This window comes from Nitrospirillum viridazoti CBAmc (assembly GCF_000730165.1).
GTDB lineage: Bacteria > Pseudomonadota > Alphaproteobacteria > Azospirillales > Azospirillaceae > Nitrospirillum > Nitrospirillum viridazoti.
This window is the reverse complement of the sequence record NZ_CP022111.1, coordinates 976,967-1,034,637: the sequence shown is the minus strand read 5'-3', so window position 1 is coordinate 1,034,637 and position 57,671 is coordinate 976,967. Positions and strand designations below refer to the sequence as shown.

The window sequence follows — 57,671 nt, the reverse complement described above, 5'->3', positions numbered from 1 at the left end:
CGCCAGCCATGGTGAAGCTGCCATTGTCGCCGCTGCTGGCCTCCAGCTTGGCGATGGTCTTGGCCTGGGTGGCCGCTTGCGCCGCGACCTGTTCCGCCTGGACCTTGGTTTCCGCCTGCGCCTTGGCGTCGGCGGCCTCGCGCGCCTCTAGCGCTTCCAATCGGGCCTGGATGGCCTGGCTGACCTTCATCTGCGCCTCCAGTTGGGCGCGCAGCCGTTGCACCTCTTGCGGGACGGTCTCAGCCGCGTGGGCGGGCAGGCCGGCCATCAGGCCACAGGCGGCGGTGAACAGGAACACGCCGGTTCGCCCGGGCCGGGACGTCCGCGTTTGCTTCGACATTTTGAGGAACCCTTCATCTGTATTCGATCGCACCTGATCGGGATGCAGGGCCAATTCTAGGCGCTATATTTATATCTTTATTGCGTCACGCTGATAGTATTTCGTGATCATCTGATAACGAGATCTTAATATCGGAAATAGTTATACGCCGCGCATATCGGAATACTCTGTTTCCGATATGGATCAAGGACCCATCAGCCTGGCAGACTCCAATCGCCCGGCTTGTCCATGGCAACCGGCATGCGCGGCGCGCGGTGCTGGGAAAAAATGCCAGCATTGCGAGTGTGCGTTGTGTCACACCGCCGTCATGGTAAAATCCCTGCCATCGACAAACGGTTCGGGTGCCCAAGAATGCGGCGTTCCGGTTCCTGTCTCTCCAGCCAGCGGCACGCCTGCGCCGTGATCGGCTTCCGTGTCTAAGGCTTCATCGATATCGGCATGAGCCAGCGCCGCCCCTGACACCGGCGGCCTCCTGACACATCCCCCCAATTCCACCCCATTCCGCCTGCCGGATGCCCCTTTGCCTGGGCGTCGGCAACGGCGGTACCGCGCCCGGACTCCGTCACGGATCCGGACCGGGCGCCCACATCAAGGTCCGTTGAACGAGGCTTCCATGCTGGAGTTCCCTTCCTGGGCGCTCACCACGCTTTATCTGGTGGGCGGCGTCCTGGGCGTGCTCATCCTGGCGTTTCTTACCGGTGCCGTCGTCTACATCCGCAACGATGCCGTGGGCATCGTGGAGAAGCTCTGGGCCCTGGGCGGCTCGGTTGAAGAGGGCTTCCTGGCGCTGGCGGGCGAAGCCGGCTTCCGGCCGGAAACGCTGCGCGGCGGATTTCATTTCTTCATGCCGCTGCAATACCGCGTGCACCGCGCCAACCTGGTGACGGTACCCCAGGGCAGCCTGGCCTACATCTTCGCCCGCGGCGGCCAGGCCCTGCCCAACGCCCAGGCGCTGGCCCGCTGGCCGGTCGGCGTAGGGGTAGAGAACGCCCGCGCCTTCGTGAGCCAAGGCGGCCAGCGTGGCCCCCAGCGCCGCATCCTGCGTGAGGGTGTCTACGCCATCAACACGGCGCAGTTCATCGTCTTCACGGAATCGGCCACCCACGCCGTGGTGCTGGGCGATGCCAGCGACGCGCGCGCCGTGGAGACCATGCGCGAGATGATCGAGGAGCGTAACGGCTTCCGCCCCCTGATCATCCGCGACCATGAGGACGCGGTGGGCGTGGTCACCGTCCACGACGGCCCCGCCCTGGACCATGGCGAGATCATCGCCCCCACCGTGGGCACTCACGCCGCCGATGGCGCCACCTTCCACAATTCCTTCCAGGATCCGGAGACCTTCCTGGCCGCCGGCGGCCGTCGGGGCCGGCAGGAACAGGTGTTGGTGGAGGGCACCTACTACATCAACCGCCTGTTCGCCACCATCGAGGTGCGGCCCAAGACCCAGGTGGAGATCGGCAATGTCGGCGTGGTGGTCAGCTTCACCGGCCCGCGCGGCACCGACGTGTCGGGCACGGATCATAAGCATGGCGAGCTGGTGCAGCAGGGCCAGCGCGGCGTCTGGCAAACGGCCCTGCATCCCGGCAAGTACGCCATCAACCCCTATGCTGTGAAGGTCAGCACGGTGCCGACCACCAACTTCGTCCTGCGCTGGATCGAGGGGCGCAGCGAGGCCCATGGCTTCGACGACAATTTGGCGGAGATCAAGCTGATCACCAAGGACGCGTTCGAGCCGGTGCTGCCCCTGTCCATCGTCGTGCACATCGGTTACGACGACGCCCCCTGGGTGGTGCAGCAGTTCGCGGACATCAAGAAGCTGGTGGAGCAGACCCTGGACCCCATGGTCAGCGCCTGGTTCAAGGACGCCGCGCAAAGCCGCACCCTGATCGAGCTGGTGAACCAGCGGGCCGAGGTGCAGCGCGAGGCCCTGGCCGCCATGAGCGCCCGGTTCGCCAAGTACCGCCTGAACGTGAAGGAGGTTATGATCGGCACGCCGCGCGCGGCCAAGGGCGACACCCACATCGACACCATCTTTGAACAGCTGCGCGCCCGCCAGGTCGCCCGGGAGAAGGTGGAGACGTATGAGAGCCAGCAGGTGGCGGCCGCCAAGGAACTGGAACTGCGCGCGGCCGAAGCCCGGGCGGCGGCGCAGGGCGACCTGACCAAGTCGTCGGTGTCCATCGAGGTGGCGCAGAACCACGGCCGCGCCGAGCTGGCCCGCAAGACGCAGGAGGCGGAGGCGACCAAGGTGATGGCCGAAGCGACCGCCATGCGCACCCGCACCGAGGGCCGCGCCGAGGCCGACCGTGTGGCCGCCATCGGCGACGCCAACGCCCAGGCGGCCAAGGCCCAGGTCGATGCCTTCGGTGGCGCGGAGATGGCCCTGTCCAAGGAGGTGGCCGCCATGCTGAGCGGCGCCATCACCCAGGCCAAGGTGCCGCTGGTGCCCACCGTGGCCATGGGCGGCGGCGAGGCCGGTCACGGCACCTTGGTGGACGCCCTGATCAGCCTGCTGATGGCCCAGGGCGGACTGGATCAGCTGGTGAAACAGCGCGGCAAGCAGCCGGAGACGGCGGTGTAAGCTCGGAACCAAGCTCAACTGGCAAGCGGGTTATTCGCTGACATTGCCAGTGTCGGCGGCGAAGCGTGGCTCTTCGTCGCCGATATGGCTTTGCGCCGAGTGTGGTGCGCCGGGTCAACGATGTCCGTTTGGGTATGTTTTCGGGGGAAGCCATTATCATCGGCTCCGTTTGATGGGGTCGGGGCGGCCATGGGCCGCCCCCGGGACCTTAGTTCGTCCTAGATTTGCGATAGACCACCATCAACGACCACTTCGGTGCCGGTGACATAGGCGCTATCCGAACCAGCGAGGAACAGGACCGCCCGAGCGACTTCTTCGGCGCCGCCGAAGCGATGCAGCGGAACCTTGGTGACGATGGCATCGGCGAAGGCCTTCACCGTAGCTTCGTCGAGACCGACCTTGCTGACGAACGGCGTGGCGATAGGACCTGGGCTGACGGCATTGACGCGAATGCCGCGCGGGGCGAATTCGGCGGCGAGCGACCGGGTCAAGGAGCGTACGGCGGCCTTGGTCGCCGAAAGGATCGACAGGCCTGGGGTACCGACTGCGTTCAGCCATGAGGTCGTGAGAACGATGCTGCCGCCCTCCACCAACAGAGGAGCCGCCTTCTGGATGGTGAAGAAAAGGCCTTTGAAATTGACGCCGAACTGCTCATCGATCTGCTCTTCGGTGACCGCTTCCAGCGGTGCCGCCAGGCCGAGACCGGCATTGGCATGAACGATATCGAGCTTGCCGTACCTCCGGGACACCGCCTGGATCACGCCGTCGATATCGGCCTGCTTCCGCAGATCGGCCGCGAGGACGAGGCCATTATCGCCGACGATCTTTCGGGCCGCTGCCAGACGCTCAGGATTGGTACCGACGGCGATGACCTCGGCACCCTCTGCGCGGAGAAGAGAAACTGTGGCGAGACCGATGCCGGACGTGCCCCCGGTGACGAGAGCAATTTTGCCATTGAACTTGGACATTGGAATTCTCCAGACTTTCGAATGTGTTACGAAGTCGGAGCGCGCGTTCCGTAAGAAGATGTATCGCTTTTCGAGGGCCTGCCCGACAAATGAGATGTTCTAGGCTCGCGCAATAGAATATCTTTAGCGGCATGCGAGCCCCAGAGCATCTCAACGCGCTTCGCGCCTTCGAAGCGGCGGCCCGGCACCTGAGCTTCGCCATGGCTGCCGACGAGCTGAACGTGACGCCGGCAGCTGTCGGTCAGCTCGTGCGGCGCCTTGAGCAGGTCATCGGGTTCGAGCTGTTCCATCGCTCACAATCGGGCGCAGCCAGGCTTGTCCTGACGGAGGCCGCTCAGGCTGCGCTACCGGAGTTGCGCGCCGGATTCGAGCATCTGGCAGGCGGGATGGCTCGGCTCCGCGCGGCGGGCGGGCGCAGACGCAAAGGCCTGACCGTTACCGTATCCTTCGCCTTCGGCGACAGATGGCTCATGCCCCGGCTCGACGGTTTCCGCCGCCGCTATCCGGCGTGCGAATTGCTCATCGACATGAATACGAATCTCAGCGATTTCTCGAAGGGCGATATCGACGTCGGTCTACGCTACGGCGCCGGAAACTGGCAGGGCCTGTCGGCGACATATATTACGCGCGATTCCTTTTTCCCGGTATGCAGTCCGGCCCTGATGGACGGCGCCCATCCACTGCGATCGCCCGAAGACCTGGCACATTTCCGGCTTATCCATGACGTGTCCCTGGCGTTGTTGCCTGATTTCAGAACCTGGCGCGACTGGTTCGAGAATATTGGGCGCGAGGCACCCGATACCTCGCGAGGTCTGCGGGTCAATGATTCCACCGCAGCCTACCGCCTCGCAGTTGACGGGGGCGGTGTCGCGCTGGGCCGGACCACTCTTGTTACCCAGGATTTGGTTGAGGGGCGCCTGGTGCGCCCCTTTGGGCCGACGCTGGAATCACCGCTGGCCTACTATGCGGTCTGTCGACCACAGGACTTCGATGATCCAATGATTGCTGCATTCAGAGATTGGCTCGTCGAGGAAGGGGCCAGGAGTGAGACCGATGGGAGGCCGCCTGGGCCGCGCTGACGCCCCCTCTTCGACAAGAGTCACTTCAATCTTGAATTCGGTGTGGGGTTGCGCACCAGGCCCGGAAATTTGAAGCGCGATGTCGCGGAAATGACTCTGAACCCGGGTATGGTCCGAGCCATCCTTGATGGCTCCGCGAAAACAGGGTCTTAGATGCGCTATTCCCGCTCCTTCTACCACTGCCTGTGCCTGACGGCCGCCTTCTTCTTCGCCGCCCAGCCGGTGGCGTGGGCGTGGAGCGGCCACGCCCTGTGCACCTGGGATGCGGTGGGGACGATGCCGCAGGTGGTCGGCCACAGCGTGCCGGCCGAGGCACTGACCACCTTCCTGGCCATGGAGGCGGCGGCCTTGCCCAAGGTGCTGGAGGAGGAGGAGCAGTGGGCGCGAACCAATGTGCCCTTCTATGCCCCCCGACCGGATGCCCTGGCATTCAAGGCGGCGGACGGGGCGGAGCCGGTGGCGCTGAAGCAGGCCTTCGTCCATGCCATCCGCGTTAACGAGGACGTGCCCTTCGCGCTCTATGTGCAGCACCCACCTGGTACGGTCGCGGCGGCGGGCCGGGAGATGGCGTGGTCGGCGCTCAGCATCCTGAAGGACGCCGGCGACATCGACCAGAAGCGGATGGAGCGGGTGGAGGAGGGGGAAGCGCTGAGCGTGGCCGACGTGATCGCCACCGCCACCGACGAGCCCGATTTCGGCCTGGATATCGGCCTGTTCCAGGACAATGGCCAGAAGCAGGGGGCGCTCTACAATTTCGGTCCACAGCCCTTCGGCAATCCGCTGCTGGACTATGGCAGCCAGGCGCCCTTCCATATGGGCTTCTATCACGAGGCCGGCATCCTCTATAAGGCCGCCCCCTTCCTTCAGCACACCTACCCGGAGGCGCGGGTCCATTTGTACATGACCCTGTCGCGCTTCGCCTTCGCCCAGGGCCATCCCTACTGGGGTTGGCGCTTCGCCGGATGGGCCGCCCACTATGTCCAGGACATGGCGCAGCCCTACCACGCCCGCGTCCTGCCGGGGGTCGGAACGGTTTCCATGCTATGGACCAGCGTGCTGGATAAGGTGGGGGTGCATGGGCCCAGGATCGCGGCCCTGAACCGCGTCACCAACCGCCACACGGCGCTGGAAAACTACCAGAAGAACCGCATGACCGCCGCCCTGGCCCAGGGCGACAAGGACGACCCGCTGGTGGCCGCCCTGCGCGACACCAGCGGCGACGCGACCGTGCAGCGGCTGCAACCCACCACCCTGCGCGATGTCAGCAGCGTGCAGTCGGTGGCCGCGGCCGACGCGCTGGACGCCCAGGTGGAGCGCAGCTTCCCCGCCCGTTACGTCTCGGATGCCGCCACCATCCTGGATGGCAAGGACGCCGACCTTTACGCGCTGTCCCGCCAGGCCCCGGCGGCAGAGCAGGCCAAGCTGGCCGGCCTGGTGGCCGACCGCATGCGCCAGGCCGGCCGCGACACGCGGGCGGTCATCCGCGCGGTGGCGCCGGACGGGACCGAAGCCGCCCAGCGCTGAGAGGGTCACCTACGCTTGCGCTTGGTTCCTGCATGGCGGCCTCGGCCGTCAGACGCGGCCGTAACTGTCTTCCAGGCGGACGATGTCGTCCTCCCCCAGGTAGGGACCGGACTGGACCTCGATCAGGTTCAGCGGGATCTTGCCGGCGTTCTCCAGCCGGTGGGTACAGCCCAGCGGCAGGTAGATGGATTCGTTTTCCCGCACGATGTGGGTTTCGCCGTCGCGGGTGACGGTGGCGGTGCCGTTCACCACCACCCAATGCTCCGCCCGGTGGAAATGCTTCTGCAAGGAGAGCTTGTGCCCCGGCTTCACCGTCAGGCGCTTCACCTGGAAACGCTCTCCCTCATGCAGGGTCTGGTAATAGCCCCAGGGGCGGTAGACGCGGGGGCGGGCCAGCGCCTCGCGCCGGTTGCCTCTCTTCAGGGTGGCGACAATGCCCTTCAGGCCATCCATGCGGTCCTTGTTGGCCACCAGCACGGCGTCCGGCGTCGTGACGACGATGACGTTGTCCATGCCCAGCACGGTGGTCAGGATGCCGTCGGTGCGGACATAACTGCCCGTGGTATCCTCCAGCACCACGTCGCCGTGCAGGAAATTGCCCTTGTCGTCCACGGGCAGCACATCCAGCAGGGATTTCCAGGAGCCGACGTCGCTCCACCCGATGCTGCAGGGCACCACCGCGGCATGGGCCGTGCGGGCGAACAGGGCGTCGTCGATGGAGATGGAGGGCGCCCTGGCGAAGCTGTCGGCGTCCAGGCGCTGGAAGTCCAGATCACCGGCGCGCCGCTCCACCGCCTCGCGCACCGCCTCGATCAGCTTGGGCTCGAACCGGCCCAGTTCCTCCACCAGGCGGTCGGCGCGGAACAGGAACATACCGCTGTTCCAAAGGTGCTGGCCGCCCGCGAGGTAGTCCTCCGCCGTGGCGCGATCCGGCTTTTCCACGAACTCCGCGACCCGGAAGCCACCGGCGCACCCCGCCAATCCGTCCCCCTTGCGGATGTAGCCATAGCCCGTCTCCGCCCGCGTCGCCTCGATGCCGAAGGTGACGAAGGCGCCATCGACCGCCGCCGGGATGGCGATATCCAGCGCCGCGCGCCAGGCGACCTCATCCACGATGGAATGGTCGGCCGGCAGGACCAGCATCAGCCGGTCGGGCCGTGTGGTGGCGGCGACCACGGCGGCGGCGGCGATGGCCGGCGCCGTGTTGCGGGCCGCCGGCTCCAGGAACAGGCTGTCCAGTTGCAGGTCGATGTTGCGCGCCTGCTCCGCCACCACGAAGCGGTGCTCATGACTGGCGATGATCATGGCCGGCCCCAAGCCCGCCTGATGGCAGCGGTGCAGGGTCTGCTGCAACAGCGACATCTCGCCCGTCAGGGGCAGGAACTGCTTGGGGTAGAGCTCGCGCGACAGCGGCCACAACCGCGTTCCGGAGCCACCCGATAAAATCAGCGGAAGTATCTGCGCCTTGTCCATGACGTCCCCTGGCCAAATTCCGCCACCCGGTACCATTCGCACCCCGGGGCCGCACCCTGGGTGAGAATAATTACATTTTGGTGGCGGTGCGTGATTTACGGCGTATGGTCGCGACCCAATTGATTCTTAATCAAGCTGCAGCCTGACAATGATCTATTCCGAAGACCATATTTTCCAACGGCCAAAACGTACTTGATTATTGATCCGCGGAAACGGGGGTTGGGCATGGCCAACAACATAGGCGGTTCCAGCGGGATTCAAGCCTCGATCCAGCAGCGTCTCCAGGAAATCACGGCGGAATTCCTCAACCACCTTCCATGCGTATTGATGAGATCGCGCACGCGGCGGCGGCGTTCCGGAACCGCCCGGCACCGTTCCGGTTTCCTGAATGGTAGCCACACAATTATGGGCCTGCCGCCCGGTTCGCGTCGGCGCTATCTACCATCCGACGGACGGCACCAAAACGCCAGCCGGGATCACAGGAGACGGACCATGGGTTTGCTGGTTGAGGGTGAGTGGCGCGACGTCTGGTATGAGACTAAGTCGACGGGCGGCCGCTTCGTGCGCAAGGACAGCGCCTTCCGCAACTGGGTCACGGCCGACGGATCCACCGGGCCCAACGGGGACGGGGGCTTCAAGGCGGAAGCCGGCCGCTACCACCTGTACGTCAGCCTCGCCTGTCCCTGGGCCCACCGCACCCTGATCATGCGAACGCTGAAAGGGCTGGAAGACGCCATCAGCGTCTCCGTCGTGCATTGGCGCATGCTGGAGGAGGGGTGGACCTTTGCCGAGGGGCCGGGCACGGTGCCCGATACGGTGAACAACGCCCGCGTGCTGTACCAGGTCTACCAGGCGGCCGATCCGCGCTACAGCGGCCGGGTCACGGTGCCGGTGCTGTGGGACAAGCAGCAGCGGACCATCGTGAACAACGAGTCCTCCGAGATCATCCGCATGTTCAACGGCGCGTTCGACGGCGTGGGCGCCAAGCCGGGCGATTATTATCCCCAGGCGCTGCGGCCGGAGATCGACGCGCTGAACGCCCGCATCTACGACACCGTCAACAACGGCGTCTACAAGGCGGGCTTCGCCACCACCCAGGCCGCCTATGAGGAGGCCATCGGCCCCCTGTTCGAGACCCTGGACTGGCTGGACGACCGCCTGGCCAGCCGCCGATTCCTGACCGGCGACCATGTGACGGAGGCGGACATCCGCCTGTTCACCACCCTGGTGCGCTTCGATCTCGTCTATGTCGGCCATTTCAAGTGCAACATCCGCCGCATCGCCGACTACACCAACCTTTCCGCCTACCTGCGCGACCTGTACCAGCTGCCGGGCGTGGCCGGCACGGTCAACCTGGCGCACATCAAGGGCCACTATTACGAAAGCCACCGTTCCATCAATCCCACCGGCATCGTGCCCGTGGGGCCGGCGTTGGACTATGGCAAGCCGCATGGCCGGGAACGGGTGTCGCCTGGCGATCCACTGCCAGCCTGAGAAAACAAGCCCGCCGACATCGGCGGTGCCTTGCATCCGCGTGCGTCGACAGGATTGCCGTCCCCATCGCAGGATAGTGGCACCCCGACGACGCCGCTGGACCCATGCCTGCCATTCCCCACGCCGACCGCACCTTCGCCGCCTTCCTGTTCGACATGGACGGCACCCTGATCGACAGCATCGCATCCGCCAATCGGGCATGGTCCCGCTGGGCCCTGCGCCACGGCCTGGATCCGGCGCCCCTGCTGGCCACTATGCATGGCGTGCGCGCGGTGGAAACCATCCGCCGCTGGGCGCCGCCCGGCACGGACGTGGAAGCGGAGGTGGCCCAGCTGACACGGGATGAGATCGACGACGTGGCGGGCACGGTGGCCATCCCTGGCGCACCAGCCTTCGTGGCGGACCTGCCGGCCGCGCGCTGGGCGGTGGTGACCTCGGCCCCGCGCGCCCTGGCCCATGTGCGCCTTATGGCCGCCGGACTGACCCCGCCGCCGGTCATGATCACCGCCGATGATGTCAGCCAGGGCAAGCCGGCGCCCGACCCCTTCCTGTTGGCCGCCCGCCAGTTGGAAGTGGCGCCGCGGGATTGCCTGGTGTGGGAGGATGCGCCCGCCGGTATCACGGCGGGGGAGGCGGCCGGCGCCGCCGTGGCCGTCATCACCGCCACGCACCACCAGCCCCTGGAAACCAGACACCCGCTGGTGCCCAACTATGAGCCGCTGAAAGCGACGGTGGCGGCCGATGGACGCCTGCGGGTCACCGCACGCAATTGATTAGGCCCAAAGCCCAGGGCCCTTCTTGATGATCAGGTCGGCCAGGGCCGACGGCGCGCCCTGCAGCCGGCGGCTGCGACCCAGCACGACGAACTCCACCTCCCCCAAGGGGGGCAGGGCGGCGCGGTCGTCGACCTCCACCAGGTCGGATCCCGGTGCCCGCATCAGCAGGGGCGACTGCGCCATCACGCCCAGGCCCGCCTGCGCACCCGCGCGCAAGCCGGCCAGCGTTTCGCTGGAACAGGCGACGAACCAGGGCCGACGGGCGCCGTTCAGGGCCTCCATCGCCAGGGTGCTGGTGATGGAGGCGTTGGGGTAGAGCACCAGGGGCACGGCTTCGTCCGCGCCCAGCGCCAGGTCTCGGTGGGCCAGCCAGGCCAGACGTTCGCGGTGGATCAGCGTGCCGCGATCGTCGCCCGGCTGGCGCTTGGCGAACACCAGGTCCAGCCGGCCGGCGTCCAGCTTCTGGTACAGCAGGCTGGTCAGGCCCACCGTCAGCTCCACGCTCAAAGTCGGATTGGCGCGACCCACGTCGCGCAGCAGGTCGGCCAGGCGCGTAAGGGTCAGGTCGTCCGAGACCCCCAGGCGCACGCGGCCGCGCGGCGCGCTGTCGGTGAAATAATCGGCCGCCTGCCGGCTGAGGCCCACAATATCGCGCGCCAGTTCGGCCAGCACGGTGCCATCGGCCGTCAGCACCACGGTGTGGGTGTCGCGCTCGAACAACTGCCGGCCGCAGGCGGCCTCCAGCCGGCGGATATGCTGGCTGACGGTGGACTGGCTGATGCCCAGGGCCGCCCCCGCCGCCGTGAAATGCCGCGCGTCGGCCACGGCCAGGAAGGTCCGCAGTTGATTGAGATCGAACACCGTCATTCCGTCCAATAATAACTGTTATTTCTGCACATCGTCCGGTGCCTTAGCCATATTGGGTGTGTCGGGACCAAGTCATTGGAATTAATGACAGGCCACCCGGCGGCAAATCGTCCCAGAAGATCACAGCAGCCCCGACCCTCTTTGAAAATCATCCTCTGGTATGAGCCGGGGTGAGGGGCCAGCCGTGCCTTGCCCGAGGTATCCGTCATGACCGACTTCACCAGGCGCAACATCATCGCGGCCGGCGCCGTGGCCGCGGCGGCCGCCGCCGCGAACTCCGCCGGCGCCGCCACCTTCGGCAATCCCGATCGGCCGGCCCAGGGCCGCGTCAACCTGTCCAACCCCATCGCCGGGCAGGAGCCGGGGCCACAGAACCCGGCGCTGGCCAGCCAGTTCCCGTCCTTCCAGGACCCGCCCGCCACCGACGTCGCCGGCATGGACCTGTTCTGGGCTTCGTTCAACAACGCCCACAAACGCATCCAGGACGGTGGCTGGGCGCGCGAGGTGACCCAGGCCGACTTCGCCATTTCCGAGGCGGTGTCCGGCGTGAACATGCGCCTGGGGCCGGGGGGCGTGCGCGAGCTGCATTGGCACCAGCAGGCGGAATGGGCGGTGATGACCGACGGCAAGTGCCGCGTCACCGTCATCGACGCCGACGGCCGGCCAGCCGTGCGCGATGTGAAGGAGGGTGATCTCTGGTACTTCCCGCCCGGCCTGCCACATTCCCTGCAGGGCATCGGCACCAGCGGGGCCGAATTCACCCTGGTGTTCGACAACGGCCGCGCGTCGGAGTTCAACACCCTGCTGCTGACCGAGTGGATGGCCCACACCCCGCCCGAGGTGCTGGCCGAGAATTTCGGCCTGCCGCAGAGCGCCTTCAAGAACATCCCGGTCGACGACCTGTGGATCTACCAAGCCAAGGATCCCATCCCGCCGCTGGAGGAGGTGCAGAAGGCCGTGCGCTCGCCGGATGGTGAGCCGGAGTTCGAGTTCACCTTCTCCATGGGCACGATGAAGCCCACCCGCGTCACCAAGGGCGGTTCGGTCAAGGTGGTGGACACCCGCAACTTCCCGGTCAGCAAGACCATCGCTGCCGCCCTGGTCACCATCAAGCCCGGCGGCCTGCGGGAGTTGCACTGGCACCCCAACGCCGACGAGTGGCAGTACTATCTGAAGGGGCAGGGCCGCATGACGGTGTTCAACACCGGCCCCCGCGCCCAAACGGCCGACTTCCGCCCCGGCGACCTGGGCTACGTGAAGAAAAGCTTCGGCCATTACGTCCAGAACACCGGCACCGAAGACCTGGTGTTCCTGGAAATCTTCAAGGCCGATCGCTTCCAGGAGGTCTCGCTGGCCCAATGGCTGGCCTGTACCCCGCCGGAACTGGTGGCCCAGCACACCAACATGGATCCCAACCTGATCCGGCAGTTCAACAAGGCCCGCTGGGACATCCTTCCGGCCTGAGGCCGATAGCCCCTCTTTGCCCTCCCACGAACTTGCCGCCGACATCCAGGGGCCCTGTGTCGCCCCGAACCGTCGGCGGCCTTTTGGGATGCATGATCATGCATAGCGTGCTGCCCGCCTGGCGCCAGGTCCTGCTGTTCCAGTCCCCCCGCCAGCTGGCCTCCCATGGGGCCGGCACCCTGGCGACCATCGCGGCCGGCTTTTTCCTGTTCATCGGGCTGCCGCGGCTGATGGGCCATGGCGCCATCCCGCCCGACATCCTGGCGGGGACGCTGGCCTTCGCCATCGCCATCTCCCTGCGCATCCCCTATGAGGTGCAGCCGGTGCGGTGGTGTGTCAGCAGCGCCTATCCCGGCCTGTTCGCGGACAGGGCCGCCGTGATCCTGGCCGGCATCGACTACCTGCCGGTGGAACGCGCGGGCGGCCGGACCCTTTATCGCCTGGCCTCCGGCCCGTCGCTCCCCTGGTTGCGCTGGCGGGAATGCAGGGTAGAGGTGCGCGTGCATGGCGCCGACGTCACCATCATCGGCGCCCGTATCGCCGTGCGCCACCTGCGTCGCGCCTTGAAGAGCGCATGACGTTTCAGGCGTGCCTGGCGTCTCAGCCGTGGTTGTAGCGGGACACGGCCTCGCGCACGCCCAAGGCCTCCGCCATGCGCACCAGGTCGGCCAGCGATTCCGCCTCCATCTTGCGCATCAGGTTGCCGCGATGGATTTTCACCGTGATCTCGCTCAGCGCCAGCCGGCCGGCGATCTGCTTGTTCATCAGGCCGGCGGTGACCAGGCCCATCACATCGCGCTCACGCCCCGTCAGGCCGTCATATCGGGCGCGCAGCAAGGCGCTTTCGTTCCGCTTGGCCCGCCGCTCACGATCGCGAGCCACCGCCTCGGCTATGGCCCGCAGCATGTCGTCTTCCTCGAAGGGCTTGGGCAGGAAGGTGACGGCGCCGGCCTTCATGGCGCGCACCGTCATGGGAATGTCGCCATGGCCGCTGATCAGGATGACGGGCAGGTGGCTGTCGCTGCCCAGCAACTGGTCCTGGAAATCCAGGCCGTTGGCGTCACCCAGCTGGACATCCAGCACCAGGCAGGCGGCGGCGTCGGCGGCGTCGCAGGTCAGGAAGGCGTCGGGGCTGGCAAAGGTGCGCACGGCATAGCCGCAGGACCTCAGGAAGCTTTCCAGCGAGCCTCGCACCTCCGCATCATCATCGATGACGCAGATGAGGCTTTCCGCCGATGCCGCAACCGACCCTGTCATTTGCCCATCCCCTGTCGCTTGGCTACATGCCCCGGTGGCTTAATCACCCGAGAGGACAGCCGTTCCCGTGCCCATCATCCATGGGCCCGCACCGCGCCCTGGGCCATCATATCAAGGTATAGGATTAATTTTTAACCATCCTCGGGCGGCCTGGATGAGTGCGCGCTCGGAGAGGTATCTCTAAACGTCATAGTTGTAAAAACTGTCCAGCTCGGCTATCAATGACGCGAGCAACCGGCTGATAGGGACAGCTCGTCGACATGCAGTGCCTTCTGCCCCGCTGGCGCCAGGTCCTGATCTTCCAGTCGCCCCGCCAGCTATTGAGTCATGGCGCCGGCACCCTGGGTGCTGCCACCGCTGGCCTGCTGGCTTTTGACGGCCTGCTGCAGCTGTTCGGCTATGGGCCGCTGCACGCCGACGTCATCGTGGGCACCTTGATCGGCAGCCTCGCAGGATCCTTGCGCGCACCTTATGAGGTTCTGCCGTTCCAGTGGCGGCTGATAACGACAACCCCCGCCATCGCCGCCGCCAAGGCCGCCGGCGTCCTGGCCGGCATCAAGTATCACCCGGCGGAACGCGGCGGCGGCCGCACCCTCTACCGCCTGGCCGTGCCCTGGTACCTGGCTTGGCTGGAGTGGCGGGAAAGTGCGGTGGAGGTGCGCGTCGATGGTTCGGACATCACGATCACCGGCGCCCGCATCGCCGTCCGGCGCCTGCACCAGGCGCTACAGGATATCGACATCGCGAGGGAAGGGGAGCCTGCCATTTGATGTCATTGGGCAGAGCATTAAAAAATTAAGTAAATTTAGAATTCGATAAATATTAACAGAATATAATGCGTTTTTCTTTCTAATAAACAACAAGACCAAACAGAAAAACTCGCCATAGATGGCGCCGCCAGCCGCGGCACCTGCGATGAAAAGCATCCATCCGCCTTTAAGGCCACCGGCGCGCACTGCCGGCGGCGCTCATCATGCTTGTTTGGGGGAAGTCATATGGGAAACCTGAGCACTCACATCTTGCCCGTATTGCGGGGCATGCCCGACGGGCCGTTCCGGGGGCCGCTGCTGACCGGCTTTTCAAGCCATCCCGCGGCGTTCGCCACCATAGAACATGGGTTCACCGCCCTGACCGCGCGCCAGCAGGACGCCGAGGTCCTGCGCCGGTTCTTCGCGAGTTGGAGCCAGACAAACAACAGCGCCATGACGGTCGCCGGCATCAGCAATCGATTGACCCTGAAGCTGCATCGCGGCGAACCGGTGATCGACTCCCACGCCCTGCTGCAAAGCCTGGTTGCCCTGCACCGCATCATCGATGAAGACCTGGCGGTGACGCACAAGGTTCTCCATTCGCAGCTGTTCCATACCATGGCGACCAGCATCGTCGGTGACGACGCCTGGCTGCAGACCCGCTACATCGACCCGACCGCCGCCGATTTCAAGAAGTGGAAGGACCATATGTCCTTGCGGGAGCCTGACGTCGCGCTGGGCTTGCTGACCACGCTGACGCACGAGATCTACACCCATGGGGAGGTCGAGTTCATCCTGCCGCTGTTCAAGCGCTGGCTGATCGACCAGTACCATTACACCGAAGAGGACACCGCCCGGCCGCTGCGCTGGATCACGGTGCATTGCGGCGGCACCGAGAAGAATCACTTCTTCCACGCCGTGAACACCCTGACGCATTACGCCCGGGCGGTGGAGGTTGACTGGACGGCCTATGATCTGGAAGGGATCATAGGCCAGTATCTGCAGAGGAAGGCCGCCGTCCTCCACGCCCTGTTCCCCACGGCCGGCTGACGTCTGGCACGGACCTGATCGAAACAGGCGGCGCCGGAGAGGCGATGGCGCCACCATCCCGATACCGCTTCAGCAAGCGCCATACCTGACGCTCGCTCAAGCCCAGAACAGCCGCCGCTGACGACACCGTCAGACGGCCGCCAACCACATCCCCCAGAAACTCCACCCGCCGAACTTCCCGGTCGCTCATCACCACCCAGCCCACCGCAGCCTCCCACGTCGGACACAGCCAACCGGAAGACTGACAGTTCTACTTTGCACAGGCCTGACATTTTAACTTTGCGCCTACATACGAAAAACCGATAACATACGTTATGGAAATAATGCTCAGATTGCCTGGTCGGCCGGTACCGGGCTCAACGCCTTGGCTTGGCGCATGACGACCAAGGTCTTGAAGGTGCGGACGTTTTCGTCATTCAGCAAGATGCGCCGAGTCAGATCGTCGTAGCCTTCCATGTCGCGGGCGACGATGCGCAGCGCGAAATCATGGTCGCCGGTGACGTACCAGGCCTCCACCACCTCCGGCACGGCGGCGATCTTGCGCATGAACTGGTCGATGACGTGCCCGCTGCCGGCATCGGTGGCGCGGCCGCTGTCACGCTCCAAGGTCACCAGCACCACCATGGTTAAAGGCCAGCCCAGTGTGCGCGGCCGGACGATGGCGACCTCACGCTCGATGGCGCCGATCTCACGCAGGCGCCGGACGCGGCGGTAGCACGCCGGCCCCGACAGGCCCACCCGCTCCGCCAGCACCGGCATGGGCAAGCGGGCGTCACCTTGCAGCTGTTCCAGCAGCTTGGCGTCGATGGCATCCAGGTCGGGCGATATCAACATGGCCTCATGCACCGCTTTCGCGATAAAAATTATCATGGATCAACAATAATTGACACGTTTGGACGGACCAAACCGCTAAACTAGGGCAGCGCTTGAAGTCTCAAGCATCCAAACATCCTTCCTCGATCACAGTCCCATGTCCCACGACACAACCCTGCCGCCGTCCCTGCCGGGGGCCGCCCGCCTGTCCCCACTGCTGCCCATGGCAGCGTTGTTCGCCGCCATGGTGTCGGTCACCACGGGCGCGTCCATCGCCAAGACCCTGTTCCCGGTGACGGGCCCGCAGGGCACCACGGCCCTGCGCCTGACGACGGCGGCCCTTATGCTGACCCTGCTCCTGCGGCCTTGGCGCCTGCGGCTGACGCGGAACAGCTGGCGGCCACTGCTGGTTTACGGCGGGGCCATGGGGGCGATGAATTTCCTGTTCTACCAGGCGCTGCAGACCATACCGGTGGGCGTTGCCATTGCGGTCGAGTTCACGGGGCCGCTGTGCCTGGCGCTGCTGTCATCCCGCCGCCGGGTCGATTTCCTGTGGATAGGCTTGGCGGTGGGGGGGCTGGCGTTGCTGCTGCCGCTGGAGAGGGCGGCGGCGCAGCTGGACCCGTACGGTATCGCCTGCGCCCTGGGGGCGGGCGTGTTCTGGGCGCTGTACATCGTCGCCGGCAAGAAGGTGGGCGGCGCCCACGGCACCCAGGCGACGGCGGCGGGCACGCTGATCGCCGCCACCCTGGTGCTGCCCATCGGCATCGCGCAGACCGGGGCGGCCACCCTGTTCCAGCCGGGCATCCTGGGTAGCGCCTTCATGGTGGGAGCCCTGTCCAGCGCCCTACCCTACACGCTAGAAATGTTCGCGATGCGCCGCCTGCCGGCCCAGACCTTCAGCACGCTGACCAGCGCGGAGCCGGCGGTGGGCGCCCTGATGGCCATGATGCTGCTGGGCGAGGCGCTGTCGCCCCTCCACTGGCTCGCCATCGCCACCATCATGGTGGCCTCCATCGGCGCCACGCTCAGCGCCCGCCGGCCAACAGCCCCCGTGATGCCGGAATGAAGCCAGCGGCGGCCACCAGGGCCGACAGCCGGTCATCGGGCGCGGCCGCCAGCAGCAGAAGGGCGGCATAAGGGTCGCCCCGCAGCTTCAGCACCTGCGCGAAGGCGGGTTCGGTCTTCATTCCCCCCAGCCGGGCCGCCATGACGGCGGCGCGCAGGGCCAGGCCGCCCAGGGACAGCAGGCGGGCCTCCACCATGAAGTGCCGCCATCCCGCCTGCGTCTCCACCGGCTCGGGACTGCCGAAAACCTCGAAGGCCCAGCCGTGGGCCCGGAAACGAGCGATGACCGGCCGCGGCGCCCGCCGCCATTGATACAGGGTGAAACCTTCCCAGTCCGCGCCCACGGTCCATAGCGCCGCGGCAAGGGCGGTCGCGTCCCGGGCGTGGCACAGGATGTCGATGTCACTGGATGGCAGGTCAAGGCCCAGGGGCGGCGTGCCCGCCACACGTGGGTTGAACGCCGCCAAGGTCTTCATGAGGCCGGTCAGCGCCAGCGCCTCCTCATAGGACGGCTTTTCCATCCAGCGATTGTGCCACATGGCGCCACCCTCCGTCGGCCTCAGGCCGCTGGCTTGCGGCAATAGTCGGCCAGGGTGTAGGCAGCGCGGATGTCATAGGGGCGGCTGGGCTTCAGGATGAATTCACTGGCGCCATAGCGGACGGCGCCATCGGGCCCGCCGGCCTGGGGATGCCAGTCATAGGTATAACCCAAGCGGGTCCAGGGCGCGCCGCCCTCGACATAGTTCACGCGCATGTTGCGGGCGAACCAATCCCAATAGCCCTGCTTCTCCAGGCAAGCGGCGTCGCCGGCGGCGCAGTTGGGCCGGGCCACGGTGGATGAGGTGTCCAGGGTGCAGTGGGCGGTCGTCACGTCGGTGTCCGGACACGGGCGGGCCAGCGCCTCGGGCGCCACCCACATCTCCACCACCTCGGAATAATCGCGGGACGGGTCCAGGCCCAGATACTGTTTCACCCGTTCGGTTTTGGCCGTGGCGTCGCCAACGGCACCGGCGCAAAACTCCTGCAGCTGCGGCACGGCCGTCACCCACATGGTGCCCCAGCTGTCGGGCGAAGTGCCGCCGGCCTTGCCAGCGTAGTACTTCTCATAGGCCGACGCCGCCATGGTCGAGGCCACCAGCACCTGGCGCCCGTGCGGCCCATCACGCCACACCAGTTTGGCCCAGGATGTCTGGGGGGCGTCGGGCGCGATGCGCACCAGCTCCGGCCCGATCAAGTCCGGCCGCGCCACGGCGGCCGCGTTCAGGGAGCGGGCGAAAAGCTGGGCCGGCGTGGCGCTGGTGCCCTGCCCGGCCGTTCCCGCGCCATCCGTTCCTTGTCCGGTGGCGGCGCAGCCCGCCAGCACCGACAGGGCCACCGCGCCCATGATCAAATTCATCCGCATCCCAGCCCCCGGGGGTTAAAGCCACTGAAGCCAGATATGCCGGAAAGCGGGCCGGTCCGCAACCTATACGGAATTCATTCTTACAATATACCCGCTAAGAGGGAGCGGCCGCCAGCACCTGCCGCTCTTCCAGGATGCCGCGGATCTTGGCCGCCAGTTCGTCCATGGCGAAGGGCTTCATCACCATGTCCATGCCCGGTTCCAGGAAATCGCCGCGTACGGCGGCGTTGGCGGCGTACCCCGTGACGAACAGAACCGGCAGGTTGGGCCGCCGCCGGCGCGCGATCTCCGCCAATTGCCGGCCATTCAAACCCGGCAAGCCGACATCGGTGATCAGCAGATCGATCTGGCTGGAGGATTCGATGACGCTCAGCGCACCGCGCCCATCGGCCGCGTGCAGGGCGGTGTATCCCAGTTCCTGCAGCACATCCAGGACCAGCAGCCGCACGGAATCGTCATCCTCAACCACCAGGACGATCTCCCCAGCCCCTTCCGGGGTTTCGCCCATGCCGGCAAAGCCGCCATCCTGGGCGTTGGCGCCACCATCGCAGGGCAGGTACAGGATGATGGCCGTGCCGCGCCAGGGCTCGCTGTCGATGCGCACGTGGCCGCCCGTCTGCTTCACGAAACCATAGATCATGGACAGGCCCAGGCCCGTGCCCTGGCCGATGGGTTTGGTGGTGAAGAAGGGATCGAAGGCCTTCGCCACCACATCGGGCGGCATGCCCATGCCGGTATCGCTGACCCGGATCATGACATAGTCGCCGGGCGACAGGCCGTCATGCCGGTTGGTGTAGGACCGGTCCAGGGTGGCGCGGCTGGTCTCGATGGTCAGGATGCCGCCGTCGGGCATGGCGTCGCGCGCGTTGATCGCCAGGTTGAGGATGGCGCTTTCCAGCTGGTTCACGTCACTGCGGGCTGCCGTCAGGTTCTCCGCCACGGTGATGCGCAGCTCGATCTGCTCGCCCAAAGTTCGGCGCAGCAGATCCTCCATGGACCGCACCAGGCCGTTGACGTCGATGGGCTTGGGGTCCAGCGACTGCCGGCGCGAGAAGGCCAGCAGGCGGTGGGTCAGGGCCGCCGCGCGCTGGGCCGAGGCCATGGAGGCGTCCATGAAACGGTCCAGGTCGTTCAGCCGGCCCTGGGAAATGCGGCGACGCACGATGTCCAGGCCGCCGATGACGCCCATGAGCATGTTGTTGAAGTCGTGCGCCAGCCCACCGGTCAGTTGGCCCACGGCCTCCATCTTCTGGGCCTGGCGCAGCTGCTCTTCCGTCTGGCGCAGCATGTCGGCGCGCTGCTTGTCCTCGGTGATGTCGCGGCCATAGGCGTAGACCAGATCGCCTTCCTTGGACGTGTTCCAGGAGATCCAGCGCAGGCTGCCGTCCTTGTGCAGCTGGCGATTCTCGAAATTGGTCAGGTTCTGGTCATGTAGGGCGCCCATCAGCGCCTCCGCCGTCGCCACCACGTCGTCGGCGTGGACGAAGTCCTGCACCTGACGGCCTGCCACCTCATCCGTTTCATAGCCCAGGATGGCGGTCCAGGAGGGGCTGACCGCCCGGCAGATGCCGTCGGCGCCGATGATGACCAGCAGGTCGCGGGAGTTGTTCCAAACGCGGTCACGCTCCCGCGTGCGTTCCTCCACCCGCGCCTCCAGCGTCTCCGCGAACTGGCGCAGCTTTGCCTCCGCGTCCTTTGACGCGGTGATGTCGTAGATCACGCCGATGAAGCGGCTGCCGGATCCCTGGCGGCCTTCGCGGTCACGCTTGCCGTCGCGGCGGTGCTCTCCTCGCTGGGCCAGCCAGCGGATCTCCCCCGTGTCAGGCCTGCGGATGCGGAACTCGCGATAGGGAGGCGCCGTCTCCCCGCCTTCCAGGCTGGTGATCAGGGGGGCGTCATCGGCCAGCACCACGGCGTTGACGGTGCGCACTGGCAGGGCCGTGGTCGGGTGCAGGCCCAGCAGGCGGCAGAACTGTTCAGATACGGATACGGTGCCGAAGCCGCTGATGTACTCGAACGTGCCCACGCCGCCGGCCGTCTGGGCCACGCGCAGTTGCTCCTCCACCCGCTTCTGCTCGGTGATGTCGGCCAGCACCCCGCGGAAGCGGCGCACCGTCCCGTCGGCGGTGCGGTCGGCCCCCCCGCGGGCCGAGACCCAGTGCACCGTGCCGTCGCGGCCCACCACCCGGTAGTCCTTGGCGAAGATGTCGGCGCCATGCATCACCCCGGCCACGGCAATGCGGATGCGCATGCGGTCATCGGTATGGATGGAATCGAAGAAGGCGTCGGTGGACAGGCCATTGCCGGTAGCCACCGGATCCAGGCCGTACAGCTCGGCGAAGCGGGCGTCGGCGTAAAGCCGGCCATCGGCCACATCCCATTCCCAGGCCCCGGCGGTGCCGCCCACGGCCTGGGCCAGGCGCGCCCGTTCCTTGGCGTTGGCCAGCGCCTGGCGGCTGGCGGCCAGCTCGGCCTCCACCTCCATGCGCGCAAGGTCCACGGTCTGGTCGCAATGGGTCCACAGGAAATAGGGCGTGGCGCCCTGGCCGTCCACCACCGGGGTCAGGCGCAGCCGGTCCCAGAAGATGGTGCCATCCTTGCGCATCACCCGCAGATCGGCCGTCAGCGGCCGGTCGGCGGCCAAAGCCTCCTCGATCCCGGCCAGGATGGCCGGGTCGGCATCGGCGGCGGCCAGGAAGCCGAAGGGCCGGTTGGCCAGGCCGCTGAAGGCGTGGCCGGTCAGGCGTTCGAACGCGGGGTTGGCGAAAACCAGCGGCTCGCCCGGACGGCGATGGTCGGTGATGGTCAGGGGCATGCCGGATTGGACCAGCGCGTCCAGCAGCGGACCGCACAGCGCCCGCACCTCCGGCAAAACCCCGCCGTCCCGCTCCATCACGATCACAGCCTCCGCTCGGCCGCTCATGCCCGCCCCCTTCCCCCGGCGCCAGGGGCAAGACCATCAGTGGGCATCGCCACCATCCGTGCCCACCACCCGCGCAATGAATTCGCCAATCAGCTCCTTCAGCGACTGCAACGACGGCAGATCCATCAGCATGGCGATATAGCCCCGGATGTCCCGGCCGCTGATGGCGAAATTGATGTACAGGAACAGGACGACGCCGTCGTCATCGTGCTTTTCCGCCAGTTCGAACAGGATCTGCCCATCGCCGCGCAGCACCTGCGGCAACGACATGGTCAGGGGCCGCTGCAGGATATTGGCCATGGTGGCCAGGCAACCGTTCAGAACGACGTTGCCCGTCTCGGCCAGGGCCTCCTCCTCGATGTCCACCATCTCCGTCCGCGACAGCTCGTCCTGGGTGACGGCGCGGACCAGTTCCAGGCTATTGGACTCAGGGAAGATCAGCAGGGCGCGGCCGTTGAAGGCGCCGGAGAAGTCCTGGCGAACGGCCACCAGTTCATCGCTTTCCCGCTCCTGGATCAGGGTGGCGGCCAGCTTGCGCCCCACCACCTCCACCGACGGCACTGACAGCGTCACCTGGTTGCCCACCATCTTGCGCAGGCTGACGGCCGCGCGGCTGACACCGATGTTGACCAGTTCGGTCAGCGCGTCGTTCTCCAACTCATCCAGGATATGGGGGGTTTGGTTCATCCGTGCACCGCGCGCAGCTTCAAGGCTGCGCCGGACAGGAAATCCCGGATCCCGTCTTCGGTGATGGGCTTGCTGACGAAGGTGGCGTTGGCCGCGCGGGCGCGGGCGATCACCTCGTCCTGCACGTTGGCGGTCGCGAGCGCTATGGGCATGTCCGGGTAGCGATGTCGCATATGCTCCGCCAATTCCAATCCATTTCGGCCGGGCATGTTGAAGTCCAGAATGGCGAGATCGACCTGACCATCGCGCAGGACGGCCAGCGCCTCGTCGGCGTTGCTCGCCTCGACCTTTGTCCAACCGGGCTGCAGCGCCGCGATAGCCTTGGCCACGACGATGCGCGCTAGCTTGCTATCATCGACGATTAAGACCGTAGTACCCATTTCAACCATCCCGCCCAAGTCATCCAATCTGCCTATTGTCGTCACCAGCAAGTTATCGGTCTTTTCGCACCCGGCCAGTGACCAAATATGTATAGCGCGCGCTCAGTAATCTTGTCTGCGAAAGACTTAGCGATGCGCGGCCAAATTGGGTATGACCCAGTCGCGCAGAAATATATCTTCGGCCATACCGCGTACATTAGGCCGAAAAGCGAGCAAAACCTGGACAACGGCGCCGTGCAGGTGGCGGCAGGCGGTGACGTCGATTTCGGCCTGGGGCGCCGCCTGCAGCCGCGACAGCAAGGCTTCCGCGTCCTCGGCGGCGCAGACGCCTCGCAGGTGGATCACATTCCCCACAACCTCCACCGTCATGGCGCCCCCTGCCCCACCGGCGCCGTGTCGCTGGGCGCGGCGGCGATCAGGCCGGGCACATCCAGGATCATCAGCACGTGCCCATCCCCCAAAAGAGTTGTCCCCAACACGCCCGGCATCGCGGATAGCAGGCCGGTCAGAGGCCGCAACACCACGTCGCGCCGGCCGACGAACGCGCCAACCTCCACCGCCACCAGCTCGCCACCCATCCGCGCCACCACCGCCCGGCACGGTCCCCCGTCCGCCCGCGCCTCTTCCGGCAACCCCAGCAATGCCGCCAGGGATAGGAGCGGTACGGCAGTGTCGCGCAGCACGAAAGCCCTCCCAGCGCGGATGGGAAAGACGCGGTCCGGGTCCACACGCGCCGTTTCCACGATGCCGTCCATGGGGATGCCGTAGCGCTCCCCCGCCACCGTCACGATCATGACCTTGGTCAGCACCAGGTTCAGGGGCAGGACCAGGCGCACCGTCGTGCCCTGGCCGGAGGCACTGCTGATGCCAACGCTGCCGCCCAGGCGGCCGACCGCGGCGCGCACCGCGTCCATGCCCACCCCCCGGCCGGACAAGTCGGTCACCGCCTCGGCGGTCGAGAAGCCGGGACGGAACACCAGGTCCAGCACCTGGTCGTCGGCCAGGGCGTCCAGCATGCGGTCGGGCAACAGCCCACGCGCGGCGGCAGCCCGGCGGATGCGGACCGGGTCCATGCCGCGCCCATCGTCCGCCACGTCGATGACGACGTGGTCACCCTCGCGCCGGGCGACCAGGCTGATCAAGGCGCGGGCAGGCTTGCCCGCCGCCGCACGCTCCGCTGCCGGCTCGATGCCGTGATCGACGGCGTTACGCAGCAAATGGGTCAGGGGTTCGAACAACCCCTCGACGATGGCCTTGTCGACCTGGACATCCTGACCATCGACCGCCAAGTCAACCTCCTTGCCCAAGGCGGTCGCGGTTTCGCGCACAACCCGGGGGAAGCGGCGCAGCAAGGGCAGGATGGGCACCAGGCGTATGCCCATCACCGTGCGGTGCAGGCGCGCGACCAGCCGGTCCAGCGCCGCCTGGCGGTCACCCAGTATTTGCGCTGCCGCTTGCGGCGCCAATCCGTCCGCCATCTGCCCCGCCAGGTCGGACAGCGCGTTCTTGGCCACCACCAGTTCATCCACCAGCTGGGCCAGGGCGTCGATACGGCTGGCCTCCACCCTCAGGCTGCGCGGCCCCTCCGCCAGAGCTGGCGGCGGCACGGGCGCGGATGGCGACGGAGGCGGCGACCAGGACAGCAGCTGGATTTGGTCGGGCACGAAACGGAAGGGCCCCTTGACCACCTCCGGCGCCGCGGCCGACAGCAATTCAACCACCAGATCGCAGGCGTAGGGATCGTAGGCATCCGCCGCCACCGGCGCGGCGACATCCCGCCGGGTAATGCGCAGGGCCAGCAGATCCGGCACCGCCCGGGCGAAGGCGACGGGATCATCCCCGCGGAAGTAGCAGCCGGCATCGGGGACATAGCGCAATGCCGTCACCCTGGGGTGGCGGGCGGGGGCCAAGTCGCGGTCCCGGAACAGGGCCTCGATCCAGGCGGTGTCGATGTCCGTCGCCTGGATCGGGGCCGATGGCGGCGCATCGCCGTCGAGGGCGCGGTTTAGGCGGCTGACCAGGTCGGCCGCCACGGCGTCGGCGTCCGCCGGCAGGCCGCCGCCCGTTGCCGCCAGGACGCCCAGCCAGCGTTCCGTCTGGCCGGTGGCTGCGATCAAGGCGTCCACGGCGCCCCGTGACAGGGCCCGGCGCCCATCGCGCCACGCGCCCAGCAGATCCTCCGCGACATGCAGCACCTGCCCCATGGCCGGCAGGTCGAACAGGCCGACCGAGCCCTTGAGCGTGTGGATGGCGCGAAAGGCCTGGTCGACCAGGGCGGCGTCATCCGGCCGGCCTTCCAGGGCCAGCAAGGCTTCGCCCGCATGCTGCACCTGCTCCGGCCCCTCGATCAGGAACTGTTCCAGCAGTTCATCCATCGCGGCCCGCCTTGGCTGGGCGGGGGTCACGCGGGCGCTGATAGACCACGGCGTCGGCGAAACGCTGTACGTCGAAACTGTCGCTCAGGCGGGCCAGCGACTCCGAATGACCCAGGCACAGATAACCGCCCGGCACCAATCGGTCGTGCAGGTTGCGCACTGCCTGGCGCCGCGATCGGTCATCGAAATAGATCAACAGGTTGCGGCAGAAGATGACATCGAACTTGCCGTGAATGGCCAGCGCGTCCCCATCCATCAGGTTGGCATTGGTGAAGGTCACGGATTCCCGCAAATCCTGGATGATCTGGAAATGCTCAACCCCACCCCGTCCTTTGGACTCTAGAAAATAGTCCCGCCGCAGATCCGGCGGCAAGCGCGCCAGCGACTTGGCGGCGTACCGCCCCAGCCGCGCCTCCTCCAAGGCGTGGGTATCGATGTCCGAGCCGACGATCTCCACATGATAGGCGTCCACCATGGCCCAGTTCTCCAGCAGCCAGATGGCGATGGAATACGGTTCTTCGCCCGTCGAGCAAGGGATGGACCATAGGCGCAGCTTGTCGCCCGGCCCCCGCCGAGAAACGATGTCCGGCAGCATGTCGCGGCTGAGGCTCTTCAACTGATGGTCTTCGCGGTAGAAATACGTCTCGTTGACGGTGAAGCTGTTGATCAGCCGCTCCGCCTCCACGGGATCCAGGCGCAGGTGGTTGAAATAGTCGGCGAAGCTGCCGGCCCCCGTCAGCGCCATGCGCTGACCCACGCGCCGGTCGACGTAATACCGCTTGCTCTCCCCGAACTGCATGCCCGTGCGGTCATACAGGAACTCGCAGAAGCGGGCGAGTTCGGGCGCGCTCAGCAACGGGGCGTCGCCGCTGGGGCCCTGGGGGCGGCGGGGACTCATCGGCCGGCCACCATACGCACCAGGCGGCCGGATATTTCCTCCAGCGGGGCCACAACGTCTGCCCCGCCCGCCTTCACCAGTTCTCCCGGCATGCCCCAGACCACGGCGCTCTCCTCGGACTCCGCGATGGTGCGTCCGCCGTCGTTGCGCAGGCGGGTCATGGCGGCCGCGCCGTCATAGCCCATGCCGGTCATCAGCACGCCCACCAGGCGCCACGGCTCCACCAGCGACAATGCGCTCTCGACCAGCCGATCGACGCTGGGATGCCAGCGGTATTCCTCCTTGGCGGGGGTGGGCAACGCCACCAAGCCGGAGGGGCGCTGGCTCAGGACCAGGTCGGCATCGCCCCGGCCGATATAGACGTTCCCCGGGGCCAGCGGGGTGGGCCGCGCCACTTCCTGCACCGTCAGGGCGCAGAGGCGGTCCAGGCGGCGCGCCAGCGGGCCGGTGAAGGTGGCCGGCATGTGCTGGGCCACCAACACCGGCCAGGGAAAGTCCGCCGGCAACCCTTCCAGCACGGCGTCCAGCGCCGGCGGACCACCGGTGGAACAGCCGATGAGCACCAGGCCGGGCACCGCCTGACTTTCCGCCGGCGAGGCCGCCCCCTCCACCTCCTGCGGCAGGGCGTCGGTCAGCAACCGGGCGCGCTTGGCCCGGGCGACGGCACCCCCGGGGACGGCACCGATATCCGGCCTGCCGGCCTCGATGGCGTCCGCTTGCCGGCGCAGGCGCTCGGCCAGGCGGTGGGACCGGCGCAGGCGGGCGCCTGCCGCCTGGCGCACCTTGTCCACCAGGCCGGGCCCCAACTGGTCCATCTTGAGGGAGATGGCCCCCTCCGGCTTCTGAATGAAATCCACCGCCCCCAGCGCCATGGCTTCCAGCGTCACCTCGGCCCCCGCCTCGGTGAAGGAGGAGACCATCACCACCGGCCGGGGCTGTTCCACCATGATCTGGTCCAGGCAGGTCAGCCCGTCCATCTGCGGCATGTGGACGTCCAGGGTGATGACGTCGGGATTGAACCCCCGCAGCAGGGCCAGCGCCTCCAGCCCGTCGCGGGCGAACGCCACCTCGAAATCACCGGCCGCGGTGAACAGGTCGCCCAGCAGACGGCGGACCAGGGCGCTGTCGTCCACGATCAGCAGGCGGGTCACGGGGCGGCCGAACCGGTCATGGCATCGCTCCCCGCCGGGGCGTCGTCCCCCTTCAAGGCTGCGTCGAGGGCGGCCAACAGGTCACGCTCCGCCCGGTCCAGCAGGGCCCGCGGTTCGATCAGCAGGATCATGCGGCCGGCACCGTCCGCCGTCTCCAGGTTGGCAATGCGGCTGAACACCGAGGCACCCTCTGCGTCGCCCGGCTGGGTGAAATCCGGTGTCTCACTCACCCGGTCAGCTGGCAGGGCCAGGATCTCCGACACGCCATCCACGGCGAAGCCGGCCAGTTTGCCGTTGATGCGGGTCACGATGACCCGCCGGCGGCCGGTGCCGGATCCCGCCACGCCGAACCGGCGGCGCTGGTCGATGACCGGCAGCACCTGGCCGCGAAGGTTCATGACCCCCTCGATGAAGCCGGGCGCCTTGGGCACACGGGTCAGGGTGTCGGGCAGGCGCACCACCTCCTCCACCGCGTCCACGGGCAGGCCGTATTCCTCGTCCCCCAGCTGGAAGACCACCACGCGGTCAGCCGTCGTCGCACGGCCGTCAGGGTTCATGTCAGGTGCCTCCTGCGGGTCGGGGCCGCCATCCGCCAGAATATGTGCCACCGTGTCATCCCGGAACAGCCGCGCGCCCGACAGGATGGAGACCAGGCCGCAACCATCCGGCAGACGGCAGATGGATTGGATCTGGGCCTCGCCCCGGCCCCGGTTCAGTACCGCCGGCACCGCGCCCACGCTGTCCGCCGGCACGCGCAGGATGGAATTCAGCCGGTCAACCAGCAGCCCCACCCGCGACCCACCGATATGGGCGATGACCACGCGCGCCCCGCGCTGATCGCTGGCGGCGATGCCCAGGCCCAGCAGCGCCCGCAGAGAAACGATGGGCAGCAGGGCGCCTCGTAGCGACGCGGCGCCCACCATGGCGGCGTCGGTACGGGGCAGCTTCGCCAGATGGTCCGGCAGGGTGATGACCTCCCCCACCTCCGCCAAGGGCAAGGCGTAGGCCTGATCCGCCAGGGTGAAGGCCAGAAAGGCGCGCTCATCCTTGGCCGCCTGCCGGCGCGGCTCGGCAGGCTCCGCCCGGCCTGGCCCAGCGCCGCGCCGGATCAGGCCGGCAAACTCCCGGCGCAGCAGCTCGGCCAAGTCGATCAGGCGCAGGGCGCCGTCCTCGTGGGCGTATAGCCCGCCGGCGGCCTGGTCCGCGCCAGCGTCAAGCTGGGCCAGCGCCCCCACCTCGTCCACCGTCAGCGCCACGGGCTCCTCCGCCTGCAGCAGCAGAAGGCGGGACGCGGCGCCGGACGCGGCTTCCTCCCCGCCCAGCAGGCGCGCCAGCGACAGCACGGGCACGACGGCGCCGCGTACGCTGGCGACCCCGGCCAAGCCGGGTGGCGCGTGCGGCATCCGGGTCACGCGCACGGGGCGCAACACCTCGATCACGTCGGCGGCCGAAGCAGCCAATCGGATGGCGCCCACGCGGAAGGTCAGCACGTGCTGGTGGCGGCCCCCGGCCGCCTTGGAAGCGGCCATCACCCGGCTTTCTGCAACTCGTCGGCCAGCGACGCGATCTCCTCGATGGCGGCCGCCAGGTCTTCCGCCCCGCGTGCTTGCTGCCGGGCGGCGGTGGCGGCTTGGATGGCGGCCCCGCCGGCCAGTTCCGCCGCCACGGCGATCTGCTGCACGCCGCTCAACACCTCGCGCACCGTGCCGCTGATGGTGTCGGCCCCGGCAGCGATGTCGCTGCTGGCGGCATAAAGCTCCTGCGCGCCGGTGGCGATGGCGGCCAGCCGGACGTCGATCTCCTTGTTCTTCTGCATCTCGGCCTCGGCCACGGCGGCGATCTGTTCCAGATCGCGGCGCACGGCCGCCACCAGCAGCTGGAACTGGCGGATGACGTCCTTCGCGCGGTCGGCGTTTTCGCCCGAATCCCGCGCCAGGGCGCGGATATCGGTGGAAACCACGGCGAAGCCGGTACCCTGGTCCCCGACCCGCGCTGCCTCGACCGATCCGCTGACGGCCAGCATCGTGGTCTGCACCGCCACGATGGCTATGCCGTCCACGATCTTCTCCATGCGCCGGCCGGTTTCCTCCAGCGCGGCGACCAGGTCGATCACCGCGCGGGTTTCGGCCAGGGCCCGGCCCGCACCCTGAGTCAGCCTGGCCACGGTGGCACGACCTTGCGCCAGCATGGCTTGCGAGCCTTTGATCCGGTCCAGCGCCTGGCCAGCGCTACTGCTGGTGGCTTGGGCCGCCCGCTGGATCTGACCCATGGCGCTGCTGGACTGCTGGGTGGCGGCGGCCTGGATTTGGGCCCCCCGGCTGATCTGATTGATGGCGATCAGGATTTCGCCGGCAGCACCCGACAGCTGCTGCACCGCCGCCGACAGTTGCTCCGCCATGGCGCCCACGTCTTCGACCAGGCTGCCGCGCTGGCCTTCGACGCTGAGGCCCTCGGACAGGGCGGCCAGAGCATCGGCGGCCTGGCGGCTCTGGTCCAGCGCCTGGCTCTGCTGCGCCACGGAGCGCTGGGCCTCCGCCGCCGCCGCGGACTGTTCCTCCGCCGCGCTGGAGATGTTTTCCGCCCCCTTTTGCGCCTCCCGCGCGGCGGCATCCGCCTCCACTGCCGCCAGCAGGATGGCCTGGGCGCCATCGACCAGGCCGGCCAGGTCGGCGCGGGTGCTCTCCAGCTGGGTGGTGACGGTGCGCCCCTCGGCCGCCTCGGCGGTCGCCGTGGCCGCCGCCGCGCGAACCCGGTCGGCGACGATGCGCACCTCATTCGTGATGCTGCCGGCCAGAACCTGAACGTCGCGCGACCGCTTTTCCGAGGTCTCTGACAAGGCGCGCACCTCATCCGCCACCACGGCGAAGCCCCGGCCGTGATCGCCCGCCCGCGCCGCCTCGATGGCGGCGTTCAGGGCCAGCAGGCCGGTCTGGTCGGATATGTCCGCCACCGTGCGGGTGATGTCGCCGATATGGTCGGCGTGGCGCTCCAGCGTGACGATGATGTCGACCGATTTCAGTTGCCGGTCGGCGCTGGCGGCCACCGCCGTCACCGACGCCTCGATCAGGGCGGCGGCCTCGGTCAGCTGGGTCTGCAAGGCCAAGGTGCGTGTCTGCGCCCTGTCCGCCCGCTCCCGCGCCTGCTGGAACGAGGTGGCCATGCCCGCGACGGCCGCCAGGGATTCATGGCTGGCCGACGCCGCCTCTTCCGCCGCGCTGGCGATCTGCTCCAGCGACCGGCGCAGCTCTTCCGACGCGGCGGACGCCTCCGCCACGCCGGCGGCCAGCTCCTCGGTGGCGGCGGCGATACGTTCCGCCGCCGTCTGGCGGGTGGCGGCCAGCAGGGGCCGGCGCGTGCGCTTGGGCGGTGCCACGGCCTTGGGCGTGGCCTTCACCGGCGCCTCGACCGTGGCGGCGGCCGCCGCCTGGGTGCGGGCTCGGCCCTTCGCCCCGGCCAAGCGGGAGGTCTTTACCAATGCCATGATGTTTTCCCCAATCCGAAGCCCTCATCCGCGAACGGGCCCCGCCCCATACCGTCCGGGAGGGCATCCCGGGCATCCTCGGCGTCACGATGCGTGGAGTTCGTTTTACAGGCCAGGCGCTTGCCGCAGCAATCGACGTAAGGCCATAGGCACTATGGTTAAGAGACGCCGCGGCACGATCCCCCATCTGGGACCATCGCTGGCAAACCCACAAGCGTTTCGCGTAAAGCTGTGCGTGAGGGCTTTTGAGGACGGGAGAGGGCGATGGATGCGCGCGGAATCGTGAAAGTGGCGGTGGTGATGGCCGTGACCGTCGCGTGCATCCCGGGATGGCCACCCGCCCGTGCCGGCGCCCCCACCGAGGTGGAGGTGCTGCGCGGCGGCGATGATGACGTCACGGTCGCCCTGGCCGGCGCCGTGGTTCAGGCCTTCGGCCGCGACGGTGCCTTCGTGCTCAGCAGCGGGCACCGGGCCAATTCCCTGATCGTGGTGGTGCAGGGTCCCACGGCGGCGGCGCGCTCGGGCATCCACTACAAGCTGGCCTTCCCCATCCGCTACGCCTCCGCCCAGGGCCAGACGCTGGGCTTCACCGAAGTCACCTGCCAGGAGAACACCCTGAGCAAGTGCGCGGAGCAGGCGGTGGCCGCCGCCGGCCCCGCCGCGGGTAAGCTGGGCCGGCACTAAGCGCTTGGAACCTCAATCCGCGTCGAAGTTCATCGCGACGCCGTTGATGCAATAGCGCAGGTGCGTGGGCGGCGGGCCGTCAGGGAAGACGTGGCCCAGGTGGCTGCCGCAGCGGGCGCAGTGCACCTCGGTCCGCACCATGCCATAGCTGCGGTCCACCGTGGTGGCGACGGAACCCTCCACCGGGTCGTTGAAACTGGGCCAGCCGGTGCCGCTCTCGAACTTGCGGGTGGACTGGAACAGCGGCTGGCCGCAGCCGGCGCAGGAGAAGGTGCCCGGCCGCTTCTCATGGTTCAGGGCGCAACTGCCCGGCCGTTCGGTGCCGTGGCCGCGCATGACGGCGTACTGCTCCGGCGTCAGCAGCTGGCGCCATTCCTCGTCCGTGCGCACCACTTCGTATTCGCCATCCATGGCCTGACGCTCCTTTTTTACCAAGTCGCTACCGATATGGGCCTTCGGCGCGCGGATTGCCACAGGGTCGTGGCCGCCCGCCTGCTTGCCTTATGGTTCGGCCGGCGCCATAAACGGTGCCGATCGGCGCGGCGCCAAAGATAAGAGAATACAGGATGATAACCGGCGACCTGACCAACCCCCTGGAAGTCGTGCTGCGCCTGGCCATGGCCTTGACCCTGGGCTCGGGCATCGGCTTCGAACGCCAGCTGCACCAGAAGATGGCCGGCCTGCGCACCAACGCGCTGGTGGCCCTGGGTTCCGCCGGCTTCGTCATCTTCTCCGCCATGGTGGGCCAGGGCGATCCCACCCGCGTGGCGGCGCAGGTGGTGTCGGGCATCGGCTTCCTGGGTGCGGGCGTGATCCTGCGCGAGGGCGTGAACGTCCACGGCCTGAACACCGCCGCCACCCTGTGGTGCTCCGCCATGGTCGGCACCTTCGCCGGCGGCGGCTACTGGCTGCCCAGCCTGGCGGCGGCCGGCTTCGTCGTCGTCACCAACCTGATCCTGCGGCCCCTGGTGCGCCGCATGAACCGCCGCATCCTGATCGCCACGGATGTGGAAACGCACTACACCGTCTCCGTCACCTGCAAAGGGGCGGAGGAGGCGCACATCCGCTCCCTGCTCATGCACGCCCTGACCCACGGCGGCCTGGGCCTGCGCCGCATCGACAGCCAGGACGTGCCGGACACCACCAAGGTCGACGTGACCGCCAAGGCCGTCTCCCCCACCCGCAACGACGCGGCGATGGAGCAGATGGTGGGCCGCCTGAGCCTGGAGCCCTATGTCTATGCCGTCAGCTGGGAAGTGGAGCGGGCGGAGCCCGAGGGTTGAGGGCGCGCTCAAACGCCGGCCGCTAGGCTTCACTTAATCCCGCCAGGCGTCACGCTGAACGGTACCACGTGGCGCTCATGCCCGGCGATGGCCAGGCCCCGGCCGATGGAGGGGAAGGCGCGGTGGCGGCAGTCGTCGCGGTCGCAGACCTTGCAGCTGGAACCGATGGGCACCGCCGTTTCCTGGTTCTGCAGGTCCAGGCCGGCCGAATAGACCAGGTCGCCGGCATGGGTGATCTCGCAGCCCAGGCCCAGCGCCGCCTCGCGCGGGCGGGACAGGTAGCCGCCACCGGTCATGGTGACGGTGCGGGCGATGCAGAGATAGGTGATGCCGTCCGGCGTGCGGGCCACCTGCACCAGGATGCGGCCCGGCTGGGCGAAGGCCTCGTGCACGTTCCACAAGGGGCAGGCGCCGCCGAAGCGGGCGAACTGGAAACGGGTGGCGCTGCTGCGCTTGAAGATGTTGCCCGCCCGGTCGACCTTCAGGAAGTAGAAGGGGATGCCGGCGTTGCCCGGCCGCTGCATGGTGCTGAGCCGGTGGCACACCTGCTCAAAGCTGGTGCCGAAATGGTGCTGCAGCCGTTCGATGTCATGGCGCACGGCCCGCGCCTGGGTCAGGAAGCGGCCATAGGGCAGGATCAGGGCGCCGGCGAAGTAATTGGCGAGGCCCGTGTAGGCCAGGCCGCGCGCCTCGGGACTGCTCAACGGCGCCTTGCGCACCTCCTCCTCGATCAGGGGGGCGAACTGCATGCGGCCGATCTGCTGCGCCAGGAAGAAGGCGCGGCTTTCGCGCGGCGCGCTTTCCGCCAGATGCAGCTGGCGCAGGGCGGGATCGTAGCGCCACAGCACCCCCTCCCCGCCCAGCGCCGCCGACACGGCGCAGGTGACGCCGTGGCGATCGCGCAGGTAGTCGATCAGGTCTTCCAGCAGGCGGGTGGCGGTGAAGCCCTGGCTTTCGAACAGCGTTTCCGCCGCCACGTCCAGGCTGGCGAAATGGTTGCGCTTGCTCTGCACGAAGTCGCGCACGTCGTCATAGGGGAAGGGCGCCGTGCCGCCGGTTTCCATCTCCAGATCCTGATCCAGGCGGTGGCGCGCCCCCTCCTCCATCAAATGCTGGTAGGCGCGGTAGAGCTTGATGAACTGGCCGGCGATGCCGGGTGCTGCGCGTACCGCGTCGCTGATGGCGCTGAGGCCGGAGGCGTCGTCGGCGAACAGCGGGTCGCCCAGTACCTCGCGCAGCTCGCTGCCCAGGCGCAAATCGCTGTCGTCGGCGAAATGGCGCGGTTCCACCCCGAACACGGCGGAGATGGCCGCGAGCGCTGCCGTGCTGAGGGGGCGTTGATTGTTTTCGATCTGGCTTAGATAACTCATGGACAGCTGGCTGGCCTGGGCCAGGGCGGACAGCGCCATGCCCCGCTGCTGGCGCAGTTGCCGCACCCGTTCGCCCGCGAAAATCTTGCCCGCCATGGCCGTTGCACCCTCATTCAATTTTACAAACTTCACAAATTAACCACCCCGGCGTCGCACGATTTCGCGTGGCATCGGCTTGAACTGGGATCAAACTGTTTGCAAACATCGCAGCTGTCAATCCAGGTGGCCCCCGCTGCCATCGCCACACCCAAAAACAGCCGCCATCCGGCGCACCCATAACCGGTCAGGAGACGGGCGTTGACGCTCACGGTCATTGAAACCCTTGAAGCCAAACGCCAGGGCGCGCGCGCCGGCGGCGGTGAAAAGCGCGTGGCGGCCCAGCATGCCAAGGGCAAGCTGACGGCCCGCGAACGGCTGGAGCTGCTGCTGGACGCCGGTTCCTTCGAGGAATGGGACATGTTCGTGGAGCACCGCTGCGCCGACTTCGGCATGGCGGAGCAGAAGGTGCCGGGCGATGGCGTGGTGACCGGCCACGGCACCATCAACGGCCGCCTGGTCTTCGTCTTCAGCCAGGACTTCACGGTCTTCGGCGGCTCCCTCTCCGAGGCGCATGCCGAGAAGATCTGCAAGATCATGGACCAGGCGATGAAGGTGGGCGCCCCCGTCATCGGCCTGAACGACAGCGGCGGCGCCCGCATCCAGGAAGGTGTGGCCAGCCTGGGCGGCTATGCCGAGGTGTTTCAGCGCAACGTCCTGGCCTCCGGCGTGGTGCCGCAGCTGTCGCTGATCATGGGCCCCTGCGCCGGCGGCGCCGTCTACAGCCCGGCCATGACCGACTTCATCTTCATGGTGAAGGACAGCAGCTACATGTTCGTCACCGGCCCCGACGTGGTGAAGACGGTGACGCATGAGGTGGTGACGGCGGAGGAGCTGGGCGGGGCTGTGACCCACACCGCCAAGTCCGGCGTGGCCGACCTCGCCTTCAACAACGATGTCGAGGCGCTGCTGCACACCCGCCGCTTCTTCGACTTCCTGCCCCTGTCCAACCGGGAACAGGCGCCGGTCCGCGTCACCGCCGACCCGGTCGACCGGCCGGAACCGTCGCTGGGCACCCTGGTGCCAGCCAACCCCAACAAGCCCTACGACATGAAGGAACTGATCCTGAAGGTCGTGGACGAGGGCGACTTCTTCGAGCTGCAGCCGGATTACGCCAAGAACATCATCATCGGCTTCGGCCGGCTGAACGGGTCCACCGTGGGCTTCGTGGCCAACCAGCCGCTGGTGCTGGCCGGCTGCCTGGACATCGACAGTTCCATCAAGGCCGCCCGCTTCGTGCGCTTCTGCGACGCCTTCAACATCCCGATCTGCACCCTGGTGGACGTGCCCGGCTTCCTGCCCGGCACGGCGCAGGAATACAATGGCATCATCAAGCACGGGGCCAAGCTGCTGTTCGCCTATGCCGAGGCCACCGTGCCCAAGGTCACGCTGATCACGCGCAAGGCCTATGGCGGCGCCTATGACGTCATGGCGTCCAAGCACCTGCGCGGCGACGTCAACTATGCCTGGCCGTCGGCGGAGATCGCGGTGATGGGGCCGAAGGGCGCCGTCGAGATCATCTTCCGCGCCGACATCGGCGACGCGGCCAAGATCGACGCGCGGACGGAGGAATACCGGCAGAAGTTCGCCAACCCCTTCGTCGCGGCCTCGCGCGGCTACATCGACGACATCATCATGCCGCACAATACCCGCCGCCGCCTGATCAAGGCGTTCTCCATGCTCAAGAACAAGAAGCTGGAGAACCCTTGGAAGAAGCACGACAACCTGCCGCTTTGAGGCCCGTCCTGATGTTCTCCAAGATCCTGATCGCCAACCGGGGCGAGATCGCCTGCCGGGTCATCAAGACGGCGCGCCGCATGGGCATCAAGACCGTCGCCGTCTATTCCGAGGCGGACGCCGGCGCCTTGCACGTGCAGATGGCGGACGAGGCCGCGGCCATTGGCCCGGCGCCGTCGGCCCAAAGCTATCTGGTGGCCGACCGCATCATCCAGGCCTGCCTGGAAACGGGGGCCGAGGCCGTTCATCCCGGCTATGGCTTCCTCTCGGAAAAGGCAGCGTTCTGCGAGGCCTTGAAGGCCGCCGGCATCGCCTTCATCGGCCCGGACGTCCACGCCATCGGCGCCATGGGCGACAAGATCGAGTCCAAGAAGCTGGCCAAGGCCGCCGGCGTCAGCACCGTTCCCGGCTACCTGGGCGTCATCAAGGACGATGAGGAGGCGGTGCGCATCGCCCACGACATCGGCTATCCCGTGATGATCAAGGCGTCGGCCGGCGGTGGCGGCAAGGGCATGCGCGTGGCCTGGGACGACGCCCAGACGCGCGAAGGCTTCCGCAGCGCCAGCAATGAGGCGCGCTCCAGCTTCGCCGACGACCGGGTGTTCATCGAGAAGTACGTGACCGAGCCCCGGCACATCGAAATCCAGGTCATGGCCGATGCCCATGGCAACTGCGTCTACCTGGGCGAGCGTGAATGCAGCATCCAGCGCCGCCACCAGAAGGTGATCGAGGAGGCGCCCAGCCCCTTCCTGGACGAGGCCACGCGTAAGGCCATGGGTGAGCAGGCCGTGGCCCTGGCGCAGGCGGTACAATACCGCAGTGCTGGCACAGTGGAGTTCATCGTCGACAAGGACCGCAACTTCTACTTCCTGGAGATGAACACCCGCCTACAGGTGGAACATCCGGTGACGGAGATGATCACCGGCCTGGACCTGGTGGAACTGATGATCCGCGTGGCGGCGGGCGAGAAGCTGCCGATCATCCAGGATGACGTAAAGCTGAACGGGTGGGCGCTGGAGGCCCGCGTGTACGCGGAGGAGCCCACGCGCAACTTCCTGCCGTCCATCGGCCGCGTCACCCGCTACCGGCCCCCGGCCGAGGGCCCGGGCGCGCAGGAGGGCAGCATCGTCCGCGTGGATACCGGCATCCACGAGGGCGGCGAGATCAGCATGTTCTATGATCCCATGATCGCCAAGCTGATCACCTACGGCCCCGACCGCACCACGGCCATCACCGCCATGGGCGACGCGCTGGACCGCTTCCAGATCCGCGGCGTGGGCCACAACATCAGCTTCCTCGCGGCCCTGGTGGAATCCCGCCGCTTCGGTGAAGGGCGCCTGACCACCAACTTCATCGCCGAGGAATTCCCCGACGGCTTCCACGGCCGCGAACTGCCGGCCGAGGTGCTGACCCGCCTGCTGGCCATGGCCGCCAGCATCCACCGCAGCCGGGTGGAGCGGGACGCGACCATCTCCGGCCAGATGGCCGGCCACCACCGCGTGGTGCCCGCCACCTGGGTGGTGCGCTGCGGCCGGGACAACCATCCGGCGGAGATCGTCGCCGTGGATGACGGCCATGACGTGACGCTGGACGGCCGGACGTATGCGGTGCGCAACACCGACTGGCACCCCGGCCAATCGCTGTGGGCCGGCACGGTGGATGGTCACGCCCTGGCCGTTCAGGTGGACGGCACGGGCATCGGCTACCGCCTGTTCCACGGCGGGGCGGAGTTGGAGGTGCAGGTGTTGACCGTCCGGGCGGCGGAGTTCGCGGCCCTGATGCCCATCAAGGCCAAGCCGGACATGTCCAAGTTCCTGCTGTCGCCTATGCCGGGCCTGCTGGTCACCGTGGCGGTGGCCGTGGGCGATGAGGTCAAGGCCGGCCAGGAGCTGGCGGTGGTGGAGGCCATGAAGATGGAAAACATCCTACGCGCCGAATCCGACGGCACCGTCAAGAAGATCGCGGCCGAAAAGGGCACGTCCCTGGCCGTCGACCAGATCATCATCGAGTTCGAGTGACCATCATGAGCGACTTCTCCGAGAAGACCCTGGCCGATTGGCAGCGCCTGGCCGCCAAGGAATTCGGTGCCGACCCCGAAGGCCTGGTGCGCACCACGCCCGAGGGCATCGCGGTGAAGCCGCTCTACACCGCAGCGGATCTGGAGGGACTGGAGCTTCAGACCCTGCCGGGCTTCGCGCCCTACACGCGGGGTCCCCGGGCCACCATGTACAGCCACCGGCCCTGGACCATCCGGCAGTACGCCGGCTTCTCCACGGCGGAGGAAAGCAACCGCTTCTACAAGGCCAACCTGGCGGCGGGCCAGATGGGCCTGTCGGTGGCCTTCGACCTGGCCACCCATCGCGGCTACGACAGCGACCACCCCCGCGTGGTGGGCGACGTGGGCAAGGCCGGTGTCGCCATCGACAGCGTGGAGGACATGAAGATCCTGTTCGACGGCATCCCGTTGGACAAGATGAGCGTGTCCATGACCATGAACGGCGCCGTGCTGCCGGTGCTGGCGGGCTACATCGTGGCGGCGGAGGAGCAGGGCGTCAGCCAGGACAAACTGTCCGGGACCATCCAGAACGACATCCTGAAGGAGTTCATGGTCCGCAACACCTACATTTACCCGCCCACCCCCAGCATGCGCATCGTGGCCGACATCATCGAGTACACGGCGCTGAACATGCCCAAGTTCAACTCCATCTCCATCAGCGGCTACCACATGCAGGAAGCCGGGGCGACGGCGGTGCAGGAACTGGCCTTCACCCTGGCGGACGGGTTGGAGTATGTGCGGGCGGCGGCGTCCAAGGGCCTGAAGGTCGACCAGTTCGCCCCGCGCCTGTCCTTCTTCTTCGCCATCGGCATGAACTTCTTCATGGAGGTGGCCAAGCTGCGCGCCGCCCGCCTGCTGTGGGCCAAGCTGATGAAGAAGCATTTCGATCCGCAGGACGCGCGGTCGCTGGCCCTGCGCACCCATTGCCAGACCTCGGGCGTCAGCCTGACGGAGCAGGACCCCTACAACAACGTGGTGCGCACCACCATCGAGGCCATGGCCGCCGTGCTGGGCGGCACGCAGTCGCTGCACACCAACAGCTTTGACGAGGCGCTGGGCCTGCCCACGCCCTTCTCCGCCCGCATCGCCCGCAACACCCAGCTGATCATCGCGGAGGAGACGGGCGTGCCCCACGTGGTCGACCCGCTGGGCGGCAGCTACTACGTGGAAAGTCTGACCCACAGCCTGGCAGCCGAGGCCGAGAAGCTGATCGATCAGGTGGAGGGCATGGGCGGCATGACCAAGGCCGTGGACAGCGGCCTGCCCAAGCTGATGATCGAGGAGGCGGCGGCCCGCCGCCAGGCCCGCATCGACCGGGGTGAGGAGGTGGTGGTTGGCGTCAACAAGTACCGACCGCAGAATCCTGAGCGGGTGGAGGTGCTGGACATCGACAACACTGCCGTGCGCGAGGCCCAGATCGCCCGCCTGAACACCATCCGCACCAACCGCGACGACGCGGCGGTGAAGGCCGCGCTGGACGCCCTGTCCCAGGGTGCTGCCGACGGCACCGGCAACCTGCTGGATCTCGCCATCAAGGCGACGCGCGCCCGCGCCACGGTGGGTGAAATCTCCGACGCGCTGGAGCGGGTTTTCACCCGCCACCGCGCCGTCATCCGCTCCGTCAGCGGGGTCTATGGCTCGGCTTACGACGGCGATGAGGGCTTCAACCGCATCCGCAAGGATGTGGAGGCCTTCGCGGAGGCCGAGGGCCGCCGGCCGCGCATGCTGGTGGTGAAGATGGGCCAGGACGGCCACGACCGGGGCGCCAAGGTCATCGCCACGGCCTTCGCCGACATCGGCTTCGACGTCGATGTCGGCCCGCTGTTCCAGACGCCGGAGGAAGCGGCCCGCCAGGCGGTGGAAAACGACGTGCACGTCATTGGCGTGTCGTCGCAGGCCGCCGGGCACAAGACGCTGGTCCCGGCCCTGATCGACAGCCTGAAGGCGCAGGGCGCGGGCGACATCCTAGTGGTGTGCGGCGGCGTCATCCCGCCCCAGGACTATGACATGTTGTACCAGGCCGGCGCCGCCGCCATCTATGGCCCGGGCACCAACATCCCCACAGCCGCCGCGGAAATCCTGGAAATTTTGCAGAAGCGGCGCCCAGCCGCCGCCTGACCCTCCGTCCGCGGAGCCATGCAGCGGGGGAAACACCCTGTGCGCCCGGCGCACAGGGCTCCGCCCTGGCTTGGCGCCCACCCTGTGTTAGCATTCCCCCGGAACTTCGGCTTACGGCGTGAGGGGTAGGGCATCATGGGCATAGAGGCGGATCACCCGCTGCGCGGCGTGCTGATGCAGGAGTTGCACTCCCGCATGGCCATGCCGGTGAAGGCGCCGGTGGAGGTCTTCCAGGCCACCTACCTCTGCACCCCGGCGGAGGGATCGGCCTGCGCCGGCCGCCTGCTGACCGTGCTGGACGCCCTGCCCTCCCCGCAGGCCGAGGCGCCGCGCTATGGCGTCACCGCCACCGCCATCGCCGGCCGGCCGGCCCAGGTGAAGTGGGAGCACCACACTGAATTCCTCAGCGTCAGCGTGGCCATCACCGGCGCTCATGGTGAGGAGACCCGGCTGGCGGTGGAAACCTTGCTGGACGGCGTGTTCGGTCCCCTGGGCGCCCGGCGCCTGGCGGCGGTTAACGTGCAGGTCGAGCAGGCGGAGGGGCAGCCGGACCCCGTGGCGCTCGCCGCCCGCTTCCCCACCGGCAGCTGCGCCGGCGCCGTGGTCAATGGCGGTGAGGCCTGGGTGGCGCTGGACTTCCATATTGACGGTGACGGCTACAGCCGCGCCCTGATTCAGAACCGGGGCCTGACCGACGATCGGCTGGGCCGCCTGGTGCAGCGCATCCTGGAGATCGAGACCTACCGCGCCGCCGCCTTCCTGGCTTTCCCCCAGGCGCGCGAGACCATGGCGGTCCTGACCGACATGGAACGCCGGCTGGAGGATACCGTCGGCCGCATCCGCGACAGCAAGACCCCGGCGGAGGACCGCGCCATCCTGGACAGCCTGACCGACCTGGCGGTCGACCTGGGCCATCTGGTGACGCGCAACCGCTGGCGCTTCGGCGCCAGCCTGGCCTATGGCGAGATCGTCAGCGAGCGGCTGGACGAACTGCGGGAGGATCGCATCCCCGGCCTGCAGCGCGTGGGCCTGTTCCTGAAGCGGCGCCTGCGGCCCGGCATCCGCACGGTGGAGGCCGCCGCCCGCCTTCAGGGGGAACTGGCCGCCGGCATGGAACGCGCCCAGGCCAGCCTGCGCACCCGCGTGGATGTCGGCCTGTCCAGTCAGAGCGCCACCCTGCTGACCTCGCTGGACCGCAATTCCAGCATGCACGTGCGCATCCAGGAGGCGGTGGAGGCCCTGTCCATCGTGGGCATCACCTACTACCTGGTGTCGCTGGTGGAAAAGGTGATGCACGGCCTGCCGGAGACGGAGGGCTGGCCTTCCACCAGCCGCATCGTGGCCATCGCCGTGCCGGTCTGCGCCGGCGTGGTGGCCATTGCCGCCCGCTGGCTGCGGCGCAACATGCCGCACTGAAGGTTTTCTGACGTTCAAGGAAGTCTGGCGGCCCTGGCCCGGCGCCCCTGGTCTGGGCCTATTTCGGCGGGGCGTAACAGGCCGCGATATCAGGACAATTGACCGCCTTGGGCCCCGCCACGGTGCCGGTGTTCTGTGTCTCATCTCGGCTCATGGCGTCCCCCCGCGAGATCGGCGGCAGTTCCGGCGGGCCGAACATGGCCTTGAGGCGGGCATATTCCGCATCGTGGTAGGCCTGTTCTTCTTCCGGCGTCGGCAGCACTTGCGGGGTGACGATGATGTCACGGGGCAGGTCGTCCTTTTTCAGCGCTGGCGGTGCCGCAGGGCCGGCCGCCGGACTGGTGGCCGAACTATTGGTGCCCTGGGCCCAGGCCCCGGAAGACAGCGCGGCGATCACGCCGGCAAGGATCAGAATACCAGGGCGCATGGGGTCACCGCTTCAGAGCCATTCGAGGACCTTGAGCGTAGTCCGCGTTCGGAACAGCCACAACCGGCACGCGCCTGGCGCAACCTAAATTCCATTTCAGCAAAATGAAGCGGGCGGCGGAATGGCCCCGCCGCCCGTCCAAAGTCGGAACCGTAAGGCCTTAGAAGCCGGCTTCAGCAGTCTTCAACGATGCCATATCGATTACGAAACGATACCGCACATCGCTGGCGACGACGCGGTCATAAGCCTCGTTCACCTGGTTGATGGCGATGGTCTCGATGTCGCTGATGATGTTGTGCTTGGCGCAGAAATCCAACATCTCCTGCGTTTCCTGGATGCCGCCGATCAGGGAACCGGCCAGGCTGCGGCGGCCCATGATCAGGGAGAAGGCGCCCACCGGCACCTGTTCCTCCGGCACGCCCACCACGACCAGGGCACCATCAACCTTCAGCAGGCCCAGGTAGGCGTTCCAGTCGATGGGCGCCGACACCGTGTTGATGATCAGGTCGAAGGTGCCCGCCAGCTTCGTGAAGGTCGCTTCGTCCGACGTGGCGTAGAAATGGTCGGCCCCCAGCCGCCGGCCGTCGGCCTCCTTGCGCAGCGATTGGCTCAGTACCGTGACGTCGGCCCCCATGGCGTGGGCCAGCTTCACCCCCATGTGGCCCAGGCCGCCCAGGCCGATGATGGCCACCTTCTTGCCCGGCCCGGCCTTCCAATGGGCCAGCGGGGAATAGAGCGTGATGCCGGCGCACAGCAGTGGCGCGGCGGCATCCAGCGGCAGGGTGTCCGGAATGCGCAGGACGTAGTTCTCGTCCACCACGATGGTGGTGGAATAGCCGCCCTGGCTCAGCGTCTTGCCGTCACGCTCCATCGCGTTGTAGGTGCCGGTCATCCCCTGGGTGCAGAACTGTTCCAGGCCCTGTTTGCAGTAGTCACACTCACGGCAGCTATCGACGAAGCAGCCGACGCCCACCCGGTCGCCCACCTTGTACTTGGTGACCGCCGGGCCGACCCGGGTGACGATGCCGGCGATCTCGTGCCCCGGCACCATGGGGAACAGGCTGCCGCCCCACTCCTCCCGCGCCTGATGCACGTCCGAATGACAGATGCCGCAATACTGGATGTCGATGACCACGTCGTGGTCCCGTGGGTCCCGGCGTTCGAAGGTGAACGGCGCCAGGGCTTCCTTGGCCTTGTAGGCCGCATATCCCAAGGTCTTGATCACGTCAGCCCCTCTCTGATGGCTTGATCCCGATATGAGGCAAGGCTTCCCGGTGTCCCCCCGGTGCGGGCGAACCGCCCCCCGAAGCCCTACCCGCCGCAAATGGGAAGTCGAGTGACTTAGTTCAACCACCTTAGCGTCGATGGTTCCGGAAATTTTGGCCCCGGTCCATACGGCACCTCCCCAGATGCCCCACCTGTATTCTCCGACCGGATGCGACAAAATATCCGCCATCATGCGTATAAGTCACAGTCACTCCATCAGTAACAATGATTTTGGCAGTTTGGTTATTGCAATGATGCAAGAGAATGGCGCGACCGCTACTACTGATGACAATATTGCGATTATTTGCGTTGGCCTGCCCGGCAGTGCTTCCACCTGGTCGTTCAATGTGGTGCGGCAATTGCTGACTCAGGCTTATGGCGAGTCCGGTTTCAGGTCCGACTATGCCAATGATTTGACGGACTATGTCGGCATCGGGGAGAAGGCCAGGATGCCGGTGGTGCTGAAGACCCACCACCCCGACACCATGATGCAGCTGCGCATCGCGCATGAGGACATCGCCACCATCATCACCCTGCGGGACCCGCGCGACTGTGTCGCCTCACTGATGCGGCGCTTTGACCAGCCTTTCAACGAGGCCTTCGCCTATGTGTTGCGCAGCGTGCGCCGGGTGCAGGCCTGTGTCGCCCAGGGCCGGCGCACCCTGATTTTCCGCTATGAAGACGGTTTCCACGACCATCCGGACTCGGTGGCCCGCATCGCCGGATTTATCGGCGTGACGGCAGCCGACCCGGCGCTGCTCGCCATTCACGAGGGCCTGCGGACCCGGACGGTGGAGCGGACCCTGGCCCAGATGGAGGATACCGGCCGCTTCGTGGAAAATGCCGGAACGGACGCGCATCCCAACCTTTACGACCCCGTCACCCACTGGCACAGGAGCCACATCGGCGATGGCGCGGTGGGCAAGTACAAGGCCCTGCCGGACCGGGCGCGGTCCCTGATGGACAACGCCTTCTGGTCCTTCCTGGCAGCCTATTACCTGCCGCCGGACAGGGCGGCCACGGCCTGAGGTCAGGCGTCGGCGGCGGCTGGGACCGGCACCGCCTGGGCAGCCGGTGTCACCTCCCCCTGCTGCGGCGCGCGGGGCCCGCGCATCTTACTGACCATGGCGGTCACATGCTCCGCCGCGGCCTTGGTGGTTTCCGGCGCGATGGGGTGGAAGGTCACCTTGCCGTCCTGCACCACCAGCACGGCGGCGGGAATGACACCGCCCCCGCCCCCGCCGCCGACGGCCTCACCCCAGACGCTGCCGCCGTAGACGCCGACACCGAAGGTGGTGATGTTCACCGGTACGATCAGGCCGCCGGGGATTTCCACCGGCGCGCCCAGGACTCCCTTTCCCAGGATGGTCTCGAACTCCGTCAGCAGGTCCTGGGTCAGGGTCTTGGTGGGATCGGCAAAGGGATTGAGCAGCATGGCGAGGAACCTCCTTGTTGCGGCGCAATACTATCATGGCGCGCATCAATATGGAATAATTCCACCTAAAGAGTCCGGGGCCCTTTCTGTAACAGTTCCGTTACCGAACGCCATTTGACCAGAGCGCCTACCCCGGTATCGTTCACCCCGCCCACGGCGGATGGGCCAAATGGGATATCGGATAAAGGGGCAAGGTTCATGGCGTGGTTCAAGGTGGGACGAATGGCCGGCGGGTTGGCGCGCGCCGGCGCGGGTGTGGGTATCGGCGTGCTGCTGGCCACGACGGCCCTGGCCCAGACGGCGTCGCAGCCGTCGCCGGCCACCCCCTATCTGGCGCCCGACATCCCGGCCAAGGTCGACAGCACCATCCAGGGCGCCGACTACATCAAGCGCGACGTCATGATCCCCATGCGCGATGGCGTGAAGCTGCACACCGTCATCGTCATCCCCGTGGGTGCCAAGAGCGCCCCCATCATGCTGACGCGCACGCCTTACAACGCCACCAAGCGCGCCAAACGGTCCACCAGCCCGCACATGCAGGCGACGCTGGCCATGGGGGATGAAAGCTTCGTGGCCGAAGGCTACATCCGCGTCTTCCAGGATATCCGCGGCAAGTACGGGTCGGAGGGCGACTACGTCATGACCCGGCCCCTGCGCGGCCCCCTGAACGACAGCGAGGTCGACCACGCCACCGACGCCTACGACACCATCGACTGGCTGGTGAAGAATGTGCCGGAGAGCAACGGCAAGGTCGGCATGGTGGGTTCCTCCTATGAAGGGTTCACGGTGCTGATGGCGCTGGTGAACCCGCACCCGGCGCTGAAGGCGGCCGTGCCCATGAGCCCCATGGTCGATGGCTGGAAGGGTGACGACTGGTTCCACAACGGCGCCTTCCGCCAGACCAACTTCGACTATTTCCAGCACCAGACGACGGTGAGGGGTGAAGGCAGCGACATCCCGCGCGGCATCTACGACGACTACGACGCCTTCCTGCGCGCCGGCTCCGCCGACGGCTTCGCCCGGCAATACGGGCTGGAGCAGCTGCCCTTCTGGCACAAGCTGATCGAGCACCCCGCCTATGACGCCTATTGGCAGAACCAGGCGCTGGACGTGATCCTGGGCGCCCGCACCCCCACCGTGCCCACCATGATCGTGGCCAGCCTGTGGGACCAGGAGGACATGTACGGTGCCGTCCACACCTATGAGGCGATCGAGCCCAAGGATGCCAGCAACACCCTGAACTACCTGGTGCTGGGTCCCTGGCGGCACAGCGGCGTGAACTATGACGGCAGCACCCTGGGCCCGCTGAAGTTCGAGGGCGACACCGCCCTGGATTTCCGCCGCAACACCATGCTGCCCTTCCTGGATGAACACCTGAAGGACGGCGCGCCCAAGGCCGATACGCCGCCGGTGCTGGTGTTCGAAAGCGGCACCAACGTCTGGCGCCGCCTGCAGAAATGGCCGACGTCCTGCGCCACCGGCTGCGCCGCAACGCCCAAGCCCCTGTACCTGCAGACCAACGGCGGCCTGGGCTTCACCGCCCCGGCCAAGGGCGGCCCCGCCTATGACGAGTACGTCTCGGACCCGGCCAAGCCCGTGCCCTATGTGCCGCGCCCCGTGCGCTTCGGCGATGGCGACGCCTGGAAGCGCTGGCTGGTCACCGACCAGCGGGCCGTGGCCGACCGCACCGACGTGCTGGTCTACACCAGTGAGGTGCTGACCGCGCCGATGAAGATCAGCGGCGCGCCGGTGGTGAACCTCTACGCCTCCACCTCCGGCACCGACAGCGATTGGGTGGTGAAGCTGATCGACGTCTACCCCGACGAGGTGCCATCGCAGCCGGAGATGGGCGGCTATCAGCTGGCCGTGGGCATGGACATTTTCCGAGGCCGCTACCGGGACAGCCTGGAACACCCCACCGCCATCCCGGCGGACAAGGTTCAGCGCTATCGCTTCGAGCTGCCCAACGCCAACCACGTCTTCCTGCCCGGCCACCGCATCATGGTGCAGGTGCAGTCCAGCTGGTTCCCGCTGTACGACCGCAATCCGCAGACCTTCGTCGACAACATCTTCCTGGCCAAGCCGGGCGACTATCGCAAGGCGACGCAGCGCGTCTTCCATCAGGGCGCGCAGGCCAGCTTCATCGATCTGCCGGTGGTTTCCGCCAACTAGGCGCGGAACCATCCGCCGAACCCCTGTTTTTAAGCCGGGCGGCCCACGCCCGGCTTATTTTTTCGCCCCCCGATTGCACGGCTTCTATCACCCGGCCCATGCCGTTAGACTTGTCGGTTGTGAGGGGTGCGGGCGAAAGCGCCCACGTGAAGACAGGCGGCGTCATGCGTCCACTCCCGGGGCACACCCTGGCGACTTCGTTCAAGGTCCTGCTCCTGGCGGCGGCATATCTGGGCACGGCACGCCTGGGCCTGGCCCTGGCCAGCCTGAGCGAGAGCGCCAGCCCGGTGTGGCCCGCCTCCGGCCTGGCTGTGGCGGGCCTGCTGATCTTCGGCCGGAGCGCTTGGCCCTTCGTCCTCATCGGCGCCTTCATCGCCAACCTGCTCACCCCTGGCGTGGGGCCCTTGACGGCGGCCTTCATCGCGCTGGGCAACACGGGCGAGGCGGTGCTGGGCGCCCTGCTGTTCACGCGCGTCGATGGCATCGACAAGGAAAGGCTGCAGGTTTCCCGCGCTGCCGCCCATGGCCTGGCCGCCATCGTGGCGCCCGTCTGCAGCGCCACCATCGGCGTCAGCGCCCTGCTGGTGGCGGGCAACCTGTCCTGGGACGTGAACCTGGGCGCCATCTGGATCACCTGGTGGACGGGCGACGCGCTGGGCATCCTGATCGTCACCGCCCTGCTGGTGGCCCTGCGGGAGGCCAAGGCCGCCGACTGGCGCCCCGCCCACGTGTGGGCCACGCTGTTCAGCGGCCTGATGCCCGTGCTGGGGCTGACGGTGGCGGCCCTGACCCTGCCCTTCCTGCCCGTGGCACGGACGCTGCTGGGCTCGGCCTCCGCGCTGGGCATCTTCCTGCTGTATCCCGCCATCCTGCTGGCCGCCCGCCGTTACGGCCCGGCGGCGGCCCACCTTGTGGTGCTGGCGGCGGCTACGGTCTATGTGCTGGGCACGACCGCCGGTATCGGCCCGTTCATGGATGCCACCCTGAACGAAAGCCTGCTGAACATGCAGGCCATGCTGGCAACGTTCGCCCTGACCGCCATCGTCTTTTCCGACATTCCCCCGCAGTCGGCGCGCTTGGGATCCGGTGTCTTCCTGGTGGGCTGCCTGGTGGCCGCCGGCGTCTTCCTGGACCGGACGGACATCGCCCGTTCCCGCGATGAGGCCCACCTGGGCAAGATCGTGGACAGTGCCATGGCGCGCATCCATGAACGCCTGCTGGTCTATTCCAACGCGCTGGAATCCGGCGCCGCCCTCTACGCCACCGGCCTGCCCGTGGGCCGCGACCAGTGGCGGGCGTTCGCCAGCACCATCAACATCGACGGCCGCTATCCCGGCATCAACGGCATCGGCGTCGTCTATCCCGTGCCCACCGATGGGCTGGAGGCCTTCCTGGCGCGTGTCCGGGCCGATGGCGCGCCTGACTTCAAGCTGCACGCCGCCTCCACCGAACCGGTGCTGGACGACTTCGCCGACGCGCTGGAATACGACGTCATCACCTATGTCGAGCCGGCGGGCGCCAACGCGGCCGCCCTGGGGCTGAACGTGGCGACGGAGGCCAACCGCCGCGACGCCGCCTTCCGTGCCCGCGATACCGGCCAGCCCGCCATGACCAAGCGCATCATCCTGGTGCAGGACGCGCAGCGGCGCGCGGGCTTCCTCTATTTTATTCCCGTCTATACCCCGGGCAAGCCGCTGGACACGGTGGCGCAGCGCCGCCACGCCCTGCAGTGCTGGATCTACGCCCCCTTCATTTCCGAGGTGTTCTTCCGCGAGGCGCTGCGCGACATGGTGGAGGAAGTCGACGTCGCCGTGTACGACGGCGGCGAGACGCGGCCCGACGCCCTGCTGTACCGCAAGATCACACCCGACACCCTGGGGGGCCGGCTGGCCGCGCGCGTGGGCCTCAAGGCCTCGGGCCTAGGCGCCCCCGACCAAGTGAGCCGCGTGGATGAAGGCGGTCACGCCTTGACCTTGGCCTGGTCGCGGGCGGCCAGCTTCGCCACCGCCGGCCAGGCGGGGGCCGCGCTGGCCGCCGCCAGCCTGGCCTTCATCTCGCTCATGCTGGCGGCATTGACCGCCAATTTGCACCTGGTTCGTGCCCGTGCCACGGCAATCGCCGAGGGCATGACGCGGGAATTGAGCGCCATCAACACTAAGCTGATGGCCGCCGGCAAACGGCTGACCCTGGCGACGCAGGCCGGCGGCATCGGCGTCTGGGAATTCGATCTGGCGACGCAGGAGCTGGTCTGGGACGAGCGCATGTTCCAGATGTACGGCGTAGACCCGGACACGTCACGGCCCCTGACCTTCGCCACCTGGCAGTCCCGCTGTCATGCGGAGGATCTGGGCCGCATGCAGGCAGAGGTGCAGGCGGCCGTGCGCGGCGAGGTACCCCTGGATACGGAGTTCCGCATCCGTCTGCCCGATGGCACCGTCCGCCACATCAAGACCAACGGCTTGGTGGAGCGCGACGCCCAGGGCCAGGCCATCAAGATCGTGGGCGTGAACTGGGACGTGACGGCAGCGCGCGAGAGTGCCCGCGCCCTGGCCGCGGAAAAGCGGCGGGCGGAAGAGGCCAACCGCGCCAAGAACGACTTCCTGGCCAATATGAGCCATGAGGTGCGCACGCCCATGAACGGCGTGGTGGGCATGGTGCAGCTGCTGCTGGACACCAGCGGCCTCACCACCGAGCAGCGCGGCTACGCCGAAACCATCCGCGACAGCGCCGATGCCCTGCTGGGCGTCATCAACGACATCCTGGACATCTCCAAGCTCGAGGCAGGCAAGGTCGACCTGGAGAACCTGTCCTTCGATCTGGGTGATCTGGTGGAGGGGGTGGCCGCCATCCTGGCGCCCCGTGCCCGCGACAAGGGTATCGAGCTGGGCGTGCTGGTGGTGGAAGAGGCGCGGCGGCACTGGCGCGGCGATCCCACCCGCCTGCGGCAGCTGCTGCTGAACCTGGCCGGCAACGCCGTCAAGTTCACCGACCGCGGCTGGGTCAGCATCATCGTTACCTGCCTGGCCGGCACCGCGCCCGGCACGCGGCGCCTGCGCTTCGCCGTGCAGGACACCGGCATCGGCCTCAGCGACGAGCAGGCCCAGCGCCTGTTCCAGAAATTCACCCAGGCGGACGCCAGCGTCACCCGGCGCTTCGGTGGCACCGGCCTGGGCCTGGCCATCTGCAAGCAGCTGGTGGACCTGATGGGGGGCGACATCGGAGTGGAGAGCACGCCGGGCCAAGGGTCCCTGTTCTGGTTCGAATTGCCGCTGGCCCCGGCGGAGCCGGCCGACGCGCCCCTGCCCTCGCTGGAAAGCGTGCGCGGCCGCCACGCCCTGGTGGTCGACGACCTGGCCATGAACCGCCTGATCCTGACCCATAACCTCAGCTTCGACCTGGGCCTGCGCGTGGATGAGGCGCCGGACGGGGAAACCGCGCTGGCGCGCCTGTGGTCGGCGGCGGGTGGCGACGATCCCTATGACATCCTGCTGATCGATAACCGCATGCCGGGCCTCAACGGGCCCGAGGTGGTGGCCAGGGTGCGCGCCGACGCCCGATTCCAGGACCTGCGCGTCATCCTGGTCAGTTCCATCGAGCCGGACCAGGCAACGGTCGACGCCCGCTATGACGCCCTGCTGGCCAAGCCTGTCCGCCGCCTGTCCCTGAACGAAGCGGTGGCGCGCGCCTTCGGCTGCCTGATGCCGCCCTGCGCCCCCCAGCCGGCGGCGGCGCCGGAAACGACGCCGGACGGCCGGGGCCGCCGCGTGCTGGTGGTGGAGGACAACCCCACCAACCAAGCGGTGGCGAGCCTGATGCTGCGCAAGGCGGGTTACATGGTCACCGTGGTGGAGGACGGTGCGCAGGCGGTGGCGGCCTGCGCCCGCGACCGCTACGACATCGTGCTCATGGACGTGCAGATGCCGGTGATGGACGGTATGGAGGCTACGCGCCGCATCCGGGCAGCGGAGGCGGCGGAAGGCCGGGGCCGTACTCCCATCCTGGCCATGACCGCCAACGCCATGGCGGGGATGAGCGCCGACTACGCCGCCGCCGGCATGGACGATTGCGTCTACAAGCCCTTCCGCCAACAGCAGATCCTGCAGATGGTCGACGACTGGTCCCGCGCCCGAGGATCCGCCGCCACAGGGATGGAGGCCCCCGCCCCCGAGCCTGTTGCCGTTGCGGTGCCCGAACCGATGCCGGCGGCAGCGAACGCCATGACTGATCTGCCACTGCTGGAAGAAGGGGTCCTGGGCCGCCTGCAACCGGTGGCAGGCCCCGGCGCCTTTGACCGGCTGGTGCGCGATTTCATCGGCAACGGTGCGACCCGGGTGGACAGAGTGGCAAGCCTGGCGGCCGCGGGTGACAGGACCGACCTGCACACGTTGGGGCAACAGGCCCATGACCTTATTTCCACGGCGGGAAATTGTGGATTAAGACGGCTGGAGGAGGCCGCACGCCAGCTTCAGTCCGCCTGCGATGCCGGCGACACCGATCGCGCCCGGGCCCTGGGAGACCTGATCGGCACCATAGGGCCTCAATCTTGGCGGGCCCTGGGGCGACGCTTCCTGGAAACGGCGGACTAAGCGGGCCGGCCGTAACCCAGGTTTCCCTAGGAGTTATGCCCGTCTTCGACCGTTAACGAAAAATACACTGTTAGTGTGTTATTTATTACCCGTTCATCCAGGTATTTTTCGCCCTCACAGCAATTCCATAATCGCAATGCCCGCTGTGAAAGTTTCCTTTATACGTCTGTTGACAGGGTATTGAGGAATCAGCCGACCAGCAGCGTGTCCGTTGGCGTGCAACCGCAGGCGGATTAGACTGTTAGCCGTATAAGACGGCGGCCTAGGCGTGACGGACAGAGTGATTGACGTGAAAGACGCGGCAGTGTTGGACAGCATCATACAGCCCCCCTCCCCCCTTCCCGTATCGCTTGCCGGCCCCCTTTCGCCCCCCCGGCTGACCCATCTCCAGCGGCTTGAGGCGGAAAGCATCCACATCCTGCGGGAGGTGGTAGCCGAAACGCAGAACCCGGTGATGCTTTATTCCATCGGCAAGGACAGCGCGGTGATGCTGCACTTGGCGATGAAAGCCTTCTACCCGGCCAAGCCGCCCTTTCCCCTGCTGCACGTGGACACCACCTGGAAGTTCCGCGAGATGATCGCTTTCCGCGACCAGAGGGCGGCGGATCTGGGCCTGGACCTGCTGGTGCACACCAACCCGGAAGGCTTGGCGCGGGGCATCGGCCCCTTCACCCACGGCTCCGCCATCCATACCCAGGTGATGAAGACGGAAGCGCTGAAGCAGGCGCTGGACCGTTACGGCTTCGACGCCGCGTTCGGCGGCGCGCGCCGCGACGAGGAGAAGAGCCGCGCCAAGGAGCGCATCTTCAGCTTCCGCAACGAGCAGCACCGCTGGGACCCAAAGAATCAGCGCCCCGAGCTCTGGCAACTGTACAACGCGCGCAAGAACAAGGGCGAGAGCATCCGCGTTTTCCCCCTGTCCAACTGGACCGAGCTGGACATCTGGGAATACATCTACCTGGAAAACATCCCCATCGTACCGCTGTACTTCGCCGCCGAACGGCCGGTGGTGGAGCGTGACGGCGCCCTGATCATGGTCGATGACGACCGCCTGCCCATGAAGCCAGGGGAGGTGCCGCAGATGCGGCGCGTGCGTTTCCGCACCCTGGGGTGCTACCCGCTGACCGGCGCCATCGACAGCGACGCCGACAGCCTGCCCGCCATCATCCGCGAGATGCTGCTGGCCCGCACGTCGGAGCGCCAGGGCCGCGTGATCGACCGAGACGGCGGCGCCTCCATGGAACAGAAGAAGCAGGAAGGGTACTTCTGATGGCCCCCGATACCCCCCTGCCCGAAACGCTGGAGCCGGGCGTGTCCGAAATCGAGCGCTACCTCGCGGCTCAGCAGTCCAAAAGCCTGCTGCGCTTCATCACCTGCGGCAGCGTCGACGACGGCAAGAGCACCCTGATCGGCCGCCTGCTGTACGACAGCAAGATGTTGTTCGAAGACCAGCTGGCGACCTTGGAGGCGGACAGCCGCAAGGTGGGCACCCAGGGCGGCGACCTGGACTTCGCGCTGCTGGTCGACGGACTGTCGGCGGAGCGGGAGCAAGGTATCACCATCGACGTCGCCTACCGCTTCTTCAACACCGACCGGCGCAAGTTCATCGTGGCCGACACGCCCGGTCATGAGCAGTACACGCGCAACATGGTCACCGGCGCGTCCACCGCCGACCTTGCCATTATCCTGATCGACGCGCGCAAGGGCGTGCTGCCCCAGACGCGGCGCCACAGCTTCCTGGTGTCCCTGCTCGGCATCCGCAAGATCGTGCTGGCCGTCAACAAGATGGACCTGATGGGCTATGACCAGGCCGTCTTCGACCGCGTGGTCGCGGAATACCGCGCCTTCGCCCGCCAGCTGGACCTGACCGACATCCAGGCCATCCCGCTGTCGGCACTGAAGGGCGACAACGTCACCACCTTGACCGACGCCATGCCCTGGTACCTGGGCCCCACGCTGATCGGTCATCTGGAGACGGTCGAGGTCGCGGATCTGCGCGCCAGCCAGCCTTTCCGCCTGCCGGTGCAATGGGTGAACCGTCCCAACCTGGACTTCCGTGGCTATGCCGGCACCATCGCCGCCGGCACGGTGCGCCCGGGCGACCGCATCCGCGTCCTGCCCTCGGGGCAGGAAAGCCGGGTAGCCCGCATCGTCACCCATGACGGCGACCTGCCCCTGGCCGTGGCCGGGCAATCCGTCACCCTCACCCTGACGGACGAGATCGACATCAGCCGTGGCGACATCCTCTCCACCCTGGATGAGGTCGCCGAGGCGGCCGACCAGATGGAGGCGACGCTGGTATGGATGTCGGAGGCGCCGCTGCTGCCCGGCCGACCCTACATCTTGAAGCTGGGCACCAAGTCGGTGCCGGCCACCGTGGCGACGCTGAAGCACAAGATCAACGTCAATACCCTGGAACAGCTGGCGACCAAGACGCTGAGCCTCAACGAGGTGGGGCTGGCGACCCTGAGCCTGGACCAGGCCATCGCCTTCGACGTCTATCGCAACAATCGCGACACGGGCGGTTTCATCCTCATCGACCGCCTGACCAATGAGACGGTGGCCGCCGGCCTTATCCGGTCCGCCATCGTGCGCACTGTGCCTTGGCAGGTGCTGGACGTGGACAAGCGCGCCCGCTCGCAGATGAAGGGTCAGCGTCCGCGCGTGCTGTGGTTCACCGGCCTGTCCGGCGCCGGCAAGTCCACCATCGCCAATCTGGTGGAAAAGAAACTGCACGCCCATGGCCGCCACACTATGCTGCTGGACGGCGACAATGTCCGCCACGGCCTGAACCGCGACCTGAGCTTCACCGACGCCGACCGGGTGGAGAACATCCGCCGCGTGGCCGAGGTGTCCAAGCTGATGGTCGACGCCGGACTGATCGTCCTGGTCTCCTTCATCTCCCCCTACCGCGCGGAACGGCGCATGGCCCGTGAGCTGCTGGGCCCGGGTGAGTTCCTGGAGGTGTTCGTGGACACGCCCCTGGCGGTGGCTGAGGACCGCGACGTGAAGGGCCTGTACGCCAAGGCGCGCGCCGGCAAGATCCCGAACTTCACCGGCATCGACAGCCCCTATGAGCCGCCGGAGTCGCCCGACGTGCGCATCGACACCCAGGCCATGACCGCCGAGCAGGCGGCCAACCACATCTTCACGCTGCTGTCCCGCTTCGATGAGGATGCCGACCTGGTGGACGGCGCCGCCATCTGACGACGACCGCTTGTTCCTGAATGAAGGGCCGGCTGGAGCGATCCGCCGGCCCTTCGCCATTTCTGGCCCCCTTCGCCTTGTCGGAAGTGGCCCTCGCTTGCACCCTGCCTTTTAGATCAACCATTTGTGGTGCGACAGCGTGCCTCACGCGCTATGATGCCATTGGGGATTGTGCCAGTCGGGGGACCAAGGTGCAGCGGGACAAAGCGGAGCTTTTGCGGTCCATCGCCATTGACCGGACGGCGCCGTCACCGGCGCGGCGGGGCGGTGGTGGTGGGCGGGGCCTTATCTTGGGCCTGGGCGCCGGCGCCGCCGTCGTGGTGGTCGCCGCGGGGATCGCCTGGTCTACCGGCCTGCTCAGCCGCTTCGGCGGTGCCGATCCGGCGCCGGTCGCCGTTTCCGCCAAGCCTGCATCCACCGCCGCCGGCCCGGCCCAGCCGGCACCCGCCGCCCCGGTGTCGGAGGTGCGCAGCGGCAACCTCATCGGCTCCGGCTATGTCGTCGCCCGGCGGGTGGCCACGGTCTCCGCCGATGTCACCGGCCGCGTGCGTGAGGTCCTGGTGCAGGAAGGCATGCTGGTGCAAAAGGGCCAGGTGCTGGCCACCTTGGACGACGTGCTGGCCCGCAGCGACCTGGATCTGGCCCGGGCCCGCCAGGCCTCGGCCGAGGCCGCCGTAGTGGCCAACCAGGCAGACCTGGTGGACGCGGAAAAGACGCTGGAGCGCACGCGCGCCCTGACCGGCCGCCAGTTCTCCAGCGAGGCCGACCTGATCAAGGCGGATGCCCGCGCCGCCTCGCTGCGAGCCCAGTTGGTGAAGTCCAAGGCCGACGTGAACGCCGCCCGCGCCACCGTCGCCTATGACGCGGAAATGGTGGACCGCTACCAGGTCCGCGCCCCCTTCACCGGCGTGGTCACGGAAAAAAATGCCCAGCCGGGTGAAATCATCTCCCCCATGTCGTCCGGCGGCTTCACCCGCACGGGCGTGTGCACCCTGGTCGACATGGACAGCCTGGAATTCGAGGTGGAGGTGAACGAGGCCAACATCGCCCGCGTCCGCCCCGGCCAGAAGGTGGAGGCGACGCTGGACGCCTATCCCGACTGGAAGGTGCCCGCCTCGGTCTTGGCCATCATCCCCACCGCCAGCCGGGAGAAGGCCACCATCAAGGTGCGGGTGGCCATAGCGGCCAAGGATCCGCGCATCCTGCCCAACATGGCGGCCAAGGTGACCTTTCTGAACGAGGGCAAGGGCGGCTGATCCGGCCACCCTGCCCACCCCATCCCCATCGCCCCACGACCACAATCGGGAGCCTGATGCCATGACGGGCCAGACGCTGATTCACCTGCAGGACGTTTCCAAGCGGTTCGTGAAGGGCAAGGACACCATCACCATCTTCGACCATCTGGGCCTCAGCATTCCCGCCGGCGACTTCGTGGCGGTGATGGGGCCCAGCGGCTCGGGCAAGACCACCTTGCTGAACCTGTTGGGCGGCATTGACCAGCCGACAGAGGGCAGCATCACCTTCGACGGCGGCCGGGTGGATACGCTGACGGAAGGGCAACTGGCCCGCTGGCGCGCCCACAATGTCGGCTTCATCTTCCAGTTCTACAACCTGATGCCCACCCTGTCGGCGGCGCGGAATGTGGAACTGCCCCTGCTGCTCACCTCCTTCGGCCGGGCGGAGCGCAAGCGGCGGGTGGAAGCGGCCTTGAGCCTGGTGGGACTGGCGGAGCGGGCGGACCATTACCCGCGGGAGATGTCGGGCGGCCAGCAGCAGCGCGTGGCCATCGCCCGCGCCCTGATCTCCGACCCCAAGCTGCTGCTGTGCGACGAGCCCACGGGCGACCTGGATCGCACCACGGCGGATGAGATCCTGGCCATGCTGCGGCTGCTAAACCAGGAGATGGGCAAGACCATCGTCATGGTGACCCATGATCCGGAGGCGGCTAAGTACGCCCGCCGCACCCTGCACCTGGACAAGGGCCGCTTCACCGAGCGGGAGCTGGTGGCATGAGTGATCTCTACCTGCTCTGGCGCAACCTGTTCCGCCGCAAGCTGCGCACCTTCCTCATGATGCTGGCCATCTTCGTGGCCTTCGTCATCTATGGCGTGCTGGGCAGCATCCACTACGCCTTCGAACACGGCGTGGATTCGTCGGCCGACAACCGGCTGGTGGTGGTGAACAAGATCACCTTCATCCAGCCCCTGCCCTATGCCTATGTCGGCAAGATCGCGGCCATCAAGGGCGTGAAAAACCTCACCTTCGCCAACTGGTTCGGCGGTTATTACCAGGACGCGCGCAACCAGATCGGCACCTTCGCCGTCGATCCCGAAAGCTATCTGCGGATCTATCGCGACGACCTGCGCATCGATCCAGCCGCGCGCGACGCCTTCATCCACGACCGCACCAGCATGGTGGTGGGTGAGGCCATCGCCACGAAGTACGGCTGGAAGGTGGGGGACCGCATTCCCATCAATTCCAACATCTTCACCAACAAGACGGACGGCAGCCACACCTGGGAGCTGACCGTGGCTGGCATCGCCTACGCGGCAAAGGAATCCTTCAACACCAGCTTCATCATCTTCCAGTACGAAAACTTCAATGAAAGCAAGACGTTCGGTAAGGACACGGTTGGCTGGATCACGCTGGAGACGGACAGCGCCGCGGTGAATGACAAGGTGGCCGCTACCATCGACGACCTGTTCGCCAACTCCACGGCGGAAACCAACACCCAGTCGGAAAAGGCGTTCGGCAAGGCCTTCCTGGCCCAGTTGGGCAACATCGCCCTGATCATCACCCTGGTGGTGGGGGCGGCCTTCGCCACCATCCTGATGATCGTAGGGAACACCATGGTGATGGCGGTGCGCGAGCGCACCAAGGAGATCGCGGTGCTGAAGACCCTCGGCTTCCCGTCCTGGCGCATCTGGCGCCAGGTGTTGGGGGAATCCGTGCTGCTGTCCCTGCTGGGCGGCGTGCCCGGGCTCTTGGTCGCCGGCTTGCTGGTGACGCTGCTATCCA

47 protein-coding genes (2 of these 47 running past the window's edge) are annotated in these 57,671 nt (G+C 67.3%); 24 read left to right on the top strand and 23 right to left on the bottom strand.

Annotation, left to right across the window (positions count from 1 at the left end):
* Positions 1 to 340 carry the start of an OprO/OprP family phosphate-selective porin gene (locus Y958_RS17885; protein ID WP_088873324.1) on the bottom strand. Its footprint begins 1,313 nt before the window's first position, so 340 of the gene's 1,653 nt are visible here — the first part of the coding sequence; it begins with the start codon at positions 338 to 340; the stop codon falls past the left edge of the window.
* Positions 341 to 953: 613 nt separating this feature from the next.
* Here Y958_RS17885 and Y958_RS17880 point away from each other — a divergent pair.
* Positions 954 to 2,921, top strand: coding sequence for an SPFH domain-containing protein (locus Y958_RS17880; RefSeq protein WP_088873323.1), 1,968 nt, complete (start codon positions 954 to 956; stop codon positions 2,919 to 2,921).
* A gap of 218 nt (positions 2,922 to 3,139) precedes the next feature.
* On the opposite strand, the gene Y958_RS17875 is transcribed toward Y958_RS17880, so the two are convergent.
* A complete protein-coding gene (locus Y958_RS17875; RefSeq protein WP_088873322.1) occupies positions 3,140 to 3,889 on the bottom strand; it encodes an SDR family oxidoreductase in 750 nt (249 codons plus the stop codon).
* A gap of 131 nt (positions 3,890 to 4,020) precedes the next feature.
* Between Y958_RS17875 and Y958_RS17870 the strand changes: the two genes are divergently transcribed.
* Both Y958_RS17870 and Y958_RS17865 read left to right on the top strand, forming a co-directional pair.
* A complete protein-coding gene (locus Y958_RS17870; protein WP_088873321.1) occupies positions 4,021 to 4,968 on the top strand; it encodes a LysR substrate-binding domain-containing protein in 948 nt (315 codons plus the stop codon).
* Between the two features lie 153 nt (positions 4,969 to 5,121).
* Positions 5,122 to 6,492: a phospholipase gene (locus tag Y958_RS17865; RefSeq protein ID WP_088873320.1), complete on the top strand. Its 1,371-nt coding sequence runs from the start codon at positions 5,122 to 5,124 to the stop codon at positions 6,490 to 6,492.
* A 48-nt stretch (positions 6,493 to 6,540) separates the two neighbouring features.
* On the opposite strand, the gene Y958_RS17860 is transcribed toward Y958_RS17865, so the two are convergent.
* Positions 6,541 to 7,965, bottom strand: coding sequence for a mannose-1-phosphate guanylyltransferase/mannose-6-phosphate isomerase (locus tag Y958_RS17860; protein WP_088873319.1), 1,425 nt, complete (start codon positions 7,963 to 7,965; stop codon positions 6,541 to 6,543).
* Positions 7,966 to 8,457: 492 nt separating this feature from the next.
* Between Y958_RS17860 and Y958_RS17855 the strand changes: the two genes are divergently transcribed.
* Positions 8,458 to 9,459 (top strand): glutathione S-transferase family protein, encoded by a 1,002-nt coding sequence (locus Y958_RS17855; RefSeq protein ID WP_088873318.1) that lies wholly within the window; start codon positions 8,458 to 8,460, stop codon positions 9,457 to 9,459.
* Positions 9,460 to 9,563: 104 nt separating this feature from the next.
* A complete protein-coding gene (locus tag Y958_RS17850; RefSeq protein ID WP_088873317.1) occupies positions 9,564 to 10,232 on the top strand; it encodes an HAD-IA family hydrolase in 669 nt (222 codons plus the stop codon).
* Here the strand turns inward: Y958_RS17850 and Y958_RS17845 are convergent, their stop codons facing one another.
* Positions 10,233 to 11,102 (bottom strand): LysR family transcriptional regulator, encoded by an 870-nt coding sequence (locus Y958_RS17845; protein ID WP_211098601.1) that lies wholly within the window; start codon positions 11,100 to 11,102, stop codon positions 10,233 to 10,235.
* A gap of 207 nt (positions 11,103 to 11,309) precedes the next feature.
* On the opposite strand from Y958_RS17845, the gene Y958_RS17840 reads away from it, so the two are divergent.
* Positions 11,310 to 12,566, top strand: a complete 1,257-nt coding sequence (locus Y958_RS17840) for a cupin domain-containing protein (RefSeq protein WP_088873316.1) — start codon at positions 11,310 to 11,312, stop codon at positions 12,564 to 12,566.
* A gap of 98 nt (positions 12,567 to 12,664) precedes the next feature.
* Complete coding sequence (locus Y958_RS17835; RefSeq protein ID WP_145727835.1) at positions 12,665 to 13,144, top strand: hypothetical protein; 480 nt, start codon at positions 12,665 to 12,667, stop codon at positions 13,142 to 13,144.
* A 22-nt stretch (positions 13,145 to 13,166) separates the two neighbouring features.
* Here the strand turns inward: Y958_RS17835 and Y958_RS17830 are convergent, their stop codons facing one another.
* Entirely contained in the window at positions 13,167 to 13,823 is a 657-nt protein-coding gene (locus Y958_RS17830) for a response regulator transcription factor (RefSeq protein WP_088873314.1), read from the bottom strand.
* 260 nt (positions 13,824 to 14,083) lie between these two features.
* Here Y958_RS17830 and Y958_RS17825 point away from each other — a divergent pair, with 260 nt between their 5' ends.
* Positions 14,084 to 14,593 carry a hypothetical protein gene (locus Y958_RS17825; protein WP_088873313.1) on the top strand — a complete coding sequence of 170 codons (510 nt, stop codon included), beginning with the start codon at positions 14,084 to 14,086 and terminating at the stop codon, positions 14,591 to 14,593.
* 225 nt (positions 14,594 to 14,818) lie between these two features.
* On the top strand, positions 14,819 to 15,622 hold the full coding sequence (locus tag Y958_RS17820; protein WP_145727836.1) for a hypothetical protein: 804 nt from the start codon (positions 14,819 to 14,821) through the stop codon (positions 15,620 to 15,622).
* On the opposite strand, the gene Y958_RS33040 is transcribed toward Y958_RS17820, so the two are convergent.
* Together Y958_RS33040 and Y958_RS17810 are read right to left on the bottom strand one after the other, a co-directional pair.
* Entirely contained in the window at positions 15,558 to 15,812 is a 255-nt protein-coding gene (locus Y958_RS33040; RefSeq protein ID WP_145727837.1) for a helix-turn-helix domain-containing protein, read from the bottom strand. The two genes, Y958_RS17820 and Y958_RS33040, sit on opposite strands and share 65 nt — an antisense overlap.
* Before the next feature lie 137 nt (positions 15,813 to 15,949).
* Positions 15,950 to 16,456 (bottom strand): Lrp/AsnC family transcriptional regulator, encoded by a 507-nt coding sequence (locus Y958_RS17810; RefSeq protein ID WP_088873310.1) that lies wholly within the window; start codon positions 16,454 to 16,456, stop codon positions 15,950 to 15,952.
* Positions 16,457 to 16,592: 136 nt separating this feature from the next.
* On the opposite strand from Y958_RS17810, the gene Y958_RS17805 reads away from it, so the two are divergent.
* On the top strand, positions 16,593 to 17,504 hold the full coding sequence (locus Y958_RS17805; RefSeq protein WP_088873309.1) for an EamA family transporter: 912 nt from the start codon (positions 16,593 to 16,595) through the stop codon (positions 17,502 to 17,504).
* Here Y958_RS17805 and Y958_RS17800 read toward each other — a convergent pair.
* From Y958_RS17800 to Y958_RS17750, 11 genes are all read right to left on the bottom strand, one after another.
* The gene (locus Y958_RS17800; RefSeq protein WP_244909444.1) at positions 17,464 to 18,042 is read right to left on the bottom strand and encodes a DUF4269 domain-containing protein; all 579 of its coding nucleotides are present in this window, start codon (positions 18,040 to 18,042) and stop codon (positions 17,464 to 17,466) included. The two genes, Y958_RS17805 and Y958_RS17800, sit on opposite strands and share 41 nt — an antisense overlap.
* A gap of 20 nt (positions 18,043 to 18,062) precedes the next feature.
* Complete coding sequence (locus Y958_RS17795; RefSeq protein ID WP_145727838.1) at positions 18,063 to 18,905, bottom strand: hypothetical protein; 843 nt, start codon at positions 18,903 to 18,905, stop codon at positions 18,063 to 18,065.
* A 94-nt stretch (positions 18,906 to 18,999) separates the two neighbouring features.
* Positions 19,000 to 21,828 (bottom strand): hybrid sensor histidine kinase/response regulator, encoded by a 2,829-nt coding sequence (locus tag Y958_RS17790; RefSeq protein WP_088873307.1) that lies wholly within the window; start codon positions 21,826 to 21,828, stop codon positions 19,000 to 19,002.
* Between the two features lie 36 nt (positions 21,829 to 21,864).
* Positions 21,865 to 22,515: a chemotaxis protein CheX gene (locus Y958_RS17785; RefSeq protein WP_088873306.1), complete on the bottom strand. Its 651-nt coding sequence runs from the start codon at positions 22,513 to 22,515 to the stop codon at positions 21,865 to 21,867.
* Positions 22,512 to 22,895 (bottom strand): response regulator, encoded by a 384-nt coding sequence (locus Y958_RS17780; protein ID WP_088874067.1) that lies wholly within the window; start codon positions 22,893 to 22,895, stop codon positions 22,512 to 22,514. The genes Y958_RS17785 and Y958_RS17780 overlap by 4 nt, the downstream gene beginning before the upstream one ends.
* A gap of 126 nt (positions 22,896 to 23,021) precedes the next feature.
* Positions 23,022 to 23,264, bottom strand: coding sequence for a hypothetical protein (locus tag Y958_RS17775; protein WP_088873305.1), 243 nt, complete (start codon positions 23,262 to 23,264; stop codon positions 23,022 to 23,024).
* Positions 23,261 to 25,270, bottom strand: coding sequence for a chemotaxis protein CheA (locus Y958_RS17770; RefSeq protein WP_088873304.1), 2,010 nt, complete (start codon positions 25,268 to 25,270; stop codon positions 23,261 to 23,263). Before Y958_RS17770 ends, Y958_RS17775 begins: the two co-directional genes overlap by 4 nt.
* Positions 25,263 to 26,168: a CheR family methyltransferase gene (locus tag Y958_RS17765; RefSeq protein WP_244909443.1), complete on the bottom strand. Its 906-nt coding sequence runs from the start codon at positions 26,166 to 26,168 to the stop codon at positions 25,263 to 25,265. Before Y958_RS17765 ends, Y958_RS17770 begins: the two co-directional genes overlap by 8 nt.
* A complete protein-coding gene (cheB, locus tag Y958_RS17760) occupies positions 26,165 to 27,319 on the bottom strand; it encodes a chemotaxis-specific protein-glutamate methyltransferase CheB (RefSeq protein ID WP_088873303.1) in 1,155 nt (384 codons plus the stop codon). The genes Y958_RS17765 and cheB overlap by 4 nt, the downstream gene beginning before the upstream one ends.
* On the bottom strand, positions 27,316 to 28,848 hold the full coding sequence (locus tag Y958_RS32815) for a chemotaxis protein CheW (protein ID WP_088873302.1): 1,533 nt from the start codon (positions 28,846 to 28,848) through the stop codon (positions 27,316 to 27,318). The genes cheB and Y958_RS32815 overlap by 4 nt, the downstream gene beginning before the upstream one ends.
* Positions 28,848 to 30,800, bottom strand: coding sequence for a methyl-accepting chemotaxis protein (locus Y958_RS17750; protein ID WP_088873301.1), 1,953 nt, complete (start codon positions 30,798 to 30,800; stop codon positions 28,848 to 28,850). Before Y958_RS17750 ends, Y958_RS32815 begins: the two co-directional genes overlap by 1 nt.
* A gap of 264 nt (positions 30,801 to 31,064) precedes the next feature.
* On the opposite strand from Y958_RS17750, the gene Y958_RS17745 reads away from it, so the two are divergent.
* Positions 31,065 to 31,484, top strand: a complete 420-nt coding sequence (locus Y958_RS17745) for a hypothetical protein (protein ID WP_088873300.1) — start codon at positions 31,065 to 31,067, stop codon at positions 31,482 to 31,484.
* A gap of 12 nt (positions 31,485 to 31,496) precedes the next feature.
* Here the strand turns inward: Y958_RS17745 and msrB are convergent, their stop codons facing one another.
* Positions 31,497 to 31,895, bottom strand: coding sequence for a peptide-methionine (R)-S-oxide reductase MsrB (msrB, locus tag Y958_RS17740; protein WP_088873299.1), 399 nt, complete (start codon positions 31,893 to 31,895; stop codon positions 31,497 to 31,499).
* Positions 31,896 to 32,050: 155 nt separating this feature from the next.
* Here msrB and Y958_RS17735 point away from each other — a divergent pair, with 155 nt between their 5' ends.
* Positions 32,051 to 32,767 carry an MgtC/SapB family protein gene (locus Y958_RS17735; RefSeq protein ID WP_088873298.1) on the top strand — a complete coding sequence of 239 codons (717 nt, stop codon included), beginning with the start codon at positions 32,051 to 32,053 and terminating at the stop codon, positions 32,765 to 32,767.
* Positions 32,768 to 32,796: 29 nt separating this feature from the next.
* Here Y958_RS17735 and Y958_RS17730 read toward each other — a convergent pair whose 3' ends face one another.
* Complete coding sequence (locus Y958_RS17730) at positions 32,797 to 34,233, bottom strand: helix-turn-helix domain-containing protein (RefSeq protein WP_088873297.1); 1,437 nt, start codon at positions 34,231 to 34,233, stop codon at positions 32,797 to 32,799.
* Positions 34,234 to 34,434: 201 nt separating this feature from the next.
* Between Y958_RS17730 and Y958_RS17725 the strand changes: the two genes are divergently transcribed.
* The 4 genes from Y958_RS17725 to Y958_RS17710 all read left to right on the top strand — a co-directional run bounded on the left by Y958_RS17725 (position 34,435) and on the right by Y958_RS17710 (position 41,560).
* Positions 34,435 to 35,970 carry an acyl-CoA carboxylase subunit beta gene (locus Y958_RS17725; protein ID WP_088873296.1) on the top strand — a complete coding sequence of 512 codons (1,536 nt, stop codon included), beginning with the start codon at positions 34,435 to 34,437 and terminating at the stop codon, positions 35,968 to 35,970.
* Positions 35,971 to 35,981: 11 nt separating this feature from the next.
* Positions 35,982 to 37,988, top strand: a complete 2,007-nt coding sequence (locus tag Y958_RS17720) for an acetyl-CoA carboxylase biotin carboxylase subunit (protein ID WP_088873295.1) — start codon at positions 35,982 to 35,984, stop codon at positions 37,986 to 37,988.
* Positions 37,989 to 37,993: 5 nt separating this feature from the next.
* On the top strand, positions 37,994 to 40,144 hold the full coding sequence (gene scpA / locus Y958_RS17715; protein WP_088874065.1) for a methylmalonyl-CoA mutase: 2,151 nt from the start codon (positions 37,994 to 37,996) through the stop codon (positions 40,142 to 40,144).
* A 135-nt stretch (positions 40,145 to 40,279) separates the two neighbouring features.
* Complete coding sequence (locus Y958_RS17710; protein ID WP_088873294.1) at positions 40,280 to 41,560, top strand: DUF3422 family protein; 1,281 nt, start codon at positions 40,280 to 40,282, stop codon at positions 41,558 to 41,560.
* A gap of 58 nt (positions 41,561 to 41,618) precedes the next feature.
* On the opposite strand, the gene Y958_RS17705 is transcribed toward Y958_RS17710, so the two are convergent.
* Both Y958_RS17705 and Y958_RS17700 read right to left on the bottom strand, forming a co-directional pair.
* Entirely contained in the window at positions 41,619 to 41,957 is a 339-nt protein-coding gene (locus Y958_RS17705) for a hypothetical protein (RefSeq protein WP_145727839.1), read from the bottom strand.
* A gap of 190 nt (positions 41,958 to 42,147) precedes the next feature.
* Positions 42,148 to 43,212: an NAD(P)-dependent alcohol dehydrogenase gene (locus Y958_RS17700; protein WP_088873292.1), complete on the bottom strand. Its 1,065-nt coding sequence runs from the start codon at positions 43,210 to 43,212 to the stop codon at positions 42,148 to 42,150.
* 292 nt (positions 43,213 to 43,504) lie between these two features.
* On the opposite strand from Y958_RS17700, the gene Y958_RS17695 reads away from it, so the two are divergent.
* A complete protein-coding gene (locus Y958_RS17695; RefSeq protein ID WP_186291462.1) occupies positions 43,505 to 44,281 on the top strand; it encodes a sulfotransferase domain-containing protein in 777 nt (258 codons plus the stop codon).
* Between the two features lie 2 nt (positions 44,282 to 44,283).
* Here the strand turns inward: Y958_RS17695 and Y958_RS17690 are convergent, their stop codons facing one another.
* Entirely contained in the window at positions 44,284 to 44,688 is a 405-nt protein-coding gene (locus Y958_RS17690) for a spore germination protein GerW family protein (protein ID WP_088873290.1), read from the bottom strand.
* 198 nt (positions 44,689 to 44,886) lie between these two features.
* Between Y958_RS17690 and Y958_RS17685 the strand changes: the two genes are divergently transcribed.
* The 7 genes from Y958_RS17685 to Y958_RS17655 all read left to right on the top strand — a co-directional run.
* Entirely contained in the window at positions 44,887 to 46,860 is a 1,974-nt protein-coding gene (locus Y958_RS17685; protein ID WP_244909572.1) for a CocE/NonD family hydrolase, read from the top strand.
* A gap of 164 nt (positions 46,861 to 47,024) precedes the next feature.
* Positions 47,025 to 51,446, top strand: a complete 4,422-nt coding sequence (locus tag Y958_RS17680; RefSeq protein ID WP_186291461.1) for a CHASE domain-containing protein — start codon at positions 47,025 to 47,027, stop codon at positions 51,444 to 51,446.
* A 376-nt stretch (positions 51,447 to 51,822) separates the two neighbouring features.
* Positions 51,823 to 52,716, top strand: coding sequence for a sulfate adenylyltransferase subunit CysD (gene cysD / locus Y958_RS17675; protein WP_040849570.1), 894 nt, complete (start codon positions 51,823 to 51,825; stop codon positions 52,714 to 52,716).
* Positions 52,716 to 54,653, top strand: a complete 1,938-nt coding sequence (gene cysN / locus Y958_RS17670) for a sulfate adenylyltransferase subunit CysN (RefSeq protein WP_186291460.1) — start codon at positions 52,716 to 52,718, stop codon at positions 54,651 to 54,653. The genes cysD and cysN overlap by 1 nt, the downstream gene beginning before the upstream one ends.
* Positions 54,654 to 54,844: 191 nt before the next feature.
* On the top strand, positions 54,845 to 55,909 hold the full coding sequence (locus Y958_RS17665; protein ID WP_244909571.1) for an efflux RND transporter periplasmic adaptor subunit: 1,065 nt from the start codon (positions 54,845 to 54,847) through the stop codon (positions 55,907 to 55,909).
* 61 nt (positions 55,910 to 55,970) lie between these two features.
* Positions 55,971 to 56,666: an ABC transporter ATP-binding protein gene (locus Y958_RS17660; protein ID WP_004271350.1), complete on the top strand. Its 696-nt coding sequence runs from the start codon at positions 55,971 to 55,973 to the stop codon at positions 56,664 to 56,666.
* Positions 56,663 to 57,671, top strand: partial view of an ABC transporter permease gene (locus Y958_RS17655; RefSeq protein ID WP_088873287.1) — the 5' portion only. The gene runs 155 nt beyond the window's last position; the window shows 1,009 of its 1,164 coding nt (coding positions 1-1,009); the start codon lies at positions 56,663 to 56,665; the stop codon falls past the right edge of the window. The genes Y958_RS17660 and Y958_RS17655 overlap by 4 nt, the downstream gene beginning before the upstream one ends.

Excerpts from the sequence above, each read along its gene's own strand:
- Y958_RS17880 (WP_088873323.1), top strand. The coding sequence starts at position 954 with ATGCTGGAGTTCCCTTCCTGGGCGCTCACCACGCTTTATCTGGTGGGC.
- Y958_RS17875 (WP_088873322.1), bottom strand. The coding sequence starts at position 3,889 with ATGTCCAAGTTCAATGGCAAAATTGCTCTCGTCACCGGGGGCACGTCC.
- Y958_RS17870 (WP_088873321.1), top strand. The coding sequence starts at position 4,021 with ATGCGAGCCCCAGAGCATCTCAACGCGCTTCGCGCCTTCGAAGCGGCG.
- Y958_RS17865 (WP_088873320.1), top strand. The coding sequence starts at position 5,122 with ATGCGCTATTCCCGCTCCTTCTACCACTGCCTGTGCCTGACGGCCGCC.
- Y958_RS17860 (WP_088873319.1), bottom strand. The coding sequence starts at position 7,965 with ATGGACAAGGCGCAGATACTTCCGCTGATTTTATCGGGTGGCTCCGGA.
- Y958_RS17855 (WP_088873318.1), top strand. The coding sequence starts at position 8,458 with ATGGGTTTGCTGGTTGAGGGTGAGTGGCGCGACGTCTGGTATGAGACT.
- Y958_RS17850 (WP_088873317.1), top strand. The coding sequence starts at position 9,564 with ATGCCTGCCATTCCCCACGCCGACCGCACCTTCGCCGCCTTCCTGTTC.
- Y958_RS17845 (WP_211098601.1), bottom strand. The coding sequence starts at position 11,102 with ATGACGGTGTTCGATCTCAATCAACTGCGGACCTTCCTGGCCGTGGCC.
- Y958_RS17840 (WP_088873316.1), top strand. The coding sequence starts at position 11,310 with ATGACCGACTTCACCAGGCGCAACATCATCGCGGCCGGCGCCGTGGCC.
- Y958_RS17835 (WP_145727835.1), top strand. The coding sequence starts at position 12,665 with ATGCATAGCGTGCTGCCCGCCTGGCGCCAGGTCCTGCTGTTCCAGTCC.
- Y958_RS17830 (WP_088873314.1), bottom strand. The coding sequence starts at position 13,823 with ATGACAGGGTCGGTTGCGGCATCGGCGGAAAGCCTCATCTGCGTCATC.
- Y958_RS17825 (WP_088873313.1), top strand. The coding sequence starts at position 14,084 with ATGCAGTGCCTTCTGCCCCGCTGGCGCCAGGTCCTGATCTTCCAGTCG.
- Y958_RS17820 (WP_145727836.1), top strand. The coding sequence starts at position 14,819 with ATGGGAAACCTGAGCACTCACATCTTGCCCGTATTGCGGGGCATGCCC.
- Y958_RS33040 (WP_145727837.1), bottom strand. The coding sequence starts at position 15,812 with ATGAGCGACCGGGAAGTTCGGCGGGTGGAGTTTCTGGGGGATGTGGTT.
- Y958_RS17810 (WP_088873310.1), bottom strand. The coding sequence starts at position 16,456 with ATGTTGATATCGCCCGACCTGGATGCCATCGACGCCAAGCTGCTGGAA.
- Y958_RS17805 (WP_088873309.1), top strand. The coding sequence starts at position 16,593 with ATGTCCCACGACACAACCCTGCCGCCGTCCCTGCCGGGGGCCGCCCGC.
- Y958_RS17800 (WP_244909444.1), bottom strand. The coding sequence starts at position 18,042 with ATGTGGCACAATCGCTGGATGGAAAAGCCGTCCTATGAGGAGGCGCTG.
- Y958_RS17795 (WP_145727838.1), bottom strand. The coding sequence starts at position 18,905 with ATGCGGATGAATTTGATCATGGGCGCGGTGGCCCTGTCGGTGCTGGCG.
- Y958_RS17790 (WP_088873307.1), bottom strand. The coding sequence starts at position 21,828 with ATGAGCGGCCGAGCGGAGGCTGTGATCGTGATGGAGCGGGACGGCGGG.
- Y958_RS17785 (WP_088873306.1), bottom strand. The coding sequence starts at position 22,515 with ATGAACCAAACCCCCCATATCCTGGATGAGTTGGAGAACGACGCGCTG.
- Y958_RS17780 (WP_088874067.1), bottom strand. The coding sequence starts at position 22,895 with ATGGGTACTACGGTCTTAATCGTCGATGATAGCAAGCTAGCGCGCATC.
- Y958_RS17775 (WP_088873305.1), bottom strand. The coding sequence starts at position 23,264 with ATGACGGTGGAGGTTGTGGGGAATGTGATCCACCTGCGAGGCGTCTGC.
- Y958_RS17770 (WP_088873304.1), bottom strand. The coding sequence starts at position 25,270 with ATGGATGAACTGCTGGAACAGTTCCTGATCGAGGGGCCGGAGCAGGTG.
- Y958_RS17765 (WP_244909443.1), bottom strand. The coding sequence starts at position 26,168 with ATGAGTCCCCGCCGCCCCCAGGGCCCCAGCGGCGACGCCCCGTTGCTG.
- Y958_RS32815 (WP_088873302.1), bottom strand. The coding sequence starts at position 28,848 with ATGGCCGCTTCCAAGGCGGCCGGGGGCCGCCACCAGCACGTGCTGACC.
- Y958_RS17750 (WP_088873301.1), bottom strand. The coding sequence starts at position 30,800 with ATGGCATTGGTAAAGACCTCCCGCTTGGCCGGGGCGAAGGGCCGAGCC.
- Y958_RS17745 (WP_088873300.1), top strand. The coding sequence starts at position 31,065 with ATGGATGCGCGCGGAATCGTGAAAGTGGCGGTGGTGATGGCCGTGACC.
- msrB (WP_088873299.1), bottom strand. The coding sequence starts at position 31,895 with ATGGATGGCGAATACGAAGTGGTGCGCACGGACGAGGAATGGCGCCAG.
- Y958_RS17735 (WP_088873298.1), top strand. The coding sequence starts at position 32,051 with ATGATAACCGGCGACCTGACCAACCCCCTGGAAGTCGTGCTGCGCCTG.
- Y958_RS17730 (WP_088873297.1), bottom strand. The coding sequence starts at position 34,233 with ATGGCGGGCAAGATTTTCGCGGGCGAACGGGTGCGGCAACTGCGCCAG.
- Y958_RS17720 (WP_088873295.1), top strand. The coding sequence starts at position 35,982 with ATGTTCTCCAAGATCCTGATCGCCAACCGGGGCGAGATCGCCTGCCGG.
- scpA (WP_088874065.1), top strand. The coding sequence starts at position 37,994 with ATGAGCGACTTCTCCGAGAAGACCCTGGCCGATTGGCAGCGCCTGGCC.
- Y958_RS17710 (WP_088873294.1), top strand. The coding sequence starts at position 40,280 with ATGGGCATAGAGGCGGATCACCCGCTGCGCGGCGTGCTGATGCAGGAG.
- Y958_RS17695 (WP_186291462.1), top strand. The coding sequence starts at position 43,505 with ATGATGCAAGAGAATGGCGCGACCGCTACTACTGATGACAATATTGCG.
- Y958_RS17690 (WP_088873290.1), bottom strand. The coding sequence starts at position 44,688 with ATGCTGCTCAATCCCTTTGCCGATCCCACCAAGACCCTGACCCAGGAC.
- Y958_RS17685 (WP_244909572.1), top strand. The coding sequence starts at position 44,887 with ATGGCGTGGTTCAAGGTGGGACGAATGGCCGGCGGGTTGGCGCGCGCC.
- Y958_RS17680 (WP_186291461.1), top strand. The coding sequence starts at position 47,025 with ATGCGTCCACTCCCGGGGCACACCCTGGCGACTTCGTTCAAGGTCCTG.
- cysN (WP_186291460.1), top strand. The coding sequence starts at position 52,716 with ATGGCCCCCGATACCCCCCTGCCCGAAACGCTGGAGCCGGGCGTGTCC.
- Y958_RS17660 (WP_004271350.1), top strand. The coding sequence starts at position 55,971 with ATGACGGGCCAGACGCTGATTCACCTGCAGGACGTTTCCAAGCGGTTC.